The organism is Streptomyces sp. NPDC107559 (assembly GCF_055657365.1).
This window is the reverse complement of record NZ_JBVKBD010000026.1, coordinates 1-56,445: the sequence shown is the minus strand read 5'-3', so window position 1 is coordinate 56,445 and position 56,445 is coordinate 1. Positions and strand designations below refer to the sequence as shown.

The 56,445-nt window shown below is 70.9% G+C and carries 50 protein-coding genes, 6 tRNA genes and 1 pseudogene; 20 read left to right on the top strand and 37 right to left on the bottom strand.

Annotated elements, in window-relative coordinates; genetic code table 11:
* The first annotated feature begins 45 nt into the window (after positions 1–45).
* Positions 46–1,017, top strand: a complete 972-nt coding sequence (locus tag ACZ7OY_RS40750) for an LLM class flavin-dependent oxidoreductase (RefSeq protein WP_472250580.1) — start codon at positions 46–48, stop codon at positions 1,015–1,017.
* Positions 1,018–1,098: 81 nt separating this feature from the next.
* Here the strand turns inward: ACZ7OY_RS40750 and ACZ7OY_RS40745 are convergent, their stop codons facing one another.
* The 4 genes from ACZ7OY_RS40745 to ACZ7OY_RS40730 form a co-directional block, all read right to left on the bottom strand.
* Positions 1,099–2,517: a sugar porter family MFS transporter gene (locus ACZ7OY_RS40745; RefSeq protein WP_472250579.1), complete on the bottom strand. Its 1,419-nt coding sequence runs from the start codon at positions 2,515–2,517 to the stop codon at positions 1,099–1,101.
* Between the two features lie 260 nt (positions 2,518–2,777).
* The gene (locus ACZ7OY_RS40740; RefSeq protein WP_472250578.1) at positions 2,778–6,428 is read right to left on the bottom strand and encodes an AAA family ATPase; all 3,651 of its coding nucleotides are present in this window, start codon (positions 6,426–6,428) and stop codon (positions 2,778–2,780) included.
* A 244-nt stretch (positions 6,429–6,672) separates the two neighbouring features.
* A complete protein-coding gene (locus ACZ7OY_RS40735; protein ID WP_020942469.1) occupies positions 6,673–6,876 on the bottom strand; it encodes a hypothetical protein in 204 nt (67 codons plus the stop codon).
* Between the two features lie 381 nt (positions 6,877–7,257).
* Positions 7,258–7,539 (bottom strand): acylphosphatase, encoded by a 282-nt coding sequence (locus tag ACZ7OY_RS40730; RefSeq protein WP_351617435.1) that lies wholly within the window; start codon positions 7,537–7,539, stop codon positions 7,258–7,260.
* Positions 7,540–7,750: 211 nt separating this feature from the next.
* Between ACZ7OY_RS40730 and ACZ7OY_RS40725 the strand changes: the two genes are divergently transcribed.
* Entirely contained in the window at positions 7,751–9,202 is a 1,452-nt protein-coding gene (locus ACZ7OY_RS40725; RefSeq protein WP_472250577.1) for a CAP domain-containing protein, read from the top strand.
* Positions 9,203–9,222: 20 nt separating this feature from the next.
* On the opposite strand, the pseudogene ACZ7OY_RS40720 reads toward ACZ7OY_RS40725, so the two are convergent.
* The 3 genes and pseudogenes from ACZ7OY_RS40720 to ACZ7OY_RS40710 all read right to left on the bottom strand — a co-directional run.
* Positions 9,223–9,483 (bottom strand): annotated as a pseudogene (locus ACZ7OY_RS40720) (site-specific integrase); the annotation flags it as partial.
* 314 nt (positions 9,484–9,797) lie between these two features.
* Positions 9,798–9,892, bottom strand: a tRNA-Ser gene (locus tag ACZ7OY_RS40715).
* 891 nt (positions 9,893–10,783) lie between these two features.
* A complete protein-coding gene (locus ACZ7OY_RS40710; protein WP_472250576.1) occupies positions 10,784–11,368 on the bottom strand; it encodes a flavodoxin family protein in 585 nt (194 codons plus the stop codon).
* 135 nt (positions 11,369–11,503) lie between these two features.
* Between ACZ7OY_RS40710 and ACZ7OY_RS40705 the strand changes: the two genes are divergently transcribed.
* Positions 11,504–11,905, top strand: coding sequence for a winged helix-turn-helix transcriptional regulator (locus tag ACZ7OY_RS40705; protein WP_472250575.1), 402 nt, complete (start codon positions 11,504–11,506; stop codon positions 11,903–11,905).
* Here the strand turns inward: ACZ7OY_RS40705 and mutM are convergent.
* The 8 genes from mutM to recG form a co-directional block, all read right to left on the bottom strand.
* A complete protein-coding gene (mutM, locus tag ACZ7OY_RS40700) occupies positions 11,878–12,738 on the bottom strand; it encodes a bifunctional DNA-formamidopyrimidine glycosylase/DNA-(apurinic or apyrimidinic site) lyase (protein WP_472250574.1) in 861 nt (286 codons plus the stop codon). The two genes, ACZ7OY_RS40705 and mutM, sit on opposite strands and share 28 nt — an antisense overlap.
* Before the next feature lie 76 nt (positions 12,739–12,814).
* Complete coding sequence (rnc, locus tag ACZ7OY_RS40695) at positions 12,815–13,630, bottom strand: ribonuclease III (RefSeq protein WP_472250573.1); 816 nt, start codon at positions 13,628–13,630, stop codon at positions 12,815–12,817.
* 19 nt (positions 13,631–13,649) lie between these two features.
* A complete protein-coding gene (gene rpmF, locus ACZ7OY_RS40690) occupies positions 13,650–13,823 on the bottom strand; it encodes a 50S ribosomal protein L32 (protein ID WP_003951102.1) in 174 nt (57 codons plus the stop codon).
* A gap of 2 nt (positions 13,824–13,825) precedes the next feature.
* Entirely contained in the window at positions 13,826–14,470 is a 645-nt protein-coding gene (locus ACZ7OY_RS40685; protein ID WP_472250607.1) for a YceD family protein, read from the bottom strand.
* A 162-nt stretch (positions 14,471–14,632) separates the two neighbouring features.
* Positions 14,633–15,742, bottom strand: a complete 1,110-nt coding sequence (locus ACZ7OY_RS40680) for a cell division initiation protein (RefSeq protein ID WP_472250572.1) — start codon at positions 15,740–15,742, stop codon at positions 14,633–14,635.
* Positions 15,743–15,874: 132 nt separating this feature from the next.
* Positions 15,875–16,354: a pantetheine-phosphate adenylyltransferase gene (gene coaD / locus ACZ7OY_RS40675; RefSeq protein WP_472250606.1), complete on the bottom strand. Its 480-nt coding sequence runs from the start codon at positions 16,352–16,354 to the stop codon at positions 15,875–15,877.
* A gap of 26 nt (positions 16,355–16,380) precedes the next feature.
* On the bottom strand, positions 16,381–16,968 hold the full coding sequence (gene rsmD / locus ACZ7OY_RS40670) for a 16S rRNA (guanine(966)-N(2))-methyltransferase RsmD (RefSeq protein ID WP_472250571.1): 588 nt from the start codon (positions 16,966–16,968) through the stop codon (positions 16,381–16,383).
* A gap of 317 nt (positions 16,969–17,285) precedes the next feature.
* Complete coding sequence (gene recG, locus ACZ7OY_RS40665; protein ID WP_472250570.1) at positions 17,286–19,499, bottom strand: ATP-dependent DNA helicase RecG; 2,214 nt, start codon at positions 19,497–19,499, stop codon at positions 17,286–17,288.
* A gap of 168 nt (positions 19,500–19,667) precedes the next feature.
* Between recG and ACZ7OY_RS40660 the strand changes: the two genes are divergently transcribed.
* On the top strand, positions 19,668–21,497 hold the full coding sequence (locus ACZ7OY_RS40660) for an HSP90 family protein (RefSeq protein WP_472250569.1): 1,830 nt from the start codon (positions 19,668–19,670) through the stop codon (positions 21,495–21,497).
* A complete protein-coding gene (locus ACZ7OY_RS40655) occupies positions 21,494–24,496 on the top strand; it encodes a tetratricopeptide repeat protein (RefSeq protein ID WP_472250568.1) in 3,003 nt (1,000 codons plus the stop codon). The genes ACZ7OY_RS40660 and ACZ7OY_RS40655 overlap by 4 nt, the downstream gene beginning before the upstream one ends.
* A 51-nt stretch (positions 24,497–24,547) precedes the next feature.
* Here the strand turns inward: ACZ7OY_RS40655 and ACZ7OY_RS40650 are convergent, their stop codons facing one another.
* Positions 24,548–26,395, bottom strand: coding sequence for a DAK2 domain-containing protein (locus tag ACZ7OY_RS40650; RefSeq protein WP_472250567.1), 1,848 nt, complete (start codon positions 26,393–26,395; stop codon positions 24,548–24,550).
* A gap of 247 nt (positions 26,396–26,642) precedes the next feature.
* Here ACZ7OY_RS40650 and rpmB point away from each other — a divergent pair, with 247 nt between their 5' ends.
* Complete coding sequence (rpmB, locus tag ACZ7OY_RS40645) at positions 26,643–26,828, top strand: 50S ribosomal protein L28 (RefSeq protein ID WP_004924906.1); 186 nt, start codon at positions 26,643–26,645, stop codon at positions 26,826–26,828.
* A gap of 194 nt (positions 26,829–27,022) precedes the next feature.
* Here the strand turns inward: rpmB and thiD are convergent, their stop codons facing one another.
* Entirely contained in the window at positions 27,023–27,838 is an 816-nt protein-coding gene (thiD, locus tag ACZ7OY_RS40640; RefSeq protein ID WP_472250566.1) for a bifunctional hydroxymethylpyrimidine kinase/phosphomethylpyrimidine kinase, read from the bottom strand.
* Positions 27,835–28,800, bottom strand: a complete 966-nt coding sequence (locus ACZ7OY_RS40635; protein WP_152888424.1) for a thiamine-phosphate kinase — start codon at positions 28,798–28,800, stop codon at positions 27,835–27,837. The genes thiD and ACZ7OY_RS40635 overlap by 4 nt, the downstream gene beginning before the upstream one ends.
* 206 nt (positions 28,801–29,006) lie before the next feature.
* Between ACZ7OY_RS40635 and ACZ7OY_RS40630 the strand changes: the two genes are divergently transcribed.
* Entirely contained in the window at positions 29,007–29,240 is a 234-nt protein-coding gene (locus ACZ7OY_RS40630) for an Lrp/AsnC family transcriptional regulator (protein WP_003997603.1), read from the top strand.
* A 20-nt stretch (positions 29,241–29,260) separates the two neighbouring features.
* Positions 29,261–29,749, top strand: coding sequence for a DUF3515 domain-containing protein (locus tag ACZ7OY_RS40625; RefSeq protein WP_472250565.1), 489 nt, complete (start codon positions 29,261–29,263; stop codon positions 29,747–29,749).
* 254 nt (positions 29,750–30,003) lie between these two features.
* Here ACZ7OY_RS40625 and ACZ7OY_RS40620 read toward each other — a convergent pair whose 3' ends face one another.
* Genes ACZ7OY_RS40620 through ACZ7OY_RS40610 form a run of 3 tightly spaced genes read right to left on the bottom strand, consistent with a single transcriptional unit; the run spans position 30,004 to position 33,043 of the window.
* Complete coding sequence (locus tag ACZ7OY_RS40620) at positions 30,004–31,161, bottom strand: D-alanine--D-alanine ligase family protein (protein WP_385524185.1); 1,158 nt, start codon at positions 31,159–31,161, stop codon at positions 30,004–30,006.
* A 59-nt stretch (positions 31,162–31,220) separates the two neighbouring features.
* Positions 31,221–32,231 carry an NAD(P)H-dependent glycerol-3-phosphate dehydrogenase gene (locus tag ACZ7OY_RS40615; RefSeq protein ID WP_351606921.1) on the bottom strand — a complete coding sequence of 337 codons (1,011 nt, stop codon included), beginning with the start codon at positions 32,229–32,231 and terminating at the stop codon, positions 31,221–31,223.
* Entirely contained in the window at positions 32,228–33,043 is an 816-nt protein-coding gene (locus ACZ7OY_RS40610; RefSeq protein WP_472250564.1) for a lysophospholipid acyltransferase family protein, read from the bottom strand. Before ACZ7OY_RS40610 ends, ACZ7OY_RS40615 begins: the two co-directional genes overlap by 4 nt.
* A gap of 156 nt (positions 33,044–33,199) precedes the next feature.
* On the opposite strand from ACZ7OY_RS40610, the gene cofC reads away from it, so the two are divergent.
* The gene (gene cofC, locus ACZ7OY_RS40605) at positions 33,200–33,838 is read left to right on the top strand and encodes a 2-phospho-L-lactate guanylyltransferase (RefSeq protein ID WP_472250563.1); all 639 of its coding nucleotides are present in this window, start codon (positions 33,200–33,202) and stop codon (positions 33,836–33,838) included.
* Positions 33,839–33,847: 9 nt separating this feature from the next.
* On the top strand, positions 33,848–34,051 hold the full coding sequence (locus tag ACZ7OY_RS40600) for a hypothetical protein (RefSeq protein WP_351606913.1): 204 nt from the start codon (positions 33,848–33,850) through the stop codon (positions 34,049–34,051).
* Between the two features lie 90 nt (positions 34,052–34,141).
* On the opposite strand, the gene ACZ7OY_RS40595 is transcribed toward ACZ7OY_RS40600, so the two are convergent.
* The 4 genes from ACZ7OY_RS40595 to leuC all read right to left on the bottom strand — a co-directional run bounded on the left by ACZ7OY_RS40595 (position 34,142) and on the right by leuC (position 37,470).
* Positions 34,142–34,789, bottom strand: coding sequence for an HU family DNA-binding protein (locus ACZ7OY_RS40595; protein ID WP_472250562.1), 648 nt, complete (start codon positions 34,787–34,789; stop codon positions 34,142–34,144).
* A 137-nt stretch (positions 34,790–34,926) separates the two neighbouring features.
* Complete coding sequence (locus tag ACZ7OY_RS40590; protein WP_351606908.1) at positions 34,927–35,157, bottom strand: SCO5555 family protein; 231 nt, start codon at positions 35,155–35,157, stop codon at positions 34,927–34,929.
* Between the two features lie 283 nt (positions 35,158–35,440).
* Positions 35,441–36,034, bottom strand: coding sequence for a 3-isopropylmalate dehydratase small subunit (gene leuD, locus ACZ7OY_RS40585; protein ID WP_472250561.1), 594 nt, complete (start codon positions 36,032–36,034; stop codon positions 35,441–35,443).
* A gap of 5 nt (positions 36,035–36,039) precedes the next feature.
* A complete protein-coding gene (leuC, locus tag ACZ7OY_RS40580) occupies positions 36,040–37,470 on the bottom strand; it encodes a 3-isopropylmalate dehydratase large subunit (protein ID WP_472250560.1) in 1,431 nt (476 codons plus the stop codon).
* A gap of 190 nt (positions 37,471–37,660) precedes the next feature.
* Between leuC and ndgR the strand changes: the two genes are divergently transcribed.
* The gene (ndgR, locus tag ACZ7OY_RS40575; RefSeq protein WP_081219617.1) at positions 37,661–38,377 is read left to right on the top strand and encodes an IclR family transcriptional regulator NdgR; all 717 of its coding nucleotides are present in this window, start codon (positions 37,661–37,663) and stop codon (positions 38,375–38,377) included.
* A 161-nt stretch (positions 38,378–38,538) separates the two neighbouring features.
* Here ndgR and ACZ7OY_RS40570 read toward each other — a convergent pair whose 3' ends face one another.
* Positions 38,539–39,081 carry a DUF4188 domain-containing protein gene (locus ACZ7OY_RS40570; RefSeq protein ID WP_472250559.1) on the bottom strand — a complete coding sequence of 181 codons (543 nt, stop codon included), beginning with the start codon at positions 39,079–39,081 and terminating at the stop codon, positions 38,539–38,541.
* 90 nt (positions 39,082–39,171) lie between these two features.
* On the opposite strand from ACZ7OY_RS40570, the gene ACZ7OY_RS40565 reads away from it, so the two are divergent.
* Entirely contained in the window at positions 39,172–39,816 is a 645-nt protein-coding gene (locus ACZ7OY_RS40565) for a MerR family transcriptional regulator (protein WP_472250558.1), read from the top strand.
* Positions 39,817–39,894: 78 nt separating this feature from the next.
* On the opposite strand, the gene ACZ7OY_RS40560 is transcribed toward ACZ7OY_RS40565, so the two are convergent.
* The 9 genes from ACZ7OY_RS40560 to ACZ7OY_RS40520 form a co-directional block, all read right to left on the bottom strand.
* Positions 39,895–39,967: transfer RNA gene (locus ACZ7OY_RS40560), tRNA-Glu, on the bottom strand.
* Between the two features lie 28 nt (positions 39,968–39,995).
* Positions 39,996–40,067: transfer RNA gene (locus ACZ7OY_RS40555), tRNA-Gln, on the bottom strand.
* Between the two features lie 21 nt (positions 40,068–40,088).
* A tRNA-Glu gene (locus ACZ7OY_RS40550) sits at positions 40,089–40,161 on the bottom strand.
* Positions 40,162–40,223: 62 nt separating this feature from the next.
* Positions 40,224–40,296, bottom strand: a tRNA-Glu gene (locus ACZ7OY_RS40545).
* 21 nt (positions 40,297–40,317) lie between these two features.
* A tRNA-Gln gene (locus ACZ7OY_RS40540) sits at positions 40,318–40,389 on the bottom strand.
* A gap of 93 nt (positions 40,390–40,482) precedes the next feature.
* Entirely contained in the window at positions 40,483–41,214 is a 732-nt protein-coding gene (locus ACZ7OY_RS40535) for an HAD family hydrolase (protein ID WP_472250557.1), read from the bottom strand.
* 108 nt (positions 41,215–41,322) lie between these two features.
* Positions 41,323–42,807: a glutamate--tRNA ligase gene (gene gltX / locus ACZ7OY_RS40530; protein ID WP_472250556.1), complete on the bottom strand. Its 1,485-nt coding sequence runs from the start codon at positions 42,805–42,807 to the stop codon at positions 41,323–41,325.
* Complete coding sequence (locus ACZ7OY_RS40525) at positions 42,791–43,576, bottom strand: fumarylacetoacetate hydrolase family protein (RefSeq protein WP_472250555.1); 786 nt, start codon at positions 43,574–43,576, stop codon at positions 42,791–42,793. Before ACZ7OY_RS40525 ends, gltX begins: the two co-directional genes overlap by 17 nt.
* A gap of 315 nt (positions 43,577–43,891) precedes the next feature.
* Positions 43,892–44,083 carry a hypothetical protein gene (locus ACZ7OY_RS40520; protein ID WP_351618299.1) on the bottom strand — a complete coding sequence of 64 codons (192 nt, stop codon included), beginning with the start codon at positions 44,081–44,083 and terminating at the stop codon, positions 43,892–43,894.
* A 607-nt stretch (positions 44,084–44,690) separates the two neighbouring features.
* Here ACZ7OY_RS40520 and ACZ7OY_RS40515 point away from each other — a divergent pair.
* The 8 genes from ACZ7OY_RS40515 (at position 44,691) to ACZ7OY_RS40480 (ending at position 55,230) form a co-directional block, all read left to right on the top strand.
* On the top strand, positions 44,691–48,443 hold the full coding sequence (locus ACZ7OY_RS40515; RefSeq protein ID WP_472250554.1) for a sensor histidine kinase: 3,753 nt from the start codon (positions 44,691–44,693) through the stop codon (positions 48,441–48,443).
* A gap of 9 nt (positions 48,444–48,452) precedes the next feature.
* Entirely contained in the window at positions 48,453–48,866 is a 414-nt protein-coding gene (locus ACZ7OY_RS40510) for a roadblock/LC7 domain-containing protein (protein WP_003993189.1), read from the top strand.
* Positions 48,867–48,977: 111 nt separating this feature from the next.
* Positions 48,978–49,373 (top strand): DUF742 domain-containing protein, encoded by a 396-nt coding sequence (locus ACZ7OY_RS40505; RefSeq protein ID WP_152888400.1) that lies wholly within the window; start codon positions 48,978–48,980, stop codon positions 49,371–49,373.
* Positions 49,354–49,929 (top strand): ATP/GTP-binding protein, encoded by a 576-nt coding sequence (locus tag ACZ7OY_RS40500; protein WP_162468659.1) that lies wholly within the window; start codon positions 49,354–49,356, stop codon positions 49,927–49,929. Before ACZ7OY_RS40505 ends, ACZ7OY_RS40500 begins: the two co-directional genes overlap by 20 nt.
* 378 nt (positions 49,930–50,307) lie before the next feature.
* Positions 50,308–53,559: a nitrate- and nitrite sensing domain-containing protein gene (locus tag ACZ7OY_RS40495; RefSeq protein ID WP_472250553.1), complete on the top strand. Its 3,252-nt coding sequence runs from the start codon at positions 50,308–50,310 to the stop codon at positions 53,557–53,559.
* Between the two features lie 10 nt (positions 53,560–53,569).
* Positions 53,570–53,983 (top strand): roadblock/LC7 domain-containing protein, encoded by a 414-nt coding sequence (locus ACZ7OY_RS40490; RefSeq protein ID WP_152888434.1) that lies wholly within the window; start codon positions 53,570–53,572, stop codon positions 53,981–53,983.
* Between the two features lie 97 nt (positions 53,984–54,080).
* Positions 54,081–54,668, top strand: coding sequence for a DUF742 domain-containing protein (locus tag ACZ7OY_RS40485; protein ID WP_472250552.1), 588 nt, complete (start codon positions 54,081–54,083; stop codon positions 54,666–54,668).
* Positions 54,649–55,230, top strand: a complete 582-nt coding sequence (locus tag ACZ7OY_RS40480; protein WP_351346482.1) for a GTP-binding protein — start codon at positions 54,649–54,651, stop codon at positions 55,228–55,230. Before ACZ7OY_RS40485 ends, ACZ7OY_RS40480 begins: the two co-directional genes overlap by 20 nt.
* 261 nt (positions 55,231–55,491) lie before the next feature.
* On the opposite strand, the gene ACZ7OY_RS40475 is transcribed toward ACZ7OY_RS40480, so the two are convergent.
* On the bottom strand, positions 55,492–55,686 hold the full coding sequence (locus ACZ7OY_RS40475; protein WP_450661844.1) for an acyl-CoA carboxylase subunit epsilon: 195 nt from the start codon (positions 55,684–55,686) through the stop codon (positions 55,492–55,494).
* A gap of 96 nt (positions 55,687–55,782) precedes the next feature.
* Positions 55,783–56,445: acyl-CoA carboxylase subunit beta (locus ACZ7OY_RS40470; protein WP_472250551.1), on the bottom strand; the 663-nt coding region annotated here is incomplete at its 5' end.

Sequence of the window (56,445 nt, the reverse complement as noted above, 5' to 3'; positions counted from 1 at the left end):
CGAGCCGTCAGCTACCGTCCTCCTCGCCGACCCGAAGGGGGACCCATGCCCGTCACCGTCGTACGTCTCAATCTCGTCGCCCCCGACGCCACGCCCGCCGCGCTGCACGAGCGCTACGCGGCGGCCCTGGAGATGGCGCGGTACGCCGACGACCACGGGATCACCACCGTGCAGACCGAGGAGCACCACGGCGTCGCCGACAACTGGCTGCCGTCGCCGTTCGCCTTCGCGGGCGCCCTGCTCGGCGCGACCCGGCGGCTGGCGGTGACGGTCTCGGCGGTGATCGGCCCGCTGTACGACCCGCTGCGGCTGGCGGAGGACATCGCCGTACTGGACCTGCTGAGCGGCGGGCGGCTTGTGACCGTCGCCGGGATCGGGTACCGGCCCGAGGAGTACGCCATGTTCGGGGTGGACTGGCGGCGGCGCGGCCGGCTCCAGGACGAGCTGCTGGAGACGGTCCTGAAGGCGTGGACCGGCGAGGAGTTCACCTACCGGGGCCGTACCGTGCGGGTCACCCCGCGCCCGTTCACCGCACCGCATCCCCTGCTGCTGGTCGGCGGTTCCTCGCAGGCCGCCGCCCGTCGGGCCGCGCGCCTGGGGCTGCCGTTCTTCCCCAGCGCGCATCTGCCGGAGCTGGAGGCGTACTACAAGGACCGGCTCGCGGAGTACGGCACCGAGGGATGGACGATGATGCCCGCGGCGGAGACCCCGCTGCTGCACATCGCCGAGGATCCGGACCGGGTCTGGGCCGCGTACGGGAACCACTTCCTGCACGAGGCCCGTACCTACGCCTCCTGGCAGTCCGGTGACATCCGGTCGGCCGTGCGGTCCTCGGCCACCACTGTGGAGCAGTTGCGCGCCGAAGGGGTGTACCGCGTCCTGACGCCGGAGGAGTGCGTGGCGCAGGGCCTGGACAACCTGGTCCTGCACCCGCTGGCCGGCGGGATGCCCGTCGAGGAGGGCCGGCGCGGTCTGCGGCTGTTCTGCGAGAAGGTGCTGCCCCGGCTCAGCGACTGAGCCGGGGCAGCACCTCCTACGGGAACGAGGAGAGGGGCAGCGGGGACTTGGCCCTTCTCCCCGAGTTCACGGGGCGGGCGGTCAGCCCATCTCCTCCAGTGCCTTGCCCTTCGTCTCCTTCACGAACTTCAGGACGAACGGGATGGAGAGCGCGGCGAAGATCGTGTAGATCACGTAGGTCGCGGAGAGGTTCCAGTCGGCCAGCGACGGGAAGCTCGCGGTGATGGCCCAGTTGGCGATCCACTGCGCGGAGGCGGCCACGCCCAGGGCGGCGGCGCGGATCCGGTTCGGGAACATCTCGCCGAGGAAGACCCAGACGACCACGCCCCAGGACAGGGCGAAGAAGAGGACGAACACGTGGGCGGCGATCAGGGCGACCCAGCCCTGGGTGGCCGGCAGCTTGCCGTCGACGAGGTCGAACGAGAACGCCCAGGCCTCCAGCGCGAGGCCGACGACCATACCGACCGAACCGATCAGGGCCAGCGGCTTGCGGCCGATGCGGTCCACGAAGATCATCGCGATCACGGTGCCGATGATGTTGATGATCGACGTGGTGAAGGAGTAGAAGAACGAGTCCGTCGGGTCGACGCCGACCGACTGCCACAGCGTCGAGGAGTAGTAGAACGCGACGTTGATGCCGACGAACTGCTGGAAGACCGACAGGCCGATACCGACCCAGACGATCGGCTTGAAGAAGAAGGAGCCGCCGAGCAGGTCCTTGAAGGTGGACTTGTGCTCGCTCTTCATGGCGAGCTCGATCTCGGCGACCCGGGCCTTCAGGTCGGTCTTGTCGCCCTCGACCTCCTTGAGGACCTCACGGGCACGCTCCTCCTTGCCCACGGAGATCAGGAAGCGCGGCGACTCGGGGATCGCGAAGGAGAGCAGGCCGTACAGGGCGGCCGGGACGACCATGACGCCGAGCATGACCTGCCAGGCCTCCACGCCCAGCAGCTCACCGCGCTGGTCGCCGCCCGCGGCGTTCAGGATGCCCCAGTTCACCAGCTGCGAGATGGCGATGCCGACGACGATCGCGGCCTGCTGAAAGGAGCCGAGCCGACCGCGGTACGCGGCCGGGGAGACCTCGGCGATGTAGGCGGGGCCGATGACGGAGGCCATGCCGATGGCGAAGCCGCCGACGATGCGCCAGAAGGCGAGGTCCCACAGCGCGAACGGCAGTGCGGAACCGACCGCGCTGACCGTGAACAGGGCGGCGGAGATCTGCATGCAGCGGATACGGCCGATGCGGTCGGCTATCCGGCCCGCGGTCGCCGCGCCGATGGCGCAGCCGATCAGCGCGATGGCGATGACCTGCGCCAGCGCCGCGGAGCCGATGTCGTAGCGGCTGCGGATGGCCTCGACGGCACCGTTGATCACAGCGCTGTCGTAGCCGAAGAGGAAGCCTCCCATCGCGGCCGCGGCCGCGATGAAGACGACATGCCCGAGATGGTCGGGGTGAGCCGTCCTGGCTCCGGGTGGGGGTACCTGCGCTGTGCTGGTCACGTCTGACTCCTCGGGCCACCGGCGTCGCTGCCGGTGATGTGGGGGCAAGCCCTTGGTGATGGTTCCAGTGGCGCACAGGATCACGCCGCCCACCACCTGAAGGTATAAGCAATGTCGCAGAGACTATGCCTTCAAGTTTCGAAGTTAATAATCCTGAGAGTGTGAGCTTATGGACAGGGCGGGCCCACCGTGTGTTCAAGTAGTGAACGAACTGGGGATGTGCGCGGGCATGACTCCGGGCTGACGCAACCCGCGTGCGACTAACGAAGGCGCTGGGAGATGACCTTCGAGACACCGTCGCCCTGCATGGACACGCCGTAGAGCGCGTCGGCGACCTCCATCGTGCGCTTCTGGTGCGTGATCACGATCAGCTGCGAAGCCTCCTGGAGCTCCTGCATGATGCGGATCAGACGCTGGAGGTTGGTGTCGTCCAGCGCCGCCTCGACCTCGTCCATCACATAGAACGGGCTCGGCCGCGCCTTGAAGATCGACACCAGCAGCGCGACGGCCGTCAGCGACCGCTCGCCGCCGGAGAGCAGCGACAGCCGCTTGACCTTCTTGCCCGGCGGCCGCGCCTCGACGTCCACACCCGTGGTGAGCATGTTGTCGGGGTCGGTGAGCAGCAGTCGTCCCTCACCACCGGGGAACAGCCGGCCGAAGACGCCTTCGAACTCGCGTGCGGTGTCCCGGTACGCCTCGGTGAAGACCTGCTCGACCCGCTCGTCGACCTCCTTCACCACCTGGAGGAGGTCGGCCCGGGTCTTCTTCAGGTCCTCCAGCTGCTCGCTGAGGAACTTGTGCCGCTCCTCCAGGGCCGCGAACTCCTCCAGGGCGAGCGGATTGACCTTGCCCAGCTGCTGGTAGGCGCGCTCGGCGGCCTTCAGCCGCTTCTCCTGCTCCGCCCTGACGAACGGCCTGGGCCGGTTGCGCGGGTGCTCCGGATCGTCCGGCAGCTCCTCGCCCTCGGCAGCGGGGGAGGGCGGCACCGGCTGGTGCGGTCCGTACTCGGACATGAGTCCCGCCGGTTCCACACCCAGTTCCTCCAGCGCCTTGGTCTCCAGCTGCTCGATCCGCAGCCGCTTCTCGGCGCCGAGTACCTCACCCCGGTGAACTGAATCCGTCAGTTTGTCGAGCTCCGCCTTGAGGTCACGTCCGGCGGTGCGGGCGGCGACCAGTTCCTGCTCGCGCCCGGCCTTGGCGGCCTCGGCCGCGGTGCGCTCCTCGTCCGCCCGGCGCAGCGAGACCTCGACGTGCCCGAGCAGCTGCCGGGCGCCGGAGGCGACGGCCTCCGCGACGGCCGCCTCGTGCCGCAGCCGGGCGCGCCGCTGCTCCGCACGCGCGCGTGCCTCGCGTTCGGCGCGGGCCGCCCGGTCCAGGGAGTCGGCCCGCCCGGCGAGCGACTTGACCCGCTCCTCGTGCGTACGGACCTGGAGCCGCGCCTCCATCTCGGTCTGCCGGGCGTTGGCCCCGTCCGCGGCGAGCCGGTCGCGCACGGAGGTGTCCGGTTCCTCCTCGACCGGCATCTCCTCCGCCACGGCGAGCCGTTCGGCGAGCTCCTCCGCCTCCAGTACGGCCTTGTCGAGCGCGTCCTGCGCCCGGGCCGCGGCCGCCGTGGACCGCTCGGCCTCACCGGCGGCCCCCCGGGCCTGGCCGGCCAGCCGGCCGAGCTGCTGCGCCACGGCCGACTTCTCCCGGTCGGCGGCCCGGCGCCGCTCCCCCAGCTCCTCGACGAGCGCGGCGCACTCCGCGCGCCGGCCGACGGCCGCCTGCTGCGCCCCGGCCAGCGCCTCGCACCGTACGGCCAGCACCTCCAGCTCGGCGGCCGCCTCGTCCACCGACGCCTGCACCTCCAGCAGACTGGGCGCGCCGGCCGACCCGCCGTGCGCGAAGTGCGCGCCCAGCAGGTCGCCCTCGGCGGTGACGGCGGTGAGTCCGGGGTGGGCGCCGACCAGTTCCACGGCCTCGTCGAGGGTGGCGACGACGACGATCCCGCGCAGCAGCCGTCGTACGGCGGGCATGAGGTCGGCGGGGGCGCGGACGAGGTCGGCGGCGAAGGGCGGCAGGTCCGCGGCGGGACGGTCGGCGGCGGCGACGGACGGCTGGTCCGCGGCAGGATGGTCGCCGGCGACAGGCGACCGGTCCGTCGTGGAGGCCGCTGGTACGTCGTCGGGGGACGGTGGTACGTCGTCGGGGGCGCCGCCCAGCAGCAGTGCGGCTCGTCCCGCGTCCTGGCTGCGCAGCAGGCGGATGGCGTCGGCGGCCGCGGCGGGGCCGCTCGCCGCGACGGCGTCGGCGGCGGCGCCGAGGGCGGCGGCGAGCGCGACCTCGTGTCCCGGGGCGACCGTCAGCAGTTCGGCGGCCGGACCCAGCAGGCCGGTCAGCCGGTCCTGCGCCCCCAGCAGCGCGCCGGTGCCGTCCTTGCGGCGCAGCCCCAGGGCGAGGGCCTCGTGGCGGGCCCGGGTCGCGGCCCGGCTGCGTTCCGCCGCGCCGGCCGCCTCGCGGGCCTCGGTCAGGGCGGCCTCGGCCAGCGCGAGCTGCTCCTTCGCCGCGTCGTGCCGGCCGGCGAGTTCCGCGTCGTCGGCGTCGAGCCCGTCCACCTCGGCCTTGAGCGTCTCGTACTCCTCCTGCGCGGTCCCGGCCCGCTCCTGCGCCTCGTCCCGCGCCGCGGCGAGCCGGTCGATCTCGGCCTGGGCCGAGGCGGCGCGCGAACGGGCCGCGTTGACCTGGCCGTTCAGCCGGGCCAGCCCCTCCCTGCGGTCCGCGATGGCGCGCGCGACGTCCTTCAGGCGCCGTTCCTCGACCGCGAGTTCGCGTTCCAGCTCCGCGCGGTGGGCCACGGTGTCGTCCAGAGCGTGCTGCGCCGCCTCCAGGAAGGCCTCCAGCTCGGCCTCCTGCTCGCGGATCCGGGCGGCCTCGCGCTCCATGTCCTCGGGGTCGCGCCCGCGCCGTTCGTCCGGGGGCGAGGAGGTCGCGCTCTTGACGCGCGCGTCGGCCAGGGAGACGGTGCCGCGTACCCGTTCGGCCAGCTGGGAGAGTTCGTACCAGGTCTGCTGCGCGCGCTGGAGCCGTGGCGAGAGCCGCCGTACCTCGTCCTCCAGCAGGCCCTCGCGCTGGAGCGCCTTCTTCAGCTCCTGCTCGGCGGCCTCCTTGCGTTCCTTCAGCGCGGCCTCGTCGGCGACCTCGGCGTCGAGCGCCTCGCGCATCCGTACGAGATCGTCGGCCAGCAGCCGAAGGCGCGCGTCGCGCAGGTCCGCCTGGATCACCGCGGCCCGGCGTGCGACCGCCGCCTGGCGGCCCAGGGGCTTGAGCTGCCTGCGCAGCTCGTCCGTCAAATCCTGCACGCGCGCGAGGTTGGCCTGCATCGCGTCCAGCTTCCGCAGCGCCTTCTCCTTGCGCTTGCGGTGCTTGAGGACGCCCGCGGCCTCCTCGATGAAGGCCCGGCGGCCCATGGGGTCGGCGTGCAGGACGGAGTCGAGCTGGCCCTGGCCGACGATGACGTGCATCTCACGGCCGATGCCGGAGTCGGACAGCAGGTCCTGGATGTCCAGGAGACGGCAGGTGTCGCCGTTGATCTGGTACTCGCTGCCGCCGTTGCGGAACATGATCCGCGTGATGGTGACCTCGGCGTACTCGATGGGCAGCGCGCCGTCGGAGTTGTCGATGGTCAGGGACACCTCGGCGCGGCCCAGCGGCGGGCGGCCGGTGGTGCCGGCGAAGATGACGTCCTCCATCTTGCCGCCGCGCAGCGACTTGGCGCCCTGCTCGCCCATGACCCAGCTGAGCGCGTCCACGACATTGGACTTGCCCGAGCCGTTCGGCCCCACGACACACGTGATCCCCGGCTCGAACCGGAGCGTGGTCGCCGAGGCGAACGACTTGAAGCCGCGGAGGGTCAGCGCCTTGAGGTGCACGCCGCTGGACTCTACCTTCCGGTGATGTCTCACTCCATGAACCCGCGGTTTCACCCATGAACGTGCAGGGCACACCAGACGTTAAAGACAGTGAAAGGATGCGCGGGGGCAGGGATGCGGGGGCAGTCAGGACCGGGGGGAAGAAAGAAGGGACGCCGAAGCGTCCCTATGCACACTCTGACAACTTAGCGGTTGATACGGGCAGCCCAACCACTGCGTGTGCTGTTGTGGAGCAGTGCAGCGATCAGGTGAGCGCAGGCTCCGCCTGGTGTGCGTCGATGCTCTCCATGATCCTGTCGTGAGAAGCGGCAGCCGTCAGCGCCTCGTTCTCGGCCTGGATCCGTCCGAGCTCGGATTCCAGGTCCTGTACGCGCTGCTGGAGCCGTCGCATCTCGGCGAGGAGTCGAGGGTCGGAGCCGCCGACGTAACCGAGAAGCGCCTTTGCCATGATGGATGGTCCTCCACACTGAGTGACCGACCGAAGTGGTGTGGGTCGTGAGGGATTCGCACCCGCGGTGCTTGGCACTCTTGAGTTCGTGCTGCCGTTCATCCATGCCAAACAGCTAAGGTGCGCGGGGCTTTCAGCGTCTCACCAAAAAGTTTGACGGTCAACACGATCACGCCCCGTATTGGCGGGCGACCCTGCGGCAGGCGGCCTGGAAACGGCGACGCTGCGACTCCTGCGGGGCCCTCGGGGCGTGGCGATCATCCTTACGTGCGGAGCTTGCCACCACAAGCCGTTCTTGGCAACCACCAGGAGCTTTCTGCTTCGGGCAGGTGCCCGTGGCATATCACTCCGCTCCCACCTGGGCTTCCGTGCCGAGCGGAGTCAGCGGATGGCAAAGCCGTCGTAGCCGCCGCGGGGTGTGTCCCAGATCTCGGTGACACCGGTGACACTCCCGGGCGTGTCGTCCCCCCGGAGCCAGTCGAGGAGTCCCTCGCATCCCGGACGCGGCCCTTCCGCGACGACCTGGACCCGTCCGTCGCCCAGATTGAGAGCAAAGCCACTCAGGCCGCCGATCTCCAGCGCCTTGGCCCGGGTGAACCATCGGAAACCCACACCTTGTACCCGCCCACGCACCCAGGCGACCAGCCGCACATCCTCGCTCATGGCTGCAACCTAACCGGCCAATGTCCCTGGGGGCACTTCCTCCCCCTGCGTCATGCGGTACCGTCCCCACCCAATGAATCTCATATGAAACTCACTCGTTGGAGTGAGTCGGGCCGTCCAGGACATGCGGGAAACCGCCAGGTCGGCCGCCTGGACTCGGGACAGGCTCGGGTCGACCAGGTGGACGAGCAAGGACGAGGAAGGCAAGGACATGGGACGCCACGGACGCTCCGCCACGGGCCACGCCGCGGAGGTCATGGAGGCGCACGACCCCTCCATAGCCGGCTGGGGCGACCGCGGCCCGCAGGACTCGTACGGCGACGCCCCGACCGCGATGGGCACGGCGCCCTATCTGAACCCCACCGTCTACCCCGAGACCGCCTATCCCGAGGCCACGGCACACAGCGACGCCCCTCTCTACGCGCCGCAGCAGGACGGCGGTGCGTGGCCCGACGCCACCATGACGTTCCCGCCGGGCACCGCTGACGGGCATGAGTACGGGCACGAGTACGGGTATGGGTACGGACCCCGGTACGAGTCCCAGTACGCGTACGGAAACACATACGAAAGCGCGTACGGAAACACGTACGGAAACGTGTACGGAAACACGTACGAAAGCGCGTACAGCCACCCCGTCCCGGACCAGCGCGTCACCCACGACAGCCGCCCGGTCCACGAGACCCGTCCCGTCCGTGCCGACCGTCCCGCCCGCGAGGACCGCCCCGCCGCCGACAGCCGCCCGGCCCGCGACCCCCGCTTCCCCCGCGACGCCGCCTTCACCCGCAGTTTCCTGTCCGAGGGCTTCACGCCCGACGAAGGCGTACGACGCTCCGCGCACCGCCGTCGCAAGAAGCGCGCCGCAAACCCGGTCCGCAGCGGGCTGCTCGGCGTCTCGGCCGCGGTCGCGCTGGGCACCGTCGCGGTCGCCACCGGTGTGGTGCCAGGCCTGGAGAACTACCGACTCGGCGGTGGCACCAGCGGCAGCGACAACGTGCAGGCCGCCGGCTCCCCGTCCAACTCCGCGACGGAGCAGGGCGGCACGTCCGGCACCGCGGCCGAGCGCGACGACTCCACGGCGGCCGGCCGCGGCTCCCAGCGGGCGAGCGCGTCGGCGGCCGCCACCCCGACGGCGCCGGCCGCCCCGAAGCCCAGCGCGACGCCGAGCACCACGCCCTCGAAGGCGCCGACGGCGGACCCCGGCACCGCCGAGACCACTCCGTCGCAGAAGCCGACGACGGCCACCAAGGCGCCGAAGGAGTCCAGCTCCGCGGTGACGGTGTCCGCCGAGGCGCAGGCCGAGGCGGAGGTGCTGAAGCTCGTCAACGAGGAGCGGGCGAAGGTCGGATGCAGCGCCCTGACGGCGAGCGGCTCGCTCACCCAGCTGGCCGAGGCCTTCAGCGAGGACATGGCCCAGCGCAACTTCTTCGACCACACCGACCCGGACGGCGCCACGCCGTGGGACCGGGCGGCTAAGGCGGGCATCAGCAACCTCGGCGGCGAGAACATCGCTCGGGGCCAGACGGACGCCGAGGCCGTCATGGAAGCCTGGATGAACAGCCCCGGCCACCGGGCCAACATCCTGAACTGCGACTTCAACACGCTGGGCGTGGGAGTGCACTTCGGCGACGGCGGCCCTTGGTGGACCCAGGACTTCGGCTACTGAGATAAGCGCAGGTCAGAGGCCTAAGAACCCTCTGGGGCCGTCTCGGGGCCGTCAGCCGGAGGTTCGTCCGGGAGGACGCGGTCCACGGCGGCCCGGGTGCGGGTCCCGCTCGACGGCATCAGGTGGGTGTAGGTCCGCAGCGTGAACCCGGGATCGTGGCGACCGAGGTATTCGCCGAGTGCCTTGATGCTCTCCCCCGCGTCCAGGAGCACCGAGGCGTAGAAGTGCCTCAGTGCGCGCATCCCGTTGTCCCGCCCGGTCGCGACCTCGGCAGCCCGAAGCGACCGGAATGACCATCGCTGACCGAACTGGCTGGAGCTACGGATCAGAAGGTTCTGACATCCACGGCTGACATCAACGACGCCGGACGGGGGTGGCCACCGACAACCCTGTCCGGCCGTCGCGCCAGTCGACTACGGCGTCCGAAGCGGGATCGAACCGAACTCCTAAAGCGGTGATCGGCCGCAGCTCGTGCCCTTCGTGTGCCCGGTCCGGCGGGAATCCACGGAGCACACTGAGCAGTCACGGCGGCAGGACACGAGAGCGGCCCCCGACCTTTCAACCAGGTCAGGGGCCGTTCTTGCTGCTCTCAGCGCGAAGGTGGTGGGATTTGAACCCACGGTGACATCGCTGCCACGACGGTTTTCAAGACCGTGGGAGCACGGCTTGCCGACGCAGTCCCCACGCCCTGAACCGGCCACTCACGAAGATGCCGACGCCGACGGACAGTGCAATCAGCAGAATCGAAGCCCCGCCGTCAAAGGTCACGTGGCCGCCACGGGCTGCCAATGACCCCAGAAAGACGACGAGCCCAGTGAGAGTCACGGCCGCCACGGCAAGGAAGACCGCCATTTCAGCCCACCACATTGCCTGCGTCGGTCGAGTTGTCATGGCGTAGTTGTACCTCACGCCTTCCTGTCGTACAGCAGCGAGGTACAGCAACCATCGCGACCGGAGTCGACCGTCAGCAGTCCCGCATGACCGTCTGACCAGCCGAGCAGACTCAGCGACCGTCCCGCCCGTAGCTCGCGTCGAGGGGCACGCCACGACACCGCGCTCGGGCCGTCTCTGGGCCGTGCGGGGGTGCTCGACGACGACCAACGCCGACAACCACCGACAGCTGAGTCGCAGGTCGCAGCGTTGATCAATTACGTAGTCGCAGGCTGGGGACCCGGCCCTTCACTTCTTCGGCTACTGAGATAACCGCAGGTCAGAGCCCTAGGAGTCGTCTGGGGCCGACCCGAGGCAACAGCCGGATTGCTCGCCTGGCTGCCTACACCCCGGCAAGCCGAAACGGTCCGACGGTCCCGAACAACCGGACCACCGGACCACCGGACCGCTGTGAGAGATCATGATCCGGTCGTTGTGCACCACCGGACAGGACGTCTTCTGCTCGGTGTCCTTGGTCTTGACCTGAACTCCGCAGAAGGGCGAATCGTCCCAGTCCATCTGGCTGACGTTGCTGAGTACGGGGATGTTGTCGCCCCCGCCGTTGCCCTGGGGGTCAGCGCCGGTCACCCCGATGCCGGCCCTCCGGCCGTACGAATCACGAAGCTGCCGGACGAACCGAGCGGTCCCAGGTCAGGCGGCTGCTCGGCCCTGGAGGAAGGTCCGGGCGGTTTCGGCGACCCGGCGGCCCAGGTGTTCCGCGGTTGCGAGGTCGGCCTTGTGCACGGCTTCCGGGCCCGCGTCGACGTTCGTCTGGGCGGCGGCGCCCGCGAAGACGCCGAGGCGGTTGAGGTCGTACTCGGAGGCCGTGCTGCTGTTCCAGCCGGGGAGCAGACCGAGGTTGACCCAGTTCATGCCGTGCTGGGCGGCGAGGATCTGGAAGAACTGGAGGGTGTGCAGCTTGTCGCCGCTCTTGGAGCCGGAGTTGGTGAAGCCGGCCGCCAGCTTGTCCTTCCAGTCCTGCCCGAACCAGCGCTTCGAGGACGCCTCGGCGAAGACATGGAAGGCGCCGGACGCGGTGCCCATGTAGGTCGGCGAGCCGAACACGATCGCGTCGGAGCCGTCGAGCGTCTCCCACTGTGCGTCGGTGATCTCGTCGACCTTGATCAGGTGCACCTCGGCGCCGGCCCCGGCTGCCCCGGCCCGCACGGCCTCGGCGAGGAGGGCCGTGTGGCCGTAGCCGGAGTGGTAGGCGATGGAGACAACGGGCGTGGTCATGTGACGTACTCCTCGAAAGACATAGGGATGCCCGGTGGAGCGGCAGCGCAGCTCACAAGCACTGAAAAAAGGAAAGCACTAACCAGGAGTTAGTGCAACCTGTTCGTCAGCGCTGAGCGCGCGTAAGCTGCAGATATGAACAGCACGCAGGAGAGCGCGGAGGACCGGCACCTCCCGTACGACGTGTTCGCCAAGGCGTGTCCCTCGCGCGGGACGCTGGAGCACGTCACGGGACGCTGGGGCGGGCTCACGCTCGGCGCGCTGTGCGAGGGCTCGCTGCGGTTCAACGAGCTGCGCCGCCGGGTGGACGGCGTGAGCGAGAAGATGCTCTCCCAGACGCTGCACGCGCTGGAGCGCGACGGCCTGGTGCTGCGCGAGGCACAGCCGACCAACCCGCCGCGGGTGGACTACGAACTGACGCCGCTGGGCCACGAGGTCGCCCAGCGGCTGCTGGCGCTCATCCGGGTCCTGGAGGGCGGCATGGACGACGTACTGGCGGCGCGGGAGCGCTACGACGAGACGCGCGGCGCCCGCTGACACGTCGGGCAGAAGTAGCTGGAGCGGTTCATCCAGGGGCGGCGGCGCATCGGCGTGCCGCATCGCCGGCAGGGCAGGCCCTCGCGGCCGTAGGCGTCCAGCGACCGGTCGAAGTAGCCCGACTCCCCGTTGACGTTGACGTACAGGCTGTCGAAGCTGGTGCCGCCGACCGCGAGCGCGGAGTTCATCACGTCCCGGACGTGGCCCAGGAGTTCGGCGGTGCGCGGGCGGGTGAAGCCCGAGGTGGGACGCTCGTAGTGGACGCGGGCGCGCCACAGCGCCTCGTCGGCGTAGATGTTGCCGACGCCGCTGATCAGCGACTGGTCGAGCAGCGCCCGTTTGATGGTGGTGCGCTTGCGGCGCAGGGCCTGGTGGAAGGCCTCGTCGTCGAACAGCGGATCGAGGGGGTCACGGGCGATGTGCGCGATGACGTCGGGCAGCCCGTCGGGGGTGGTGTCGTGCAGCGAAAGACCGCCGAAGGTGCGCTGGTCGACGAAGCGGAGTTCGGTGCCCTGGACGTCGGTGAAGCGGACCCGGATGCGCAGATGCTTCTCGTCCGGCGCCTCGTGCGGCTGGACCAGGAGCTGGCCGCTCATACCGAGGTGGGCCAGCACCGACTGGTCGGTGTCCTCCAGCGGCAGCCAGAGGTACTTGCCGCGGCGGCTGGGCACACCGATCCGGTGGCCCTTGAGGCGGTGGGTGAAGTCGTCCGCACCGGCCGGATGGCGGCGGACCGCACGGGGGTGCAGCACCTCGGCGTCGGCGACCGTGCGATGGGCGACCCATCGCTCCAGACCGCGCCGTACGACCTCGACCTCGGGCAACTCGGGCATGAGACCCCCCGTGACAACCGGTGTATGAGCCGAGCGCCCGCCCCGGCAGGGACGGGCGCTCGGTCGCGCTGTTCGGTCAGGCGGATGCCGACTCGGGGCCGGCTTCGACGGTCGCGGCGGCTTCCGCGGCCGCCTGCTCGGCCCGCTCGTCCGCCGCGGCCCGGATGGACCTCCAGGCGGACTCGGCGGCCTGCTGCTCCGCCTCCTTCTTGCTGCGGCCGGTGCCGGTGCCGTACGAGACGCCTCCGACGCGGGCGGCAGCAGTGAAGGTCTTCTCGTGGTCGGGACCGGTCTCCGTGACCAGGTACTCGGGCACGCCGAGCCCTTCGGTCGCGGTGAGCTCCTGGAGACTGGTCTTCCAGTCCAGGCCGGCACCGAGGTTCGAGGACTTCTCGATCAGCGGATCGAACAGGCGGTGCACCAGTTCGGAGGCCGCGTCGAGGCCCTGGTCGAGATAGACCGCGCCGATCACCGCTTCCAGGGTGTCGGCGAGGATGGACGCCTTGTCCCGGCCGCCCGTGCCCTCTTCACCCCGGCCGAGCCGGATGAAGGAACCCAGGTCGAGGCCACGGCCGACCTCCGCCAGTGCACGCGAGTTGACCACCGCGGCCCGCAGCTTGGCCAGCTGGCCCTCGGGCAGGTCGGGGTGGGTGTTGTACAGCGTGTCGGTGACGACGAGACCGAGCACGGAGTCCCCGAGGAACTCCAGGCGCTCGTTCGTCGGCAGACCGCCGTTCTCGTACGCGTACGAACGGTGGGTCAGCGCACGCACCAGAAGGGCGGACTCGAGCTTGTACCCGAGCCGCCCTTCCAACAGCGTGTGGGACGAGGCCGCTGTGTCCGCCGGACCGCCTCCGCTTGCACGGAGAGAGTGCTTCTTGGCGTCAGACATCAGACCTCTCACCAGCCGCTCAGACCTCGAGGACCTGGCGCTTGTTGTAGGTGCCGCAAGACGGGCACGCGATGTGCTGCTGCTTGGGCTCGTGGCAGCGCTCGCACGCAACCAGGGTGGGGACCGCAGCCTTCCACTGCGACCGGCGGTGGCGCGTGTTGCTGCGCGACATCTTCCGCTTCGGAACAGCCACGGCTACTTCTCCTGCTTCTCGTCGACGCCCGCTTCGGCGCCGCTCATCTCGTCCTTCTCGCCGTCTCCGAGTGAACCGGCGAGTCCCTGCAATGCCGCCCATCGGATGTCGACGGCGTCATGATGGTGGTCCGGGTCGTCCGCAAGGCGCGCACCGCACTCGGTGCACAGTCCTGGGCAGTCTTCCTGGCACACCGGCTGCATCGGCAGTGCGAGCACCACCGCATCACGCAGCACGGGTTCGAGGTCGAACAAGCCGTCCTCGATGAAGAGCCTGTCCTCGTCTTCCTCGGCGTCGTCGGCCGGTTCCGCCTTGGGGCGGCCACGGTCGTCGGCGTCAGGGTACGAGAACATCTCCTGGAAGTCCGCTTCGAGCTCCAGCCCGAGCGGCTCCAGACACCTTACGCACTCCCCCTCGGCCTGTGCACGGGCGGTGCCTGTGACAAGCACCCCTTCCATGACCGACTCGAGGCGGAGGTCGAGCTCCACCGGGGCGCCTTCCGGCACTCCGATGACCTCCGCGATCCCGAGATCACGGGGGGCGTCGATCGTGCGGGTCAGGCGCTGCTGCGCGCCAGGACGCCGCCCCAGCTCGTGTGTGTCGAACACGAGCGGGTTGCGGTGGTCGAGGCGGGTGTTCAGAGCCATTCCTGCTTTCGATCTTCTCAGCTCAGGGACGCGGCCCTTCGGTGTCGCCGGGCAGCGCGGATCGCGGACGTACACGCGACCGAAGAGCCAGGATACTGGACCTTTCGCTCTCGGCCCAATCCGGCTGCGCGCCCGGCCCGCCGGGGCGGCCGCCGCCCGGTCCTACAGGCCCCGCTCCTGCTCGTAGGCCCGCAGCTGGTCAGGGGTGATCATGCTGGTGTCGAAGAGGCTGGTCTCGTCGAGCGCGTACCCCTGGTGGTCCTGGTGGCCCTGGTGGCCCTGGTGGCCCTGGTGGCCCTGGTGCTGGTCGTACCCGCCCTGCTGGGTGTCGTAGCCCTGGAAGCCGCCGTCCTGGGCGTAGCCGGAGCCCGCGGCGTAGGGGTCCGCCTGCTGGTAGCCGTACGCGTCCTGCTGGCCGTAGCCCTGCTGCTGGTAGCCGCCGTACGGGTCCGCCTGCTGCTGGTAGTCGTACGCCGGCTGGACGGGCTGCTGGTCGTACTGCGGCTGGACGGGCTGCTGCGCGGCGGGCTGCCGGCGCGGCTCGGCCGGGGCGTCCGCGAGGGCGGCCAGGTCGGCGAGGTAGTCCGCGTCGCTGGAGTGCTGGAAGGTCGTGGTGTCGTCGGCGAGCGCGCCGAGGTCGTCGGTGGCGATCCGGCCGTGCAGTTTGGCGCGGCCCTTGCCGACGGCCTCCAGGGTCTTGGCGAGGACCGCCTCGAAGGCGCCGAGCTTGGAGTCGACGTACGCGTCGGCGTCGCGGCGCAGGGTCTCCGGGTCGTGGCTGCGCTCGGGGGCGTCCTCGTCCTCGTAGCCCTGCTCGTCCAGGCCCGGTCCGGTGCCGAGCAGCTTCTCGCGGCCGCGGCCGACCGAGCCGAGCGTCTTGGTGAGGACGACCTCGAAGTTGGCGAGCTTGGAGTCGACGTAGTCGTCGGCCTCGACGCGGACCTCCTCGGCCTCCTTGTGCGCCTCGGCGAGGATCCGGTCGGCCTCGGCCTGGGAGCGGCGGGCGATCTCGGTGTCGGAGATCAGCGAACCGCGCTCGACGTGCGCCGTCGAGATGATCCGCTCGGCCTCCTGGCGGGCCTGCTCCACCATGTGCTCGCGGTCGCCGATCAGCTCCTGGGCCTGCGCGAGGGAGCCGGGCAGCGCCTCGCGCAGCTCCTCGAGCAGGGAGAGCAGCTCGGCACGGTTGACCACGCACGAGGCCGACATCGGCATCGAACGGGCACTGGAGACCGTCGAGACGACCTCTTCGAGCTTCTTCTGCACGTCCATCGTGTGCTCGCCACTCTCTACAGCTGTGTTGGAGACGGACGGGACGACTGTACGTCCATGGGACGCGCGGCCGACACCGGATGACGGGCTGTCAGCCCAGGTGAGGGTTCCGCGCGTGCCCGGGAGTCGGGGTCAGCCCTGTCCCAGACGCCGCGTGAGCGCCTCGAAGATCGCGGGCGGGACCAGGTGCGAGACGTCGCCGCCCCAGGTCGCGACCTCCTTGACCAGGGAGGACGACAGGAAGCTGTAGGTGGGGTTGGTGGGCACGAAGAGGGTCTCGACGCCCGAGAGCCCGATGTTCATCTGGGCCATCTGGAGCTCGTAGTCGAAGTCGCTGACGGCGCGCAGCCCCTTGACGATCGCCGGGATGTCGCGCTGCTTGCAGAAGTCGACGAGGAGGCCGTGAAAGGCCTCGACCCGGACGTTGGCGTAGTCGGCGGTGACCTCACGGATGAGGTCGATCCGCTCGTCGATCTCGAACAGGCCCTTCTTGGACTTGTTGATCATGACCGCGACATAGACCTCGTCGTACAGACGGGAGGCGCGGCCAATGATGTCTAGGTGTCCGTTGGTGATGGGGTCGAACGACCCGGGACAGACGGCGCGGCGCAACTGGGTTCCCTCGCTCTCCGGTCCGGTCATCGTGCGTCTTCGCACGTAGAGGCGGCGCGACCGTACCAAAACGTGCCTTCGCCGTAGCGACGGGCCCGCAGGGCCGCGAAGCCGTCCGGCCACCGGAACTCGCCGCCTCGGGTGCTGCGCTCCACGGTGACGAGGGCTTCCGGCGCGAGCCAGCCTTCCGCGCGGAGTGTGAGCAGGATCTCGCGTAGATCGTCGTCGGAGACGGCGTACGGGGGGTCCAGGAAGACGATGTCGTACGGCTCCCCCGGCGGCGGCGACTTGATGATCTGCTCCGCTTTGCCCGATCTGACCTCGGCGCCGGGCAGCCCGAGACTCTTCACGTTCTCGCGGACCGTGCGGGCCGCGCGGGCGTCGGCCTCGACGAGCAGGGTGTGGCCCGCGCCCCGGGAGAGGGCCTCCAGGCCGACGGCGCCCGAGCCGGCGTACAGGTCGAGGACCCGCTCGCCGTCCAGCGGGCCGCCGAGCAGGGACTCCCAGGTGGACAGCAGGCCCTCGCGCGCGCGGTCGGAGGTGGGACGGGTGCCGGTGCCCGGCGGGACGGCGAGGCGGCGTCCGCCGGCGGCACCGGCGATCACGCGGGTCATCTGGGGTCCTTGTCCGTGGGGGTGCGTACGGGTTCCAGTCTGGCAGGCACCCGCACGGGGCGCGGTCCGCGGAGGGCGTACACGGCTTGCCACCGGTCCCGCCGGCTGCCTGCGGCTTGCCGCGGGTCCCGCTGTCGGCCGCCCGCCGGGGACCGGACGTGGACCGACCCGGCTCCGGGCTCCGGGCTCCGGAGGTACGGCCGGGGGCGCCGGGCGGGGCGGTGCCGGTCGGTCCCCGGGCGGGGCGGGGCGGTGGTGGTCGGTCGCGGCGGTGGGCCCGGTGTGAGCGGGCCGGCTCCGGGGCCGTCGGCCGTGGCTCAGCCCTTCTCCAGGTACTGCTCCCGTTCGTCGTCCAGCAGGGCGTCCAGGGCCGTGCGCAGTCCGGGCAGGTGCTCCAGGTCGGGGTCGGCGGCGACGACCGCGACCGCCTCCTCGCGGGCCTCGGCGATGACCTCCTCGTCCTCGATGACGGCGAGCACCCGCAGGCTGGAGCGGACGCCGGACTGGGCCTGGCCGAGGACGTCGCCCTCGCGGCGCTGTTCGAGGTCGATGCGGGAGAGCTCGAAGCCGTCCAGGGTGGAGGCCACCGCGTTCAGCCGCTGGCGGGCCGGGCTCGCCTCCGGCATCTCGCTGACCAGCAGACACAGCCCCGGGGCCGAGCCACGGCCGACGCGGCCGCGCAGCTGGTGCAGCTGCGAGACGCCGAACCGGTCGGCGTCCATGATCACCATGGCGGTGGCGTTCGGCACGTTCACGCCGACCTCGATCACGGTCGTGGCGACCAGGACGTCCGTGTCGCCGGCGGCGAAGCGGCGCATGACGGCGTCCTTGTCGTCCGGTGCCATCCGGCCGTGCAGCACCTCCACCGTGAGCCCCTGGAGGGGCCCGCGGGCCAGCTGCGCGGCCACGTCGAGCACGGCGAGCGGGGGCCGCTTCTCCGCCTCGTCCTCGGGGGACTTCTTCTTCTTGGCCTTGGGGTCGTCCTCCTCGTCGCCGATGCGCGGGCAGACGACGTACGCCTGGTGGCCGTTGCCCACCTCCTCGCGCACCCGCTCCCAGGCGCGGGCCAGGAAGTGGGGTTTCTCGGCGGCCGGCACGACATGGCTGGCGATGGGCGAGCGGCCGGCCGGGAGCTGGTCCAGGACGGAGGTCTCCAGATCGCCGAAGACGGTCATCGCGACGGTCCGCGGGATGGGCGTGGCGGTCATGACGAGCAGGTGCGGCGGCTGTTTGCCGCGGCCGCGCAGGGCGTCGCGCTGCTCGACCCCGAACCGGTGCTGCTCGTCCACGACGACCAGTCCGAGGTCGTGGAACTGGACCTTGTCCTCGATCAGCGCATGGGTGCCGATCACGATCCCGGCCTCGCCGGTGACCAGGTCGAGCAGCGCCTGCCGTCGCGCGGCCGCCCCCATGGACCCGGTGAGCAGCACCACCTTGGTGGCCCGCTCGGCGCCGCCGAGCATGCCGCCCTCGGCGAGCTCGCCCATCATCTCGGTGATCGAGCGGTGGTGCTGCTGGGCGAGCACCTCGGTGGGCGCGAGCATCGCGGCCTGGCCGCCCGCGTCGACCACGGCGAGCATGGCGCGCAGCGCGACCATGGTCTTCCCGGAACCGACCTCCCCCTGGAGCAGCCGGTGCATCGGGTGGTCGGTGGCGAGGTCGTCGAAGATCTCCTTGGAGACCTTGAGCTGGCCGTCGGTGAGGGTGAACGGGAGCCGGTCGTCGAAGGCGGTGAGCAGGCCGTCGTCGGCGGGTCTGCGGGGGACGGCGGGAAGCTGGGCGTCGGCGTACCTGCGGCGGGCCAGGGCCACCTGGAGGACGAAGGCCTCGTCCCACTTCAGGCGGGCGCGGGCGTCGGCGATGTCCGCCTTGGTGTGCGGGCGGTGGATCTTCAGCAGGGCCTCGGGGAGGGAGACCAGGCCACGGCCCTCGCGCAGGGAGTCGGGAAGCGGGTCCAGGGCCTCCTGGGCGCTGGGCAGGACGGTCTGGACGGCCTTGCCGATCTTCCAGGACTCCAGCTTGGCGGTGGCGGGGTAGAGCGGGATGAGGGCGCCGGCCCAGGTCTCGACCGTCTCCTCGGCGCCGTCGCCGTCGCCGCGCAGCAGTTCGTAGGCCGGGTGCATGAGTTGCACGCGACGGTTGAAGACGGAGACTTTACCCGCGAACATCGCGCGGGTGCCCGGCAGCAGTTCCTTGTGCGGCTTGTGGACTCCGCTGCGGAAGAAGACCAGTTGGAGTCGCCCGCTGCCGTCCGTGATGGTCACCTCCAGCCGCTGGCCCTTCCCGCGGGGCTCCTTGGGGGCGGCGTACGTGATCAGCCGGGCGTCGGCGACCTGGGCCACCACGGTGACGTGCTCGTCCATGGGGAGGTCGGCGAGCTGGGTGAGCTGGCCGCGCTCCTCGTATCTGCGCGGGTAGTGGTGCAGCAGGTCGCCGACGGTGTGCAGGCCGAGGTGCTCGGCCATCACCTTCGCGGTGGCGGGGCCGAGCACCCTTTTCAGGGGTTCTTGCAGTGCGGGCACGAGATCCATTGCACACCACCCCACTGACATTGCCGTAGAGGTGTCGGGAATCCGCTGGTCAGGCGGGCTGTTCGGGCTCTAGGATGACGCGCTCCGGCCATCCCCCGCGGTCACTGCCCCACCGGGACCGCCCGACCCCGCGCCATGGAGACTCCCCCAGCCCGCGGCGCTGCGACGATGGACTCCCAGACCTCACAGTCATCCCAGGCATCCCAGTCACCTCATACGTTCCAGGTCGACCTGCGTGGTCTGGTCGACCTGCTGTCTCATCACCTCTACTCCAGTCCCAAGGTCTACCTGCGCGAGCTGCTGCAGAACGCGGTGGACGCGATCACCGCCCGGCGGGCCGAGCAGCCCGACGCCCCCGCCCGCGTGCGGCTGTTCGCCGAGGGCGGCGCCCTGCGGGTCGAGGACTCCGGGATCGGGCTCACCGAGGCCGATGTGCACAACCTGCTGGCCACCATCGGGCGCAGCTCCAAGCGGGCCGACGGTCTCCAGGAGGCACGCTCCGACTTCCTCGGGCAGTTCGGCATCGGTCTGCTGGCCTGTTTCGTGGTCGCCGAGCGGATCCGGGTGGTCAGCCGCAGCGCCCGCACCCCGCACGCCCCGCCGGTGGAGTGGACGGCGGCCGACGACGGTTCGTACACCGTGCGCACGCTGCCGGACGAGGCCCGCCCCGAGCCGGGCACCACCGTGCACCTGGTGGCGCGGGCCGGGGCCGGGGAGTGGCTGACCGAGGCGCGCGTCCTGGCGCTGGCGCGGGACTTCGGGTCGCTGCTGCCGTACGACGTGCGGGTGGGCGACGAGGCGGTGACCGATCTGCCGGCGCCGTGGGACCGGCCGTACCCGTCCCCCGCCGCGCGGCGGGTGGCCCTGGCCCGGCACTGTCACGGGCTGTTCGGGTTCACCCCGCTGGACTCGGTCGACCTGGACGTGCCGCTGGCCGGGATCCGCGGGGTGGCGTACGTGCTGCCGTCGGCGGTCAGTCCGGCGCAGCGGGCCGGTCATCGCGTCCACCTCAAGGGCATGCTGCTGACCGAGCGGGGCGAGCAACTGCTGCCCGACTGGGCCTTCTTCGTGCGCTGTGTGCTGGACACGGACAGTCTGCGGCCCACGGCCTCGCGCGAGTCGCTGTACGAGGACGAGACGCTGGCCGCGGTGCGCGAGGCGCTCGGTGAGCGGATCCGGGCGTGGCTGACCGGGCTGGCGGCCGGTGATCCGGAGCGGCTGGCGGCCTTCCTGTCCGTGCACTACCTGGGTGTGAAGGCGCTGGCCCGGCACGACGCCGAGATGCTGCGCACGATGCTGCCGTGGCTGCCGTTCGAGACGACGGACGGACGGCTGTCCCTGGAGGAGTTCGCGCAGCGGCACCCGGTGGTCCACTTCACCCGGACCGTCGAGGAGTACCGCCAGGTCGCGCCGATCGCCTCCGCGCAGGGCGTGGGCGTGATCAACGGCGGTTACACGTACGACAGCGAACTCGTCGAGGCGCTGCCGTCGGTGCGGCCGGGCACGGTGGTCGCCGAGCTGGACGCGGACACCGTGACGGCACATCTGGACGCCGTCGACCCGGCCGAGGAGCTGGCGCTCGCGGGTTTCCTGGCGGCCGCGCGGGCGAAGCTGGACCCGCTGGGCTGCGATGTCGTGCTGCGCGCCTTCCATCCGCTGTCCGTGCCCGCGCTGCACCTGGACGACCGGGCGGCCCGGCACGAGCAGGCGCGGGCGGAGGCCGAGGAGCAGGCCGACGACCTGTGGGCGGGCATCCTCGGTTCGCTGCGCGGCAGCGCCCCGCGGGCGAAGCTGGTGCTCAACCACCTCAACCCGCTCATCCGGCGCATCAGTTCGCTGCGGGACGCCGAGCTGATCGGGACCGCCACGGAGTCCCTGTACGGACAGGCGCTGCTGATGGCGCAGCGCCCGTTGCGGCCCGCCGACTCGGCGCTGCTGAACCGGGCGTTCATCGGCCTGCTGGAGTGGGCCACCCACGGCGAGGAGGGCCGGCGATGAGCGGTATCACGGACTTCGACTCGCTGCGCCGGGCGATGGCGGAGAACGGCGGGCAGCCGGAGGGCCCGGCCCGCAACGCGCGCGCGGAGGAGCTGCTGGTCGAGGCGGAGCGGCTGAACATCCCGCTCGCGGTGGTCGAGGCGCTCGGACACCAGCTGAAGGTGTACAACTACAGCTCCGAGAAGGACAAGATGTTCGTCCCCTTCGCGCGGCTGCTGCGCATGTGGGACGAACGGCCCGAGGACTTCGACGAGTACGAGACCCATTCGCTGCACTGGGTCTTCAAGTGGATGTCGGCGGGCATGCTGGACCAGCCGCACATCCCGCTCGCCTCCGTCGAGAAGTGGCTCGGCGAGATGGAGCGCCGCTACCGGCTGGCCGGACACTCCGAACGGGCGGTGCGCAGCGCTGAGTTCAGCGTGGCCGCGCATGTCGGTGATCTCGACCGGGCCGAGCGGGCGCACGCCGCCTGGCTGGCCGCCGACCGGGACGACATGGCCGACTGCCACGCGTGCGAGCTGCACGGTCAGGGCTGGTGGGAGGCGGAGCGGGGCCGGGACGCCGAGGCGGTCCGGCTGTGGGGTCCGGTCCTGGACGGCGAGTTCTCCTGCGCCCACGAACCGCACACCGTCCTGGCCTCCTCCCTGCTGCCCCTGCTGCGTCTGGGCCGCCTCGACGAGGCGCGCGCCAACCATCTGCGCGGCTTCCGGCTCGTGCGGTCCATGGAGAGCATGCGGGACGCGTACGCGGACCACGTGGAGTTCTGCGCGCTGACCGGCAACGAGGCGCGCGGTCTGGAGCTGCTGGCGGAGCGCCCGGCGTACTTCACGGACGGCGGGCAGCCGCGCAGCCGGCTGGAGTTCATGGCCGTGGTGGCCCTGCTCATGGACCGCCTCACCCTGCTCGGGCTCGGGGACGAGCGGGTGCCGGGGCCGGCGGGCCGGACCTGGACGGCGTCCGCGCTGGCGGACCACGCGCGCGAGGAGGCCCTGGCGCTCGCCGGGCGCTTCGACGCGCGCAACGGCACGTCGTACGTCAGCGACCGGGCCCGCGCCCGGATGGCACGGCGCCCGCTGGTGGAGCGGCTGCCGCTGGGGGTGCGCGGCACCCGGCCGACGACGGCCGGCGCGCCCGTGGCGGCACCGACGGCCGGACAGCCGGAGGCTGCGGACCTCGGCGCGCTGCTGGCCGAGGCGCGACGGCTGTCGGACGCGTTGCAGCCGGACGCCGTGGAGGCGTGGGCCGCGGTCTCCCGGGCCGCCGGGGACGTCGAGCTGGACGCGCGCGACCGTGCGGAGATCGCCGACCACGAGGCGATGGCCGCGGGCCCCGAGGGCGCCGAGCCGTTCGAACGCGCAGCCGTGCTGTACGCGGAGGCGGGCGATCCCGGGGAGGCACTGGCGGCGCGCACGCGCGCGGCGTACGTACGCGCCCTGACCGGTGCGCCGGACGAGGCGGCCGCCGCGGTCGAGGAGCCGTACGACGAGGTGCTCGCGCTCTACGCGCAGGACGCCACGGGCGTACGGCAGACGGCGTCCGTGCTGATGGGCCGGGCGCGCATCCTGATGCAGCGGGTGCACGCGAGCGACGGGCCGCCGCCGGAACCGGTCCTGGCCGCGGCCGAGTCGGCCGCGCGGGAGGTGCTGGCGCTCGTCGGCGGGCGCACGCGGGACGACGTACGGCTCGCCTCGCGGGCCGCCGAGTCGCAGGCGATACTCGCCGAGCTGGCGGCGCTCACCGGAGACGCCCGCACGGCCGCGGAGCTGTTCACGAAGGCCGCCGCGGCGTTCGTCGCGGCCGGACTGCCGTGGTTCGCGGTGGAGTACGAGGCCCGGCTGGCCGCGCTGGCCCACCAGCTGGGCGACATCGTGGAGGCGGAGCGCGCGCTGCGGGCCGCCCTGGAGCACGGCGAGGCGCATCTGGAGGCGGTCGGGCGGGCCCAGCTGCACCTTCAGCTCGCCGAGGTCGTCGGTGGCCGGGGGCAGGCCGAGGAGGCGGCCGAGCACGCCCTGGAGGCGGCGCACTGGGCCGACGAGGCGGGTCAGGGACCGTCGCTGGGCGCCTGGGCCCGGCATCTGCTCGGCGGTTTCCTGCTGCGGCAGGGGCGGTGGGCCGAGGCCGCCGAGGTGCTGGAGTCCGCGCTGCCCGACCTGAGCGCCGAGACGCACGGTGACGGCGCGATCGTGCAGACGCAGTGGTGGCTCGGCGACTGTCTGAGCGAGCTCGGCGAGCACCGGGCGGCGGCCGAACGCCGGCTCCAGGCCGCCGAGATCGCCCGGCACTGGCCCGAGCAGCACGATCACGCCACGCTCGCCCATCTCGCGGCCGAGAACCTGGGGCACGCGGGACTGCCCGCCGAGGCGGACCGGGCGTACACGCGCGCGGGCGATCTGTGGCAGGCCCTCGGCAACGTGCACGGTCTGGTACGCGCCCTGCGCGCCCGCGCGTGGCTCGCGCTGCGCGCCGATGCCGGAGCGGACGGGGCGGGAGCGGACAAGGCGGGTGCGGACCGGGCGCGGGAGCTGATGACGGACGCGCTGCACGCGTGCGAGACGGCTCTGCAGGCGGCGGACGACGAGGAGGCGCGGGTGCGGCTGGTCACCGAGCTCGGCCACACCCACCGGCAGTTCGGCGATCTGCTGGCCCGCTCCGTGGTGGAGGACGCGGGGGACGAGTCCATCCACGGCGTGTTCGAGGAGGCGCTGTCCCAGCTGGCGGAGGCCGTCGTCGTGTTCGGTTCGCTGGGTCCCGTGGCCCGGCACAGCCGCACGGCGGCCCAGCTCGCCGCGGGCTGGCTGGAGGCCGACCTCGGCCGTCCGGCGGACGCGGCCGCACGCGCGCGTGCGGTGCTGGCGGCGTACTCCGGCTCCGTCGACGCCGCCGACGGGCAGGCCGAAGGCGCCCCCGACGGGACTGCCGACGAGGACGAGACGGCACGGTCACGGTGCGCGGAGGCGGGACAGCTCCTCCAGGTCCTGGAGGAGCAGGCGGCGAAGTAGTCCGCGCCGGGGCGGTGGGGCGATCCACCGCCCCACCGTTCAACCGTTCGGTCACTCCACGCCGATGAGCAGCAGCGATCCCTGTCGGCCACCTCGGTAGACGACCGTGTCGACGGCGAGGTAGGCCTCCCGCACCCGCGCCTGGAGGTGCTCGGCGACGGCCTCCGGCACCTCGTCGCCGAGGACGATGGTGACGAGTTCACCGCCCGCCTGGAGCATCCGGTCCAGCACGGTCCCGGCGATCTCCGCGACGTCCGATCCGATCACGGCCACGTCGCCCTCGACGAGACCGAGGACGTCACCCGCCTGGCAGATGCCGGCCATGGTCCAGGACTGGCGTTCGGCGACGGTCAGCTCGGCGTAGCGGGTGGCGCCGGCCGCCGAGGTCATGGCGACGACGTCCTCGTCGAAGCGGCGGTCGGGCTCGTGAACGGCGAGCGCGGCGATGCCCTGGACCGCGGAGCGGGTCGGGATCAACGCCACCCGGATGCCCTCCGCCCTGGCCTGCTCCGCCGCCGCGGCCGCGGTGTGGCGCAGGTCGGCGTCGTTCGGGAGCAGGACGACCTCGCGCGCGTGGGCGCGGCGCACGGCCTCGACCAGTTCGCCGCTCGCGGGCGGCTCCCCCGGCCGGGCGAGCACGGTGGTGGCCCCCGACTCGGCGTACAGCCCGGCCAGGCCCTCGCCGGGCACGACGGCCACCACGGCACGCTGGACCCGCTCCCGGGGCGGCCGCCCGGCGGCGCGGGTGTGCGCGTCTCCGACGCCGAAGTGGGTGATCCGGATCCGGTGCGGCCGTCCGGCCTCGACGCCCGCCTCCACGGCGGCACCCGCGTCGTCGACGTGCACGTGGACGTTCCACAGTCCGTCGCCGCCGACCACGACTAGCGAGTCCCCGAGGGCGTCGAGCCGGTCCCGCAGCCGTGCGACGGCAGCGTCGTCGGCCTCCAGCAGGTAGATCACCTCGAAGGCGGGGCCGCCGTCCTCCGCGGCCTCGGACCGGTCCGCGCACGGCACGTCGTCGCCCCCGGCGGCCTCGGAGGCAGTGGCAGTGCCGGTCGCGGCAGGCACGGCAGCAGGGGTGGGAGCGCCGGCGTCGGCCGGAGCACGGTCGGCCGGGGCGACGGCCGGGGCCGCCGGGGTCTCGCCCGTCAGCGTCTCGACCAGTGCCCCGAGCACCGCGACCAGCCCGCGCCCACCGGCGTCGACCACTCCGGCCCGCTCCAGGACGGCCAGCTGGCCCGGGGTCGCGGCCAGCGCCGCCCGCGCTCCCTCGTAGGCCGCACGCGCGACCGTCCCGCAGTCGTCCTCGGCCCCCTCGGCCGCGTCCGCGGCGGCGGAGGCGACCGACAGCACCGTGCCCTCGACCGGGTGGGCCACGGCGTGCCGGGCGGAGTCGGCCGCGTGCCGCAGGGCCAGCCGCAGCCCTCGCGCGTCGGTGTGAGCGGCCTCGCCGTCCGCGGCGAAGACCTGTGCCATACCGCGCAGCAGCTGCGCGACGATCGTCCCGGAGTTGCCACGCGCCCCGATCAGGGCCCCGTGCGCCATCGCGCGCGCGGCCTCGGCCAGGGACGGCGACAGCGCAGGCCCGGCGACCGGGTAGACACCGGCGGCGCCTTCGGCCTGCCCGTCGGCGGCGCCGTCGCCGTCGGCGCCGGAGCCGGTCGCGGTCCCGGCCGCGTGTCCCGCGGACGCAGTCTCGTGCCCCAGGAACACCGCCTCGACCGCCGCGACGGCCGACTCCACGGTCAGATACAGGTTGGTGCCGGTGTCCCCGTCCGCGACGGGGTAGACATTGATCGCGTCGATCTCCTCGCGCGCGCGTCCCAGCGCCTGCAACGCGAGACCGCACCAGGTACGCACCGCGAGAGCATCGAAGAATGTCTGCGGCACCTGCGGCACCTGCGCCTCCTTGAGCTGCTGGACTGGGACGCAGCGTAGACCCAGGACCGGTGTCCGCCGGAAGAGGGCCGGGGGCGGACCCTCGGGCAGCCATGGTAGTTTCGTTGTACTGGCGCAGTCGTTGTATGCTGCTCCGGTTGCCCGATCCCATCGGGCTCTCCTCCCGGCACCGCCACTCAGATCCTCGATCCTGATCCCGGCACGCCGGGATCATCCGTAAGTGCATCTGAAGTCTTTGGAGTGACCCGTGGCTGCCAACTGCGACGTCTGCGGCAAGGGGCCGGGCTTCGGCAACAACATCTCGCACTCGCACCGCCGTACGCCGCGCCGCTGGAACCCCAACATCCAGCGCGTGCGTACCGTGGTCGGCGGGACGCCGAAGCGCGTGAACGCTTGCACCTCGTGCATCAAGGCCGGCAAGGTCTCGCGCTGACGCTCATCCCCCATATCCCGGGTTCGTCCGGGACGGGGGGAACCCCATCATGCGCGGCCACTGCTGGTTCGCCGTGAAAAGCCGGTCTACTCTCGGGTAGGTCGGCTTTTTGCCATACCCGGGTCCGGACCTGCGCACCGGGCCCGTACGCCGGGCCCGTATCGGAACCCCGTCCGGGCCCGTGCCCTCGGCCGTCAGGCTCGCGGTGGTCGGGCGGTCCGGGTCGTGAGGTTCCACCGGTGGTCGACCGGGCCGAGACCCGCGCCGAGCGCGAACCCGCCCGCGATCGCCCCGGTGACGTACTCCTTGGCATCCGCCACCGCCTCCGGCACGGACCGCCCCTTCGCCAGCTGTGCCGCGATCGCGGACGCGAGGGTGCACCCGGTGCCGTGCGTGTGCCGGTTGTCGTGGCGGGCGGCGCGCAGCCAGTGCTCCTCGGTACCGTCGGTGAGCAGGTCGACCGCCTCCCCGGCGAGATGACCGCCCTTGATCACCACCCAGCGCGGCCCGTACGCCAGGACGGCCTCCGCCGCCGTACGCAGCTGCCGCTCAGACTCGACCCTGACACCGGTGAGTTGCGCCACCTCGTCGAGGTTCGGGGTGGCGACCGTCGCGACCGGCAGCAGCTTCGTCCGTACGGAGTCCAGGGCCGCGTCCGCCAGCAGCGGGTCGCCGTGCTTGGAGACGCCCACCGGGTCGACGACGACCGGCGCGTCCGTGCCGGCCAGCAACTCGGCGACAGTCTCGACCAGTTCGGCGGAGGCCAGCATGCCGGTCTTCACCGCCTGGACGCCGATGTCGTCGACGACGCTGCGGAACTGCGCCCGTACCGCCTGTGCGGGCAGCTCCCAGGCGCCCTGCACGCCCAGGGAGTTCTGCGCGGTCACCGCGGTGATCACGCTCATGCCGTGCACGCCGAGCGCGAGCATGGTCTTCAGGTCTGCCTGGATCCCCGCCCCGCCGCCGGAGTCGGAGCCCGCGACCGTCAGCACTCTCGGTGGCGCGCTCACGACTCGATGCCCCCGAAGTGGTCCCAGCCGCCCTTGCTGGTCCACGGCGCCCCGTCGACCGTCACCTGGGGCAGCGCCGACGGGTTGAGCACCTCGCCGATGACCTTCCAGCGGGCGGGCAGCTTGGTGTCCGGCGGGAAGGTCGCCACGATCGCGTGGTCCTCTCCCCCGGTCAGCACCCACTGCATCGGGTCGACGCCGACGGCCTGCCCGATGTCGTTCATCTGGGTCGGGATGTCGATGGCACCGGAGCGGATGTCGATACGCACCTTGCTGGCCTCGGCGATGTGACCGAGGTCGGCGATGAGTCCGTCGCTCACGTCGCACATGGCGGTCGCGCCCAGTCCGGCCGCGGCCGGGCCCGCGTGGTACGGGGGTTCGGGGCGCCGGTGCGCCTCGACGAAGGCGCGCGGCGAGCGGAAGCCGCGGGAGAGCACCGCGTACCCGGCCGCGGACCAGCCGAGCCAGCCGGTGACCGCGACGAGGTCGCCGGGCTGGGCGCCCGCGCGCGTCACCGGCTCCTGGTTGCGCAGATCGCCGAGCGCGGTGATCGACACCATGATCGTGTCGCCGCGTACGACGTCACCGCCGACCACGGAGGCACCCGCGACCTGGCACTCGTCGCGCAGCCCGTCCATCAGCTCGGTCGGCCAGGCGACGGGGAGTTCCGCGGGGACGACCAGGCCGAGCAGCAGCGCCGTCGGCACCGCGCCCATGGCGGCGATGTCGGCGAGGTTCTGCGCGGCGGCCTTGCGGCCCACGTCGTAGGCCGTGGACCAGTCGCGGCGGAAGTGCCGTCCCTCCAGCAGGATGTCGGTGCTCGCCACGACCCTGCGGTCGGGTGCGGCGACCACCGCGGCGTCGTCGCCGGGGCCGACCCGGACCGCCGGTGTGGTGGTGAGACGGGAGGTGAGCTCCCTGATGAGCCCGAACTCCCCCAGCTCACCAACAGTGCCCTTCATTGCCCTTGCTCCCCTTCCGGCCCTGTCCAAGCCCGGTCGCGCGTCTCCAGTGTCCTCGATACGGTCGAGGTGACCGTCAACTTCTTGCGTGCATGTACCCCGGCGCGCGAGCCTCGGCCCCCGCAGGTCTCCCCGCGGCGAGCGGCGACGCGATACCGTGGCGTTCCTTTTCCCCACATGATCCTCGTGGCCGCCCTGGAGGTTCCGTGGTACAGGCGTACATCCTGATCCAGACGGAGGTCGGCAAAGCGTCGACCGTCGCCGAGACGATCAGCAAGATCCCTGGGGTGATCCAGGCCGAGGACGTGACAGGACCGTATGACGTGATCGTGCGCGCCCAAGCCGACACCGTGGACGACCTCGGTCGCATGGTGGTCGCCAAAGTCCAGCAGGTGGACGGCATCACCCGCACCCTGACCTGCCCGGTGGTGCATCTGTAGCCCCCGTCTACGATTGGCCGGTGACCTTCACCGAGCACCGCCGTCGCCTTGTTCTCGGGCCGCCCGCGCTCGCCCTTCTCGTCGCCGTCGCGGGCTGCTCCGCGGCTGACGACGGCACGACGGCGGTGCCCAGCGCCGACGCGAGGACCGCGACGTGGTGCCGGAGCCTGGACAAGGCGCTGCCGTCGAAGGTGGCGGGTCTCGGCCGGCGTGATCCCGCGCCCGCGTCCGCGCTGACCGCGGGCTGGGGGAACCCGGCGATCATACTGCGCTGCGGTGTCGCCAGGCCCGCGAAGATGGACGATACGGAGGCCGACTCCGCCGAGGTGAACGGGGTCGGCTGGCTGGTGGAGCAGCAGGACGGCGGGACGGTCCGGTTCACCACGACGCTGCGCCGGGCGTATGTCGAGGTGATTCTTCCGAAGGACCGGAGCGGCGACGGCATGGGGCCGCTCGTCGATCTGGCGCCCGCCGTCAAGAAGGCGATCCCGGAGGGGATCGCCGACTGAGCCCCGCGCGGGCCGTACGACGCCCCGCGCTGCCCGCCCGGGCGGTCGTCGGCGCCGGGCACGGCCGGACGCCCCGGACCTCACCGCTCCGGTCGCGGCCTACGCCGTACGCCGGATGCCTCGTCGTCCTCGCCGTACGCCGGACCAGCCACGGCTCTCGCCGTGCAGGGGGCTCGCAGTCCCCTTCGCCGTACGACGACGCGCCCGGCCCCGGTCATACGCCGGGCCGGGCACCGTCGGTCGTTCCGGGCAGGTCACCTCAGGCCGGTGGAGCGGCGCAGGGCCGCCTGGACGAGACGGTCCACCAGCTCCGCGTAGCCGATGCCGCTCGCCTGCCACATCTGCGGGTACATCGAGATCGGGGTGAAGCCCGGCATGGTGTTGATCTCGTTGATGACGAACTCGCCGTCCTCCGTGAGGAAGAAGTCCGCCCGCACCAGGCCCTCGCAGGACGCCGCCTCGAAGGCGTCGACCGCGAGCTTCTGCACCTCCGCCGTCTCCTCGGCGGTCAGCGGGGCCGGGACCAGGCCCGGCGTCGAGTCGATGTACTTCGCCTCGAAGTCGTAGTACGCGTGGGCGTCCGGCGGCGGGATCTCGGCCGGGACGGAGGCCCGGGGGCCGTCCTCGAACTCCAGGACGCCGCACTCGATCTCGCGGCCGCGCAGCGCGGCCTCGACGAGGATCTTGGGGTCGTGCCGCTGGGCCTCGGCGATGGCCTCGTCGAGTCCGGAGGGGTCGTCGACCTTGGTGATGCCGATCGACGAGCCCGCGCGGGCGGGCTTCACGAACAGCGGCCAGCCGTGCTCGCCGGCGAACTCGGCGATCTTCCTGCGGGCGCCCGCCTCGTCCTGCTGCCACTCGCGCGGCCGGATCACCACGTAGGGGCCCACCTTCAGCCCGAACGAGGTGAACACCCGCTTCATGTACTCCTTGTCCTGGCCGACGGCCGAGGCGAGCACGCCCGCGCCGACGTACGGGACACCGGAGAGCTCCAGCAGGCCCTGGAGGGTGCCGTCCTCGCCGTACGGGCCGTGCAGCACCGGGAAGACGACGTCGACCTCGCCGAGCGCCTTGGGCACCGAGCCGGGCTCGCTGTAGACGACCTCGCGGTTGGCGGGGTCGACGGGGAGCACCACGCCGCCCTCGCTCGACTCGGCGAGCTCGTCGACGCTGGGCGTACGGCGGTCGGTGATCGCCATGCGGTCCGGTGCGTCGGCCGTCAGGGCCCAACGGCCGTCCTGGGTGATGCCGATCGGCAGGACCTCGTACTTGGTCCGGTCGATCGCCCGCAGTACGGCGCCGGCGGTGACCACGGAGATCCCGTGTTCGGAGCTGCGGCCGCCGAACACGACGGCCACACGCGGCTTGCGGGACGGCTGCCCGGGGCTCTGGGGGAGGTTCTCGGTGCTCATATCGGGTTGAGAGTACCCGGTGGCAGTGCCGTGAGACAGCGGCGACCGGGCGGGTTCGCTCAGCGTCGCTCGGCCTTCGCGCTGCGCGACATCAGCTCCTTGAGCGCGACCACGGGGGGCTTGCCCTCGTGCACGATGCCGACCACCGTCTCGGTGATGGGCATGTCGACTCCGTGCCTGCGGGCCAGATCGAGCACGGACTCGCAGGACTTGACGCCCTCGGCGGTCTGCCGGGTGACCGCGATGGTCTCCTGGAGGGTCATGCCCCGGCCGAGGTTGGTGCCGAAGGTGTGGTTGCGCGACAGCGGCGAGGAGCAGGTCGCCACCAGGTCGCCCAGGCCCGCGAGCCCGGAGAAGGTCAGCGGGTCGGCTCCCATGGCCAGCCCCAGCCGGGTGGTCTCGGCGAGGCCGCGGGTGATCAGCGAGCCCTTGGCGTTGTCGCCGAGGCCCATGCCGTCCGCGATGCCGACGGCCAGGCCGATCACGTTCTTGACCGCGCCGCCGAGCTCACAGCCCACGACGTCCGTGTTGGTGTACGGGCGGAAGTAGGGCGTGTGGCAGGCGCTCTGGAGGCGCTGGGCGACGGCCTCGTCGGTGCAGGCGACCACGGCGGCGGCCGGCATCCGGGCGGCGATCTCCCTGGCCAGGTTGGGTCCGGTGACCACGGCGACCCGTTCGCGTTCGACCTTGGCGACGTCCTCGATCACCTGGCTCATCCGCATCGTGGTGCCGAGCTCGACGCCCTTCATGAGGGAGACGAGAACCGTGCGGGGGGCCAGCAGGGGCGCCCACTCGGCGAGGTTGGCACGCAGGGTCTGCGACGGGATCGACAGGACCGTGTAGTCGGCGCCGGCGGCGGCCTCGGCCGGGTCGGTGGTGGCCCGCAGGTTCGCCGGGAGCTCGATGCCCGGGAAGTAGTCGGGATTGGTCCTGGTGGAGTTGATCGCGTCCACGACCTCCGCGCGGCGCCCCCACAGGGTCACCTCACAGCCCGCGTCGGCGAGCACGGCACCGAAGGCGGTACCCCACGAACCGGCGCTGAAGACCGCCGCCTTGACCGGCATGCTCACTTGCTGTGCCCCTCTTCTTCCTGCCTGGCCTGCTCCTGCGTCCGCACCTGGCCGCGGACCTGGAGCTGCGACTGCGTCTGCGCCTCGGTACGGCGGCGCTGCTCGATCCGCTCCAGGCGCGGGTCGTACGGCCTCTCGGGCGCCTTCTCGCCGCGGATCTCCTCCAGCAGGCGGGTGATGGCGGCCATGATGACCTCGGTCGCCTCCTTCAGGAGTTCCGGGGTCATCTCCTCGCCGTAGAACCGGGAGAGGTCCACGGGCGGGCCCGCGAGGACGTGGTGGGTCTTGCGCGGAAGGATGTTGGGCTTCTTCGCGTACGCCGGCAGCAGCTCGTTGGCGCCCCACTGGGCGATGGGGATCACCGGGCACCTGGTCTGCAGGGCGACACGGGCGGCACCGGTCTTGGCGGTCATGGGCCAGCCGTCCGGGTCGCGGGTGAGGGTGCCCTCGGGGTAGAAGGCGACGCACTCGCCGCGCTCCACGGCGTCGATCGCGGCACGGAAGGCGCTCAGCGCGTCGGTGCTCTCCCGGTACACGGGGATCTGTCCGGTTCCGCGCATGGCGGCTCCGACGAATCCCTTCCGGAAAAGGCCGCTCTTCGCCAGGAATCGCGGAACTCGGCCGGTGTTGTACTGATAGTGCGCGTATGCGAAGGGATCGACATGTGAATTGTGGTTCACCGCGGTGATAAATCCACCATCGGCCGGAATGTGCTCCATTCCACGCCAGTCCCGCTTGATCAGCGCCACCAGCGGCGGTTTGCAGAGCATCGCGGCGAAGCGATACCAGAAGCCGATTCTGCGGCGGGGCACGCGGACACCTTCCTCTAGGGGCTTCCTCCCAGGGCTGGGGGCCGCACAAGTGTCGCCCCGGGCCGCCGGTCTGTCGAGAACACCGTACGCCCCGCCACCCCGGCGACCGGGTGGACCGGGTGACAATGACGGCGACGAGAGAGGGGCACAACGCCGGTGCAGTGGACCTTGGTCATCCCCCTGAAGTCTTTGGCGCGAGCCAAGAGCAGGCTGTCGGACACCGCCGCCGACGGACTGCGTCCGAGCCTCGCGCTCGCGTTCGCGCAGGACACCGTGACGGCCGCGCTGGCCAGCCCGGCCGTCCGGAATGTGGCGGTAGTCACGGACGACGAGCTGGCCGGACGGGAGCTTGCGGCGCTGGGCGCCCGCATCGTCTCCGACGAGCCGGGAGGTGGTCTGAACGCCGCCCTGGCGCATGCGGCGGCCGTCGTACGCGCCGCTTCCCCCGCCTGTCCGGTGGCCGCCCTGAATGCCGATCTGCCGGCTCTGCGCCCGTTTGAATTGGCCCGCGTTCTGGACGCGGCCGGGGAATTCCCGCGCGCTTTTCTCGCGGACGCGGCAGCGATCGGCACCACACTGCTGGCCGCGGCCCCGGGCCGGGAATTGCTGCCCGCATTCGGTCCGTGTTCACGGACCCGGCATGACGACTCCGGCGCGAGCGAACTGCTTCTCGACGCGGTGGATTCCGTACGGCAGGACGTGGACACCGGCGCGGACCTGCGGGCGGCGCTGGCACTGGGGGTGGGCCCCCGGACGGCCGCCGTCGCCGCGCGGCTGCTGATCCCCGGGCAGTAGGCTGCCGTCATGCAGGCGACCGCATACACGTACGACGCCGGGACCCGCAGCGGGCAGGTGCTGCTGGACGACGGCACACCCGTGCCCTTCGACACCGCGGCGTTCGACGCGGGCGGGCTGCGGCTGTTGCGCCCGGGACAACGGGTGCGGGTGGAGACCGAGGGCGAAGGGGAAGCCCGGCGGATCACCCTGGTGACGCTGCACACCTTCTGAGCGGGCCCTGCCGAGCGGGCCCGGGCGAACGCCGCGGGCCGGACTTCCGAGAGGGAGTCCGGCCCGGCGCGTGAGTGCCCTGCGCCTGCCCTACTTGCGGACGGCGGCCTTCTTGGCGGTGGTCTTGCGAGCGGTGGACTTCTTGGCGGGGGCTGCCTTGGTGGCGGCCTTCTTCGCCGGGGCCTTCTTCGCCGTCGCCTTCTTGGCGGTGGCGGCCTTCGCCGTGGTGGTCTTCTTGGCGGCGGCGGGGGTCTGCGCGGCCGTCGCCTTCTTCGCGGTGGTCTTCTTCACGGCAGCCGTCGCCTTCTTGGCCGTCGTCTTGCGCGCCGTGGCCTTCTTCGCCGCGGCGGCCTTCGTGGTGGCCTTCTTCGCGGCGGCCTTCTTGACCGTCGCGGAAGCACCGCCGGTCAGGCTGCCCTTGGGCGCCTTCTTGACGGCGACCTCGCCGCCGCGCGGAAGCTTCTTCGAGCCGCTCACCAGGTCCTTGAAGCCCTGGCCCGCGCGGAACCGCGGCACGGACGTCTTCTTGACCCGAACCCGCTCTCCGGTCTGGGGGTTGCGCGCGTAGCGGGCCGGACGGTCGACCTTCTCGAACGAACCGAACCCGGTGACCGAAACCCGGTCTCCGCCGACGACCGCGCGGACGATGGCGTCCAGGACCGCATCGACGGCCTCGGCGGCCTGCTGGCGGCCGCCCATCTTGTCGGCAATCGCTTCTACGAGCTGCGCCTTGTTCACGTCTTCCCCTTCGGAGACATTGCCAGAACGAAAGTGTTCAAGCCTTTTCGCACGTTAGGCAGATATATACCGCAAATCAAACACGAAACGGGCTAATCACCCTTGTGCCGCAACGAAGTCGGCTGTCCCGGACGTGTTCAGCGTTCCTCTTCAGGGAATCGGCCCTCGTCGAGGTCCTCCATGAACCGCTCCAGACGCCTTGTCGCGTTGGCGAGATCGTGCTTGGCCGCGGCCGTAATGACCAGCAGCTTCCGGGTCAGCGCCATCCGTACGCCCTCCGGGACTTGCAGTGAGCGCACCCTTGCGTGCGCTTCCTTCAGCTGGTCCGCGACTGCCGCATAGAGCTCGAGTTGGCCGTCGCGTTCCATGCACAGATTGTGCCATCTGGGGCGAGTTGTCGCCTGCGCAGGGGGCAACTGCCGTCGTGAACGGCTTCCCGGACACCGGCGGCGGTTCCGGTCGCAACTGGCGGGTACCCCGCCAACGACCTGCGTAACGTGGCAAGTTGAGGGATCCGGCGGGCCGCTTCAGGGCCGTTCGGGTGCAGACATGGCTGTACCCCCAATCGTGGCGATCGGGGGTACAGGCGGGGTGTCGCGTGGCCGAAACTCGACCTGTTCGGATCTTCGGGTCGGGCCTCGGGTCTGCGGGTCAGACCTGGAGCGTGCGCGGCTTGTACGAGGGGCGCTTGCTCTCGTACACGGCGATGTCGGCCTCGTTCTGGAGGGTGATGGAGATGTCGTCCAGCCCGTTCAGCAGCCGCCAGCGGGAGTTCTCGTCCAGCTCGAAGGAGGCGGTGACGCCTTCGGCGCGCACCTCGCGGGCCTCCAGGTCGACCGTGATCTCGGCCTGCGGGTCACGCTCGGTGAGTTCCTGCAGCGCGTCCACGGTCTTCTGCTCCAGCACCACGGTGAGCAGGCCGTTCTTCAGCGAGTTGCCGCGGAAGATGTCGGCGAAGCGGGAGGAGATCACGGCCTTGAAGCCGTAGTTCTGCAACGCCCAGACGGCGTGCTCGCGGGAGGAGCCGGTACCGAAGTCCGGGCCCGCGACCAGCACGGTTGCGCCCTGGCGCTCGGGCTGGTTGAGGACGAAGGAGGCGTCCTTGCGCCAGGCCTCGAACAGCCCGTCCTCGAAACCGTCCCGGGTCACCTTCTTGAGCCAGTGAGCAGGGATGATCTGGTCGGTGTCGACGTTGCTGCGGCGCAGCGGGACCGCCCGGCCGGTGTGCGTGGTGAATGCTTCCATGGCTCTCAGACTCCAGCGGGCGTACGGGTGTCGGCGTCGGACAGGTCGGCGGGGGACGCCAGGTGGCCCAGGACCGCCGTCGCGGCCGCGACCTGCGGCGACACCAGGTGCGTACGACCGCCCTTGCCCTGCCGGCCCTCGAAGTTGCGGTTGGAGGTGGACGCGGAGCGCTCACCGGGAGCCAGCTGGTCGGGGTTCATGCCCAGACACATCGAGCAGCCCGCGTGCCGCCACTCGGCGCCGGCCTCCTTGAAGACGACGTCCAGGCCCTCTGCGACGGCCTGGAGGCCGACCCGCGCGGAGCCGGGGACGATCAGCATCCGTACGCCGTCGGCGACTTTGCGGCCCTCGACGATCGCGGCGGCGGCCCGCAGGTCCTCGATGCGGCCGTTGGTGCAGGAACCTACGAAGACGGTGTCCACCTTGATGGAGCGCAGCGCCTGTCCCGCCTCCAACCCCATGTATTCCAGGGCCTTTTCGGCGGCCAGACGCTCCGAGGCGTCTTCGTACGAAGCCGGGTCGGGGACGTCGGCGGAAAGCGGCGCGCCCTGGCCGGGGTTGGTGCCCCAGGTGACGAACGGCGAGAGCGAGGCGGCGTCGATGTGGACCTCCGCGTCGAATACCGCGTCCTCGTCGGTCCTGAGCGTCTTCCAGTACGCGACCGCCGCGTCCCAGTCCTCGCCCTCGGGGGCGTGGGCACGGCCCTTGAGGTAGGCGAAGGTGGTCTCGTCGGGGGCGATCATGCCCGCGCGGGCACCGGCCTCGATCGACATGTTGCAGATGGTCATCCGGGCCTCCATCGAGAGCTTCTCGATGGCGGAGCCGCGGTACTCGAGGATGTAGCCCTGGCCGCCGCCGGTACCGATCTTGGCGATGATCGCCAGGATCAGGTCCTTGGCCGTGACGCCGCCGGGCAGCTCGCCGTCGACGGTGATGGCCATGGTCTTCGGACGGGCCAGCGGCAGCGTCTGGGTGGCCAGCACGTGCTCCACCTGGGAGGTGCCGATGCCGAACGCCAGTCCGCCGAAGGCGCCGTGCGTGGAGGTGTGGGAGTCGCCGCAGACCACCGTCATGCCGGGCTGGGTCAGACCCAGCTGCGGGCCGACGACGTGCACCACGCCCTGCTCGACGTCGCCCAGCGGGTGCAGTCGCACGCCGAACTCGGCGCAGTTCTTGCGCAGGGTCTCCAGCTGCGCGCGCGAGACGGGGTCGGCGATGGGCTTGTCGATGTCGAGGGTCGGGGTGTTGTGATCCTCGGTGGCGATGGTGAGATCGAGGCGCCGCACCGGACGACCCGCCTGACGGAGGCCGTCGAAGGCCTGCGGGCTGGTCACCTCGTGCAGCAGGTGCAGATCGATGAAGAGGAGGTCGGGCTCGCCCTCGGCGCGCCGGACGACGTGGTCGTCCCAGACCTTCTCCGCGAGTGTCCTACCCATCGCTTTCCCTCCGGCCGGTCAAGCGTGCTCCGGCCCAACTAGAGATCTTGAGGTGGCGGCCACCCGCGCCCCTGTGTCCGGGCGTCCGCCGCCGGGCCCGTTGATGTGCGGGCCGCTGTGCCATCAAGAGTGGCGCGTTCCATCGAAAAATGAACTTGCGTTTCACAGAGTGAGACGCGAGTATCGTTTCATGGACAACAGTAGCGGCGTCGGCGTTCTGGACAAGGCAGCCCTTGTCCTGAGCGCTCTGGAGTCCGGTCCGGCCACCCTCGCGGGCTTGGTGGCGGCCACCGGACTGGCACGACCCACGGCCCACCGTCTGGCCGTGGCCCTGGAACACCACCGCATGGTGGCACGCGACATGCAAGGCCGGTTCATCCTCGGACCGCGCCTCGCCGAGCTGGCCGCGGCCGCCGGCGAGGACCGCCTCCTCGCGACCGCCGGCCCGGTGCTCACACACCTGCGCGACATCACGGGCGAGAGCGCGCAGCTCTACCGCCGGCAGGGCGACATGCGCATCTGCGTCGCCGCCGCGGAACGCCTGTCCGGCCTGCGAGACACGGTCCCGGTCGGTTCCACCCTCACCATGAAGGCCGGTTCCTCGGCGCAGATCCTCATGGCCTGGGAGGAGCCGGAGCGGCTGCACCGCGGCCTCCAGGGCGCCCGCTTCACGGCCACGGCGCTCTCGGGTGTCCGCCGCCGGGGCTGGGCCCAGTCCATCGGCGAGCGCGAGCCGGGCGTCGCGTCCGTCTCCGCGCCCGTGCGCGGCCCGTCCAACCGCGTGGTGGCCGCCGTGTCCGTGTCCGGCCCCATCGAGCGGCTGTCGCGCCACCCGGGGCGCATGCACGCCCAGGCGGTCATCGACGCGGCGGGCCGCCTCTCCGAGGCCCTGCGCCGCACCGGCTGACCGAGCCCCGCGTCCGTCCGCGGGGAAAGGGCCGGCCTCAACGCCGCGGCAGGCCCTTCCCCCGCGTCATCCGCACCACCCTCAGCACCCTCAGCATCGGCACCGCCCGTACCTCCCACGCTGCCGGCGCCGCCCGCGCCGGCAGCCCCGACGCGGCTCCCCTACGCGGACTTCGACGCAGACTTCGACACGGACTTCGACGCGGACTTCGACCGGTGGGCGAAGCGGTCCTTCGCCCGGCGCCCCCGCTTCTCCAGGGGCAGCTGCCCGTGCGCGGCCGCGAGTCCGAAGGCCGGCATGTCCGCGTAGATCGACTCGTAGCTCCCCTCGGGCACGACATAGGTCTCGTGCCACAGCCCCACGTGCTGCCGCAGCTTGCCCGCCTTCTCCTTGTGGTTGACGATCGCCCACGCCCGGTGGTGGAACATGTCGGGCGACGAGGCGTACGCGTAGAGCTTCTCCTTGGACTCCCAGTACTGGACCACGTAGTACGTCCGCGGGGAGGCCGTCATCAGCACATGCCCCAAAAGCCCGCGCCCGGGGTCCTTCTGCAGCTCGCGCAGCATCCTCGGCATGGCCAGGAACACCGGGACCCAGTGGTGCACGGCCCAGAAGTGGTTGATCCGCATGCCGATCAACAGGACGACCACGTCGCCCTCCGCCGCGGCGGTCGTACGGCCCGCGGTGACGGGTTTGCCGAACATGACGCTTCCCCCTCGCTGTCCGTTGGTGAGCGGCACTATCCGACTGCCGCATGCTTGGATAGTGCCGGTATCCGAGAAAGGGCGCAAGAGATGCGGCTGGCCGAACTGAGCGAGCGCAGCGGTGTGTCCACCGCGACGATCAAGTACTACCTGCGCGAGGGCCTGTTGGCGCCGGGCCGCCAGGTCAACACGACCACGGCCGAGTACGACGAGGACCATCTGCGCCGGCTGCGGCTGGTGCGGGCGCTGATCCAGGTGGGCCGGGTGCCGGTGGCGACCGCGCGGGAGGTCCTCGCGCATGTGGACGACGAGTCGCTGGGGCGCACGATCCGGCTGGGCGCGGCGCTCTGGGCGCTGCCCCAGGTGCCCGAACCTGACGGCGGCGACGAGGAGGTGCGCGCGGCCCGGCACGAGGTGGACCAGGTGATGGAGCGGCTCGGCTGGACCAACGCCCGGTCCCTCAGCAGCATCTCCCCCGCACACCGTTCACTGGTGGCCGCCGTGACCACGCTGCGCCGGCTGGGGTACGGCTGGGACGCCGAACTGATGCTGCCGTACGCCCGATTGATGCACCAGGCGGCGGTGCACGACCTGGACTTCGTGGAGACCCGGTCCTCGGAGGCGGAGAAGGTGGAGACGGCGGTCGCGGCCGCGGTCCTCTTCGAGCCCGCCCTGCGGGCCCTGCACCGGCTGGCCCAGGAGGAGGAGTCGGCGCGGCGGTACGGCTTCGAGTAGGGCGGGGTCCGGAACGCCCCCGGGCCGGGTCCGCAAACGCCGATGGGCCCCCACCGAAGTGGAGGCCCATCGGGCTCGTACCCCCGACCGGATTCGAACCGGCGCTACCGCCTTGAGAGGGCGGCGTGCTAGGCCGCTACACAACGGGGGCGAGGATCTAACGTTTCCGCAGATCCGAGCTGGTCTACCTGGACTCGAACCAAGACTAACTGAACCAGAATCAGTCGTGCTGCCAATTACACCATAGACCAATGTGGTTTAGACCAACTGCGTACCCCCGACCGGATTCGAACCGGCGCTACCGCCTTGAGAGGGCGGCGTGCTAGGCCGCTACACAACGGGGGCCCTAGCGATCCTGCGTCGAGGGCAGCGGGAGCTACCCGAACTGTCCTCGCGGGAAGGATCTGTACCCCCGACCGGATTCGAACCGGCGCTACTGCCTTGAGAGGGCAGCGTGCTAGGCCGCTACACAACGGGGGCTTTGCAGATGAGCTCTGCGAGCTGGCCTACCTGGACTCGAACCAAGACTAACTGAACCAGAATCAGTCGTGCTGCCAATTACACCATAGGCCACTGGAACGCAATCCCCTGAAGGGATCTTGCTCTAGTTTGCTCCCCCGGATTTCGGGGCCTTTCGGCCCGCTCTCCGGCGGCGCAGGAAGAACATTACCTGAAGGTGGACGGGGCTCCAAAACGGGTATCCGCGCCGAGGATCGCGGGAAGTTCGGCGAGGGAGGTGATCCGATGCGGTCCGGCCTGCGCGTCGCCGCCGGTACACGCGCCGTCACGGTCGATCCACACCGACAGCAGCCCGGCCTCGGCCGCGCCCCGCCCGTCGATCTCCGGGTGGTCGCCGACGTACGCGACCTGCTGCGGGGCGAGTTCCAGCGCCTCGCAGGCCGCGTGGAAGGCGCCCGCGTCCGGCTTGGAGATGCCGAGCTCCGCCGCGCACAGGACGGTCTCGAAGCGGTCGCGGACGCCGAGCACCCGCAGCTTGCGCTCCTGCACGGTGAGGCTGGAGTTGGAGAGCACCGCGTGCCGGTAGTCGGCCCCGAGGGCGTCCAGGACCGGCAGGACGTCCGGGAAGAGGGCCCAGGCGGTCTCGTAGTGCCCGACGTACCGCTCGAACCAGGTGTCGGCCTCGGCGTCGCTGAGCGGCGTCTCCAGGAAGACCCGGACCCGGTCCCTGCGCTGTCCCTGGAAGGTCGTCTCTCCCGCCGAGAAGCGGGCCCACTGCAGGTCGGTGACCTCCCGCCACCGGGCCAGGGCGAGCTCCGGGGTGCCGAAGCCGGCGAGCAGGCCCTCGGCGGCCAGGTGCGCTCGCATGCCCTCCCGGTCCGCGCTCGTGTAATCGAAGAGGGTGTCGTCCACGTCCCAGAGCACTGCTACGACCGGCATGGGACCGACAGTACCGCCGCACCCGCCCTCCGGGAGGCTTCTCCGGTGAGACGCCGCAGGGGGCGGCGTCCGGACCTCCGGACACCGCCCCCTGCACGGGTGCGCGGGTTACGCCGCCAGCCGCGCCAGCGCCGCGTCGATACGGGCCAGCGTCTTCTCCTGGCCCAGGATCTCCAGGGACTCGAAGAGCGGGAGGCCCACCGTGCGGCCGGTGACGGCCACCCGGACCGGGGCCTGCGCCTTGCCGAGCTTCAGGCCGTGGGCCTCGCCGGCGGCCAGGACGGCCTCCTTCAGGGACTCGGCGGACGTCCAGTCGGCGACGACGAGCTTCTCCCGGGCGGTGCGCAGCAACGCGTCCGAGCCCTCCTTCATCGCCTTGGTCCAGCTCGCCTCGTCGAAGACCGGCTCCGGCAGGAACAGGAAGTCGACGTTGTCGGTGATCTCGGAGAGGACCTTCAGCCGGGTCTGGGCGTGCGGGGCGACGGCCTCCCACTTGGCCGCGTCGAAGTCCTCCGGCGCCCAGGGGGCGACCGGGGCCTTCAGCCAGGGGGCGCAGCGCTCGGTGAAGTCCTTCACGTCCAGCAGCCGGATGTGGTCGGCGTTGATCGCCTCGCACTTCTTGAGGTCGAAGCGCGCCGGGTTGGGGTTGACGTCCGAGATCTCGAAGGCCGCGACCATCTCGTCCATGCCGAAGATGTCCTGGTCGGCCGAGAGCGACCAGCCGAGCAGGGAGAGGTAGTTGAGCAGGCCCTCCGGGAGGAAGCCACGCTCCCGGTACAGGTTGAGGGACGACTCCGGGTCGCGCTTGGAGAGCTTCTTGTTGCCCTCGCCCATCACGTACGGCAGGTGGCCGAAGGACGGGATCTCCTTGGCGATGCCCAGCTCGATCAGCGCCTTGTAGAGGGCGACCTGGCGGGGGGTGGAGGAGAGCAGGTCCTCGCCGCGCAGGACGTGGGTGATCTCCATCAGGGCGTCGTCGACCGGGTTGACGAGCGTGTAGAGGGGAGCCCCGTTGGCGCGGACGATGCCGTAGTCCGGGACGTTCTCCGGGGTGAACGTGAGCTCGCCGCGGACCAGGTCCGTGAAAGTGATCGTCTCGTCGGGCATACGGAAGCGCACGATCGGCGCGCGGCCCTGGGCCTTGTACTCCTCGACCTGCGCCGCGGTCAGGTCGCGGCAGTGGCCGTCGTAGCCGGAGGGCTTGCCGGCGGCGCGGGCGGCCTCACGGCGGCTGTCCAGCTCCTCCTGGGAGCAGTAGCAGTGGTAGGCGTGGCCGGCGGCGAGCAGCTTCTCGGCGACGTCCTTGTAGAGGTCCATGCGCTGCGACTGCCGGTAGGGCGCGTGCGGGCCGCCGACCTCGGGACCCTCGTCCCAGTCGAAGCCCAGCCAGCGCATCGAGTCCAGCAGCTGGGTGTAGGACTCCTCGGAGTCGCGGGCCGCGTCGGTGTCCTCGATACGGAAGACCAGGGTTCCCTGGTGGTGCCGGGCGAACGCCCAGTTGAACAGGGCGGTGCGGACCAGGCCCACGTGGGGGTTACCGGTGGGCGAAGGGCAGAAACGGACGCGTACGGGTGCGCTAGCCACGCTTGACAACCTTGTTGGTGAGAGTGCCGATGCCTTCGATGGTGACGGCGACCTCGTCGCCGACAGCCAGGGGGCCGACCCCTGCCGGGGTGCCCGTGAGGATCACGTCGCCGGGGAGCAGCGTCATGGCCTCGGTGATGTTGACGATCAGATCCTCGATCGAGTGGATCATCTCGCTGGTGCGGCCGAGCTGCCGCTGCTGTCCGTTGACCGTCAGCTGGACGGTCAGGTCGGACGCGGTGGCGAGGTCCAGGCCGGTCTCCACCCACGGGCCGAGCGGGCAGGAGGTGTCGAAGCCCTTGGCCCGCGCCCACTGCTTCTCGCGCTTCTGGATGTCGCGGGCGGTGACGTCGTTGGCGCAGGTGTAGCCGAAGATCACGTCCTTGACGCGGTCGCGCGGGACCTCGCGGCACATCCGGCCGATCACCACGGCCAGCTCGGCCTCGTGGTGCACCTCCTGGGAGAAGGACGGGTACTGGATCGCGTCGCCTGGGCCGATCACCGAGGTGGAGGGCTTGAAGAAGGCGAACGGCGCGTCCGGGACCTCGTTGCCCAGCTCCTTCGCGTGCTCCGCGTAGTTGCGGCCGAAGGCCACCACCTTGTTGGGGAGCACCGGCGGCAGCAGCCTGACCTTGCTCAGCGGCACCTTCGTGCCGGAGAGCTCGAAGTCCGTGAACGGGATGCCTTTGATGATGTCCAGGACGAGCTCGTCCTGCTTGTCGCCCTCGACCGCGCCGAAGGCGACGTTCCCGTCGATGGAGAACCTGGCGATGCGCACGGGATGCTTGGCCCCTTGACTGAGCTGGCTGGAGTCTGACGCTCCAGGCTAACGCGGCAGGGGGCTCACGCCTCGCGCATTACGGTCCGTCCGCACGCCGCGCGCGGCCGGGTCCGCCGGACGAGCGGAGCGCACGCGGACGGCGCGCAGAGATGCCGAGAGAGCGGAGAGCGGAGCCGCACGGGCGGCGGGCGCGCGGAAGGCGGAGGGGACGGAGAAGGCGGAGGGGACGGAGAAGGGCGCCCACCGAGTCGGTGGGCGCCCTTCGGGTCCGTACGGGGCCGGTCCGGGTGGGACGGCGGCGGCCGTGCGTGGCTACTCGGCGACGGCGGCGGCCATGGCCGGCGCGTTCATGAGGACCGTGCGCCTGGGGTTGGCCGTCTGCGTGGGAAGGGAGACGGGGTGCTCCGGCTGGTCCGGGGTGTGCAGCGCGTCGGCGCCGTCGAGGTGCGCCAGCGTCGTACGCCGCGGGTTGGCTATCGTGCGGAACATCGTCGTCGTCTTCACGGTTTGTACGAGACCTTGTCGTTTCGGGCGCCGGGAGGGCCTCAAGTGCCCTCCGCACGGGCGCGGGTTATCAGAACGCTGCCCTTTGTAAAACGTCAGGCTAAACATCCGGAATCCCGCAGATGACGTGAAGACCCCATGATCTCCGTGTGAGTTTGCTCACCAACCGTCGATCAAAACGGTCAATTCCGGCCCATGTCCTAGTCAGTCGAAACGGACATTAGCCACCTGAAGCCACCATTCCGCTCCCGATCATGGCGACTGGGACACCCGTTCCGCCCCCCTGATTCACCATGGTTTGCCCGACATAAGGCGGAACTCATTCAACAACGGGTGACACCGCGATCACATGGTGTCATGGAGGTCACAGGTCGGCCTACGGGCCTTGTTGGCGCTCCTGCACTGTGCTGGAATTCCTCGGACCGCCGCGGGTATCGAGCTGGCACACAGGGGGGCGCGATCACGCGCCGAGTGGCGGCTACGAAGGGGGAGCCAGCGCCGGTCGCTCACGACCACCACGGGGGCGTATTCAGGGCGCCCCTATGACGCCGACACCGTGTCCTTCCGTTCGCGCGGAGGGGCGCCTGGTCCAGAGGTTGCGACAGTAGTGCAGGGACGATTCAAGAGGGATGGCAGTGCTTCGGCGGAGCCGGAGCCGCACGGCGGGACCGACCGCGGTTCCTCGCCCCAGCACGCCCAGAACCAGGGCTCGGCCGGCGACGGCGGTGAGCGCCCCGGGCGCCCCGGCGCGTCCGGATCGTCGGGCCCGGTTCCTGTGGTGACGGCGCCGAAGGGCGTCCCGGGCCCCGGCTCGCGCTTGGCGCTGCGCAACTGGCGCATCTCCACGCGACTGGTGTCGCTGCTGGCGCTGCCGGTGGTCGCGGCCACCACGCTGGGTGCCACGCGTATCAACCAGTCGATGGACGACATCCAGCAGCTCGACAACATGAAGCTGCTGACGGAGATGACCAAGCAGGCCACCGAGCTGGCGAGCGCGCTCCAGGAGGAGCGCGACCAGTCGGCCGGTCCGCTGGCGCACCAGTCGGGCGCGACCGACTACACCGTCAAGGGATACCGGGACAAGACCGACCGGGCCCTGATCAACTTCCTCGACGCCGGCGACAAGATCGACGCCGCGAGCAAGCAGGGCAACCTCCAGGGTGTCCGTGACAGCCTCGTCGGCCTCCAGCGCGACCTGAACAGCCTCAGCAAGGTCCGCTCGGGTGCGTACGAGTCCGAGGGCAACTCGATGCAGACCGTCGAGGCCTACCACCGGCTCATCCAGCACCTGCTCGACCTCTCGCAGGACATGGCCGAGGCGACCAGCAACCCCGACATGATCCAGCGCACCCGCGCCCTGTCGGCCTTCTCCTCCGCCAAGGAGTACGCCTCCGAGCAGCGCGCCCTCCTCGGTGCCGCGCTCCCGGCGAGCACCCAAGAGTTCGGTGTCCTCTCCGACAATGACCGCCTGTACGGTGTCGCCGCTCTGGACAGCCAGGACTCCGAGCTCAACAGCTTCCGGTCCATCTACGGCGACTCGGGTGCCGAGGAGCTCCTCAAGCCGATCGAGTCGGGCAACGCCACGATCGAGGCGACCGACACCTTCGCCGAGCGCGCGCTCAGCAAGCAGAACGGTCTGAAGTCGCTCGACAAGCGCTCCTACAAGGACTGGCTCGACGACAGCACGGCCAAGATCCAGGGCATGAGGCAGATCGAGCACTCGCTGCTCGAGGACATGGAGCAGAAGGCCCGCGAGCTGCGCAGCGCCTCCGAGCGCGAAGCGATCATCTCCGGTGCGCTGATCCTGCTCGTGCTCGGTGTGTCGCTGGTCGGCGCCTTCGTCGTGGCCCGGTCCATGATCCGCTCGCTGCGCCGCCTCCAGGAGACCGCCACCAAGGTCGCCCAGGACCGTCTGCCCGAGCTGGTCAAGCAGCTGTCCGAGTCCGACCCGCAGGACGTCGACACGTCCGTGGAGTCGGTCGGTGTGCACTCCCGGGACGAGATCGGCCAGGTGGCCGCGGCCTTCGACGACGTGCACCGCGAGGCGGTCCGACTGGCCGCCGAGCAGGCCCTGCTGCGGGGCAACGTCAACGCGATGTTCACCAACCTCTCGCGCCGTTCCCAGGGTCTTATCCAGCGCCAGCTGTCGCTGATCTCCGAACTGGAGTCCCGCGAGGCCGACCCGGACCAGCTGTCCTCGCTGTTCAAGCTCGACCACCTCGCGACGCGTATGCGCCGTAACGGTGAAAACCTTCTCGTTCTCGCGGGTGAGGAGCCCGGCCGACGCTGGACCCGCCCGGTCCCGCTGGTCGACGTGCTCCGCGCCGCGGCGTCCGAGGTGGAGCAGTACGAGCGCATCGAGCTGGCCTCGGTGCCGAGCACCGAAGTCGCCGGCCGCGTCGTCAACGACCTCGTGCACCTCCTCGCAGAGCTGCTGGAGAACGCCACCTCGTTCTCCTCCCCGCAGACCAAGGTCAAGGTCACCGGTCACGCGCTGCCCGACGGCCGCGTGCTGATCGAGATCCACGACACCGGCATCGGCCTCTCGCCCGAGGACCTCGCCGCGATCAACGAGCGGCTCGCCTCGCCGCCCACCGTGGACGTCTCCGTCTCCCGACGCATGGGCCTCTTCGTGGTCGGTCGTCTGTCGCAGCGGCACGGCATCCGCATCCAGCTGCGTCCGTCCGACTCCGGCGGTACGACCGCGCTGGTCATGCTGCCCGTGGACGTCGCCCAGGGCGGCAAGAAGCCCCAGCCCAAGCCCGGTCAGGGTGCCGTCAACAGCGGTCCGGCCGCGGCGCAGGCAGCGGCCGGCATGGCCGCGGCGCGACGCCAGGGCGGTGCCGTCGGCGCGGGTGCTCCGGGCGGTGCGCCCGGTGGTGCCCTCGGTGGCGGCTCTTCGGCCGGCAACACCGGCCGGATAGCCGCCGGACAGGGCCCGCGGGCCGCGCTTCCCGGTGCGGGTGCGAACGGCCGGCCCGGCGCGGCACGCGGACCGCAGGGTCAGGGCGGCCCCCAGCAGGGCCGGCAGGCTCCGGCCGCCACGAGTGGCAACCTCTTCGGCCAGGCGCCGAATGCCCAGCAGCAGGGCATGCAGTCCGGTGGCGCGAACGCGCAGCAGGGCTTCGGTGACGACCAGGGCCGGGACGCCTTCGGTGGCAACAACGGCAACAACCGCGGTGCCGTTCCCGCGCAGCGCGCCAACGCCGACGCCGAGCCGCAGGGCCGTCGTTCGCGCCGGCCGCAGCTTCCGGGCCGCGGTGGAGCGCGCGCCGAACTGCCGGGCGCCGACGCCCAGCAGCGCACGCCCAGCTGGAGCGACGAGAACGCGCAGCCGCCGGTTCCGCGCACCCCGCTGGACGCTCCGCGCGGCCACGAGGAGCCGGACGTCTCCCAGACGGCCCAGATGCCGCGCATCGACGACCGCCAGGGTCCGGGCAGCACCTCCGAGTTCGCCCGGCCGGACTTCAACGCGCCGCGCCCCGGGGCTCACAACGGCCAGCACAACAACGGCCAGCACAACACGGGTCAGTTCGCCCGCCCCGGCGCCGCCAACGGCCAGCACAACACGGGTTCCTTCGCCCGCCCGGACGTCTTCGCCCAGGGTGCCGGACAGAACCACTCGTCGGGCACCGGTCAGTTCGCCGCCCCTCAGGCGTACGACAACAGCTCCACGGGTCAGTTCGCCGCCCCGCAGGCCTACGACAACGGCTCCACCGGGCAGCACGCCCTGCCGGGCCGCCCGGCGCAGGCGCCCATGCAGAACAACACCGGTCAGTACGAGCGCCCGCAGGCTGCGGGCCCGGACTACGGTGCCCAGCAGCGGCCGGCCATGCCGCAGCGGCCCGCCCAGCCGGAGGCGCTGCCGCCGGCCAGCGGTCCCGGCGACGGCCGTACCCCGCTGTTCGACACGCTGGAGACCAACTGGTTCCACGGTCAGCAGGGGGGCCAGCAGCAGGGCCACCCGGGTCAGCCGCAGCACAACGGCTCGGCCCAGGTTCCGGCTCAGCCGCAGCAGCCCCCGGCGCCGCAGCAGCAGGCTCCGGCTCAGCAGCGTCAGGCGCCCGCCGCCTGGCGGAGCTCACCGAACGACGACATCGTCCGTCAGGCCGAACGGGTGCGTAAGCCCGCGGCCGGCGGCGTCACCACCTCCGGACTGCCGCGCCGGGTGCCCAAGGCGAACCTCGTCCCGGGCACAGCTCAGCAGCAACAGCACCACACCGGTCCGCAGGTCTCGCGTGCGCCTGATGACGTACGCGGCCGGCTGACCAATCTCCGTCGGGGTATCGCGCAGGGTCGCCAGGCCGGCAGCGGCCAGACCGGCAGCTTCCCGAACCCCACTCACCAGCAGGAGCGTTAGTTGAGTCCGATGAGCCAGGCGGCACAGAACCTGAACTGGTTGATCACCAACTTCGTGGACAACACCCCAGGGGTGTCCCACACAGTGGTGGTCTCCGCCGACGGCCTTCTGCTGGCGATGTCCGAAGGTTTCCCGCGTGACCGCGCCGATCAGCTCGCCGCTGTCGCGTCGGGTCTCACCTCGCTGACGGCCGGGGCCTCCCGGATCTTCGAGGGCGGCAGCGTCGCGCAGACGGTCGTGGAGATGGAGCGCGGCTTCCTCTTCCTCATGTCCGTGTCCGACGGATCGTCCCTGGCCGTTCTCGCGCACCCCGAGTGCGACATCGGCCTCGTCGGCTACGAGATGGCGCTGCTGGTCGACCGCGCGGGTGCGGTGCTCACGCCTGACCTGCGCGCCGAACTCCAGGGAAGTCTGCTCCACTGATCTCCCTGGATCTACCCGTCTCACCAAATCACCGTCCGGCCGCCACAATCCCCCCACCGGCCCCCGTCAGACGGCAAGACTGACCGATCTGCTGTCCCGTCCGGAGGATTCATGACCCCGCCCAACGCCTCTCATGATCCGTACGCGGAGTCGTACGGGGATGAAGGCGACCAGCCGCTGGTCCGTCCTTATGCGATGACCGGCGGCCGGACCCGGCCGCGTTACCAGCTCGCCATCGAAGCGCTGATCAGCACGACGGCCGACCCGGCAGCGCTCATGGGGCTCCTCCCGGAGCACCAGCGCATCTGCCACCTGTGCCGTGAGGTGAAGTCGGTCGCCGAGGTCTCGGCGCTGCTCGCCATGCCCCTGGGTGTGGCACGGATCCTCGTCGCGGACCTCGCGGAGGCCGGACTGGTCGCCATTCACCAGCCGGGCGGCGACGAGACCACCGGCGCACCGGACGTGACACTGCTCGAAAGGGTGCTCAGTGGACTTCGCAAGCTCTGACGGAGGTCGGGCGACCACCTCCGCAAAGATCGTGGTGGCCGGCGGCTTCGGCGTCGGAAAGACCACGTTCGTGGGCGCCGTCTCCGAGATCAACCCCCTGCGTACCGAGGCCGTCATGACGTCCGCTTCCGCGGGCATCGACGACCTCACGCACACCGGGGGCAAGACCACCACCACCGTGGCCATGGACTTCGGCCGCATCACGCTGGACCAGGACCTGATCCTGTACCTCTTCGGTACGCCGGGCCAGGACCGCTTCTGGTTCATGTGGGACGACCTGGTGCGCGGTGCGATCGGCGCCGTGGTCCTGGTCGACACGCGGCGGCTCGCCGACTGCTTCCCGGCCGTGGACTACTTCGAGAACAGCGGTCTGCCGTTCGTCGTGGCCCTCAACGGCTTCGACGGCCAGCAGCCGTACCAGCCGGAGGAGGTCCGCGAGGCTCTCCAGATCGGCCCGGACACCCCGATCATCACGACGGACGCCCGCCACCGCGCGGACGCCAAGTCGGCGCTGATCACGCTGGTCGAGCACGCGCTGATGGCTCGCCTGCGCTAACTCTCCAGTCGAAAGCGGCGTACGAAGGTTGCCGTAGACGTTGCCGGAGCCGACTGTGGTCTTTGACACGGTCGGCTTCGGCGTTCATAACGTTTCGGCAGAGGAATCCGGTGGTACCGCAACGCGTCGCGGTCGATCGGTCTCGCTGCGCGCACAAAGGCCCCGTCTTTTGGCGGGGCTCGCTCTTTATGACCGTTTTATCTGGGGCTTACATCACACCGAACCGGCTCTTCCGACTGTTTGGAGGAGCGCTGGTCCCCATGCTGGAATGCCTGAACTGCCCAATAGTCAAAGACGTACTCACTAGTCGAGAACGTACTGGGCTCTGAGACACTGCGGCACGACGAAGGTGCCGACCGCCGAGAGGTTGTTGGTCGAGTGAGGCGAAGCAAGAACAGTCCCGAGCCGGCGGCGCGGGGCAACTTCACCCCGCCGTCGCGCGGAGTGACGCCCGCCCCTGTGCAAGGCCCCGAGCCGACGGCGACGCCCCCCGCGAGTGGCGGCCGTCTCTCCCCCCGCAACTGGCGGGTGCCCACCAGGCTGAACGCGATTCTGCTCATCCCTGTGATGGTCGGCCTCGTCATGGGCGGCTTCCAGGTGAAGAGCTCGATCAACACCTGGCAGGAAGCGGAGGACGCGCAGAGCACGGCGCGTCTGGTGCGGGCGTCCCTGGCCTACGCGGACGCTCTCTACAACGAGCGTGACGTCACGGCCGAACCCCTGCTGGACGACAAGGGCCAGGACGACAAGGTCGTCACGGCGGCCCGCAAGTCGACGGACGACGCCGCCGACGTCTTCGACCAGGCTGCGCAGAACATGCCGCAGACCGCCGGTCTCCAGCGTCGTCTGAAGCTGTTCCGCGCGGAGGAGCCCAAGCTCCAGGCGATCCGCTCGGCCGCGTACACCTCGAAACTGCCCGCCGTGAAGACGGAAGAGGGCTACACGCAGGTCGCCCACCCGCTGATGGAGTTCGCCAACGAACTCGGCCTGGGCACCGGAAACATCACGAGCTACGGTCGTACGGTCTACGCGATCTCGCTGACCAAGGCCGCCCTGTCCCTGGAGCGCTCGATCGGCATGCACCTGCTGATCAAGCCCGGCCCCAAGGACGAGAACTTCGCCAAGCAGCGCGTCGCGCTCTCCTCGTACGCCTACCTCGAGGGCATCGCCGTCGAGGAGTACCTCGGTGGTGGCACCGAGGAGGACGCCGCCAAGCTGGAGACGGCCAAGGCGAAGATCGAGTCGCAGGGCAAGGCGATGGCCGAGCAGGCCAAGGGCGCCGACCCGGACTACGTCCCGCCGCCGTCCGACCCGACCGACATGGTCGCGGCCCTGTCGACGATGCAGAGCACGGACCCCGCCGTGCGCACCGCGCTCGCCCAGGGCGGCATCACCCCGGAGAACTGGTGGGCGGTCAACACGCTCAAGTACCAGGCGTACAGCAAGATCGAGTCGGACATGGCCGACAAGGCCGTGAGCGAGGCGTCGAGCATCGCCGACGACGCCAAGACCTCCGCGTTCATCACCGGTGCCGCCGTCGTGGTCGCCCTGCTCGCCGCGTTCATCCTGGCCGGCATGGTGGCCCGCCAGATGAGCCGCTCGATGCGCCAGCTGCGCAACGCCGCCTTCGGCATCGCCGAGCAGCGTCTGCCGATGCTGGTCGACCAGCTCTCGCGCACCGACCCGGGCCGGGTCGACACCCGCGTCCAGCCCATCCCGATCACCACCACGGACGAGATCGGCGAGGTCGCCCGCGCCTTCGACCAGGTCCACCGCGAGGCGGTCCGACTGGCCGCCGAGCAGGCCCTGCTGCGGGGCAACATCAACGCGATCTTCACCAACCTCTCGCGCCGCAACCAGTCGCTGATCGAGGGCCAGCTGACCCTGATCACCGACCTGGAGAACAACGAGGCCGACCCGGACCAGCTGGAGAGCCTCTTCCGCCTGGACCACCTCGCGACCCGTATGCGCCGCAACGGCGAGAACCTCCTGGTCCTCGCCGGCGAGGAGCCCGGCCGTCGCTGGGACCAGCCGGTCCCGCTGGTCGACGTGCTGCGCGCCGCCTCCTCCGAGGTGGAGCAGTACGAGCGCATCGAGCTGTCGGGCGTCCCGGAGGCCGAGATCCACGGCCGCGCCGTGACCGACCTCGTGCACCTGCTCGCCGAGCTGCTGGAGAACGCCACCACGTTCTCCTCCCCGCAGACCAAGGTCCGCGTCACCGCGACCCGTCTCCCCGACGGCCGCGTCATGATCGAGATCCACGACAAGGGCATCGGCCTGACCGCCGAGGACTTCGCGGACATCAACCACAAGCTGGCCAACCCGCCGACCGTGGACGCCGCGATCTCCCAGCGCATGGGTCTGTTCGTGGTCGGCCGGCTGTCCGACCGGCACGGCATCCGCGTCCAGCTGCGTCCCTCGGGCGAGCAGGCCGGTACGACCTCGCTGGTCATGCTGCCCGACGCGATCACCCACGGTGGTGGTGGCGAACACCAGCTGCAGGGCGACGATTTCACCGTCTCGCAGATCATTCCCGAGCAGCAGCAGCTCCAGCAGCAGTACCCGGGCGAGGAGTTCAGCCCGCAGCAGCCGATGCGCACCGCGGCCGAGCTCGGCTTCGACGACAGCCGCTACGAGGTGCCGGACGACATCCGGGACCTGGACCCCGTCGGCCGCTCGCTGATGCGCGAGGGACGCCGGGCCGCCCTGGAGACCCAGGCGCAGCCCCAGGAGGACGCACAGGAGTCCGGGGCCGCTTCCTACGGTGAGGAGTTCGACGCCCGGCACGCCGCCTACGAGAGCGGTCAGGCGTCCTACGGCACCGAGGCGGCCGCGTACCCCGAGCAGACCGCCGGCTACGACGAGCAGACCGCGTACGAGGGTCAGCAGCAGCAGTCGTACGACGAGCAGTACTTCGCGCCGAACGGCGGCCAGCCGCAGAACGACGGCTTCGCGCCGAACGGCGGCTACCCCGACCCCGCCTACGCGGAGCAGGCGCAGGCTCAGAAGGAGCCGGAGACGGCGCACGGCGCCGCCCCGGAGACCTTCTCGGGCTTCGAGGAGCAGTCCTACCAGGGCGACTGGCCGCAGCAGACCGGTTTCCAGAACGGCTACCCGGACCAGTACGCTCCGGGGGCGGAGTCTTCGCAGGCCGCTGACGCGAGTCAGCCGGACCGCGTAGGCTTCGACCGTCCGGGACCGGCCTCCTCCGCCGCTCAGTCGCTGACCGGTGCCGGTCTGCCCCGCCGCGGTGCGGGCCCGAGCGGTGCGAACGGCGCGGGACGTGCGCAGCAGCCGCCGCAGCAGGCTCAGGCCTCGGCTCCGGACAACGGCGGCAACGACTGGCGGTCGGCGAACGACGACCGCTGGACGCAGGCCGCGCAGCTGCGGAAGCCCAAGGCGGGCGGGGTCACCTCCTCCGGCCTGCCGCGGCGGGTGCCCAAGGCCAACCTGGTCGAGGGAGCCGCCGAGACCACCCCCCAGGGAGGCCCACAGGTCTCCCGCGCCCCGGAGGACGTCCGGGGCAGGCTGAGCAACCTGCGTCGAGGCGTCGAACGTGGACGCAGCGCAGGCAGTGAAACGAACGGCCAGGGCTTCGGTCCTGACAGCACCTACAACCAGGAGCGTTAGTGTGAGCCCGATGAGCCAGGCGGCGCAGAACCTGAACTGGTTGATCACCAACTTCGTGGACAACACCCCGGGGGTGTCCCACACGGTGGTGGTCTCCGCCGACGGACTCCTTCTGGCGATGTCCGAAGGGTTCCCCCGTGACCGTGCCGATCAGCTTGCGGCTGTCGCGTCGGGTCTGACCTCGCTGACCGCGGGTGCCTCGCGCATCTTCGAAGGCGGCCATGTGAACCAGACGGTTGTGGAGATGGAGCGAGGGTTCCTCTTCATCATGTCCGTCTCCGACGGTTCCTCGCTCGCTGTTCTTGCACACCCGGATGCGGACATCGGCCTCATTGGGTACGAGATGGCACTGCTGGTGGACCGTGCAGGTACGGTGCTGACCCCGGATCTTCGTGCGGAGCTCCAGGGGAGCCTTCTCAACTAACAGACAGATCGTGCGTATTGGCGTCCCGGGGCCGTAAGGTTTCGGGACGCGGCTCCACAGTGATGGATGCCAGTGCACAGTCGGAGGAGGAGAGAAAGTGGCAACACCCCCAGGCGGCTCATCGGGCAACTGGTCGTACGGACCCGGCCAGGGCCAGGGCGACGGTTCGCAGAACCCGTACAACTTCCCCTCCGCGCCGAGCCAGCGGCGCCACCAGCAGCCGTACGCGCCCCAGGGCCCGCAGGGTCCCGGTCAGTCGCCGTACGACCAGCCGAACGCGCCCCGCATCCAGCCGGTGCAGCCGCAGCGCCGAGGCCCCGAGCCTGCGCCCGCCGGAAGTTCGAACAACCCCCTGGTGCGCCCGTACGCCATGACGGGCGGCCGCACCAGGCCCCGGTACCAGCTCGCCATCGAGGCGCTGGTGCACACCACCGCATCTCCGCACCAGATGCAGGGCCAGTTGCCCGAGCATCAGCGGATCTGCAACCTGTGCCGAGAGATCAAGTCGGTGGCCGAGGTCTCGGCCCTGCTGTCGATCCCTCTCGGTGTGGCCAGGATCCTCGTCGCCGACTTGGCGGAGGCGGGACTGGTCGCCATTCACCAGCCGGGCGGCGACGAAAGCGCCGGCGGCCAGCCAGCCGTGACATTGCTCGAAAGGGTGCTCAGTGGACTTCGCAAGCTCTAGCGGAGGGCCTTCCCGCTCCACCACGTCCGCGAAGATCGTGGTGGCGGGCGGCTTCGGCGTGGGTAAAACCACGTTCGTCGGCGCCGTCTCGGAGATCAACCCGCTGCGCACGGAGGCCGTCATGACGTCTGCTTCGGCAGGCATCGACGACCTCACCCACACCGGGGACAAGACGACCACGACGGTCGCCATGGACTTCGGTCGTATCACCCTCGACCAGGACCTGATCCTGTACCTGTTCGGCACGCCCGGCCAGGACCGCTTCTGGTTCATGTGGGACGACCTCGTGCGCGGTGCGATCGGCGCGATCGTGCTGGTGGACACGCGGCGTCTCGCCGACTGCTTCCCCGCGGTCGACTACTTCGAGAACAGCGGTCTGCCCTTCGTCATCGCCCTCAACGGCTTCGACGGCAACCAGCCGTACCAGCCGGACGAGGTGCGCGAGGCGCTCCAGATCGGCCCGGACGCCCCGATCATCACGACGGACGCCCGCCACCGCGCGGACGCCAAGTCGGCACTGATCACGCTGGTCGAGCACGCGCTGATGGCACGCCTGCGCTGATACGGCGCGCATACCGACAGGTGGGCGGTCCTTCCCGAACCGGGGAAGGACCGCCCACCTGCTTTTGCGCCACCTGCTTCTGCGCACCTGCCTCCCCGCCCGGCTGCACGCCCCCGGGCGCCTGGTACGCCTGGTAAGGCCCGGTGCGCCTGGTGCGCCGCTGCCGTCCGGCGGGCCCGGAGACGCCCGTACAAACGCGTCAGGGCCCCTCTCCTGCCGAGAGGGGCCCTGACGCGCTGACGCGCTCTGTGGGGGTGCTGCCTAGCCGTGCCAGCTGTGCGGGGCGCGGAAGCCGGGCTCGCGCTCCAGACGGCGCCAGCCGGCCTTGCGGTGGCCGCCGTGCGCCGGGGTCTCCGTGGACGTACGGGCCGCGGCGCGCGCGAGCAGGATCGCCGTGATGGCGGCGACCTCCTCGGGCTCCGCATGGCCCTTCTCGACGCGAATGTCAGAGTTCATGGATGTCAGTCTCCGTGAGAGAGGTTTCCGCGGGGGTACCGCGGAGGATCCGCCGGGTTACTGCGCGGGGATGCCTCGGGCAGGGTGGCGCGAGGGCTACTGCGGCGGGTTGCCGTGCTTGCGCGACGGCAGGTCCGCGTGCTTGCTGTGCAGCATGGCCAGGGACCTGATGAGGACCTCGCGGGTCTCGGCCGGGTCGATGACGTCGTCCACCAGGCCGCGCTCGGCGGCGTAGTACGGGTGCATGAGCTCGGACTTGTACTCCTTGACCATGCGGGCTCGCATGGCCTCGGGGTCCTCGGCCTCGGCGATCTGCCGCCGGAAGATGACGTTGGCGGCGCCCTCGGCACCCATCACGGCGATCTCGTTGGTGGGCCACGCATAGGTGAGGTCGGCACCGATGGACTGGCTGTCCATGACGATGTACGCACCTCCGTACGCCTTGCGCAGGATCAGCGAGATCCTCGGCACGGTCGCGTTGCAGTACGCGTACAGCAGCTTGGCTCCATGACGGATGATCCCTCCGTGCTCCTGGTCGACACCGGGAAGGAATCCCGGCACGTCCAGGAAGGTGACGATCGGGATATTGAAAGCGTCACACATCTGGACGAAGCGCGCAGCTTTTTCACTCGCCTCGATGTCCAGCACGCCCGCGAGGGTCTGCGGCTGGTTGGCGACGATGCCGACGACCTGGCCGTCGAGCCGGGCCAGCGCGCAGATGATGTTCCGCGCCCAGCGCTCGTGGACCTCCAGGTAGTC

Coding starts and splice junctions, on each gene's coding strand:
- ACZ7OY_RS40750 (WP_472250580.1), top strand. CDS start 46: ATGCCCGTCACCGTCGTACGTCTCAATCTCGTCGCCCCCGACGCCACG.
- ACZ7OY_RS40735 (WP_020942469.1), bottom strand. CDS start 6,876: ATGGCAAAGGCGCTTCTCGGTTACGTCGGCGGCTCCGACCCTCGACTC.
- ACZ7OY_RS40730 (WP_351617435.1), bottom strand. CDS start 7,539: ATGAGCGAGGATGTGCGGCTGGTCGCCTGGGTGCGTGGGCGGGTACAA.
- ACZ7OY_RS40725 (WP_472250577.1), top strand. CDS start 7,751: ATGGGACGCCACGGACGCTCCGCCACGGGCCACGCCGCGGAGGTCATG.
- ACZ7OY_RS40710 (WP_472250576.1), bottom strand. CDS start 11,368: ATGACCACGCCCGTTGTCTCCATCGCCTACCACTCCGGCTACGGCCAC.
- ACZ7OY_RS40705 (WP_472250575.1), top strand. CDS start 11,504: ATGAACAGCACGCAGGAGAGCGCGGAGGACCGGCACCTCCCGTACGAC.
- mutM (WP_472250574.1), bottom strand. CDS start 12,738: ATGCCCGAGTTGCCCGAGGTCGAGGTCGTACGGCGCGGTCTGGAGCGA.
- rnc (WP_472250573.1), bottom strand. CDS start 13,630: ATGTCTGACGCCAAGAAGCACTCTCTCCGTGCAAGCGGAGGCGGTCCG.
- ACZ7OY_RS40685 (WP_472250607.1), bottom strand. CDS start 14,470: ATGGCTCTGAACACCCGCCTCGACCACCGCAACCCGCTCGTGTTCGAC.
- ACZ7OY_RS40680 (WP_472250572.1), bottom strand. CDS start 15,742: ATGGACGTGCAGAAGAAGCTCGAAGAGGTCGTCTCGACGGTCTCCAGT.
- rsmD (WP_472250571.1), bottom strand. CDS start 16,968: ATGACCCGCGTGATCGCCGGTGCCGCCGGCGGACGCCGCCTCGCCGTC.
- recG (WP_472250570.1), bottom strand. CDS start 19,499: ATGGATCTCGTGCCCGCACTGCAAGAACCCCTGAAAAGGGTGCTCGGC.
- ACZ7OY_RS40660 (WP_472250569.1), top strand. CDS start 19,668: ATGGACTCCCAGACCTCACAGTCATCCCAGGCATCCCAGTCACCTCAT.
- ACZ7OY_RS40655 (WP_472250568.1), top strand. CDS start 21,494: ATGAGCGGTATCACGGACTTCGACTCGCTGCGCCGGGCGATGGCGGAG.
- ACZ7OY_RS40635 (WP_152888424.1), bottom strand. CDS start 28,800: ATGAAGGGCACTGTTGGTGAGCTGGGGGAGTTCGGGCTCATCAGGGAG.
- ACZ7OY_RS40620 (WP_385524185.1), bottom strand. CDS start 31,161: ATGAGCACCGAGAACCTCCCCCAGAGCCCCGGGCAGCCGTCCCGCAAG.
- ACZ7OY_RS40600 (WP_351606913.1), top strand. CDS start 33,848: ATGCAGGCGACCGCATACACGTACGACGCCGGGACCCGCAGCGGGCAG.
- ACZ7OY_RS40590 (WP_351606908.1), bottom strand. CDS start 35,157: ATGGAACGCGACGGCCAACTCGAGCTCTATGCGGCAGTCGCGGACCAG.
- leuD (WP_472250561.1), bottom strand. CDS start 36,034: ATGGAAGCATTCACCACGCACACCGGCCGGGCGGTCCCGCTGCGCCGC.
- leuC (WP_472250560.1), bottom strand. CDS start 37,470: ATGGGTAGGACACTCGCGGAGAAGGTCTGGGACGACCACGTCGTCCGG.
- ndgR (WP_081219617.1), top strand. CDS start 37,661: ATGGACAACAGTAGCGGCGTCGGCGTTCTGGACAAGGCAGCCCTTGTC.
- ACZ7OY_RS40570 (WP_472250559.1), bottom strand. CDS start 39,081: ATGTTCGGCAAACCCGTCACCGCGGGCCGTACGACCGCCGCGGCGGAG.
- ACZ7OY_RS40565 (WP_472250558.1), top strand. CDS start 39,172: ATGCGGCTGGCCGAACTGAGCGAGCGCAGCGGTGTGTCCACCGCGACG.
- ACZ7OY_RS40535 (WP_472250557.1), bottom strand. CDS start 41,214: ATGCCGGTCGTAGCAGTGCTCTGGGACGTGGACGACACCCTCTTCGAT.
- ACZ7OY_RS40510 (WP_003993189.1), top strand. CDS start 48,453: ATGAGCCAGGCGGCACAGAACCTGAACTGGTTGATCACCAACTTCGTG.
- ACZ7OY_RS40505 (WP_152888400.1), top strand. CDS start 48,978: ATGACCCCGCCCAACGCCTCTCATGATCCGTACGCGGAGTCGTACGGG.
- ACZ7OY_RS40490 (WP_152888434.1), top strand. CDS start 53,570: ATGAGCCAGGCGGCGCAGAACCTGAACTGGTTGATCACCAACTTCGTG.
- ACZ7OY_RS40475 (WP_450661844.1), bottom strand. CDS start 55,686: ATGAACTCTGACATTCGCGTCGAGAAGGGCCATGCGGAGCCCGAGGAG.